This window comes from Wenzhouxiangella sp. AB-CW3, assembly GCF_014725735.1.
Lineage (GTDB): Bacteria > Pseudomonadota > Gammaproteobacteria > Xanthomonadales > Wenzhouxiangellaceae > Wenzhouxiangella.
This window is the reverse complement of sequence record NZ_CP061368.1, coordinates 2,907,463-2,964,894: the sequence shown is the minus strand read 5'-3', so window position 1 is coordinate 2,964,894 and position 57,432 is coordinate 2,907,463. Positions and strand designations below refer to the sequence as shown.

52 protein-coding genes (2 of these 52 cut by a window edge) are annotated in these 57,432 nt (G+C 63.5%); 23 read left to right on the top strand and 29 right to left on the bottom strand.

The window, feature by feature from the left end; all coding sequences use genetic code 11:
- Positions 1-1,096, bottom strand: the 5' portion of a protein-coding gene (locus IC757_RS12845; RefSeq protein ID WP_190974697.1) for an ABC transporter substrate-binding protein. 689 nt of this gene lie to the left of the window's left edge; the window shows 1,096 of its 1,785 coding nt (coding positions 1-1,096); it begins with the start codon at positions 1,094-1,096; its stop codon lies beyond the left edge, outside the window.
- Positions 1,097-1,270: 174 nt separating this feature from the next.
- On the opposite strand from IC757_RS12845, the gene IC757_RS12840 reads away from it, so the two are divergent.
- The 3 genes from IC757_RS12840 to IC757_RS12830 all read left to right on the top strand — a co-directional run bounded on the left by IC757_RS12840 (position 1,271) and on the right by IC757_RS12830 (position 3,852).
- On the top strand, positions 1,271-2,017 hold the full coding sequence (locus tag IC757_RS12840) for an EAL domain-containing protein (protein WP_190974696.1): 747 nt from the start codon (positions 1,271-1,273) through the stop codon (positions 2,015-2,017).
- A gap of 2 nt (positions 2,018-2,019) precedes the next feature.
- The gene (locus IC757_RS12835; protein ID WP_190974695.1) at positions 2,020-2,886 is read left to right on the top strand and encodes a hypothetical protein; all 867 of its coding nucleotides are present in this window, start codon (positions 2,020-2,022) and stop codon (positions 2,884-2,886) included.
- A 126-nt stretch (positions 2,887-3,012) separates the two neighbouring features.
- Positions 3,013-3,852 carry a hypothetical protein gene (locus IC757_RS12830; protein ID WP_190974694.1) on the top strand — a complete coding sequence of 280 codons (840 nt, stop codon included), beginning with the start codon at positions 3,013-3,015 and terminating at the stop codon, positions 3,850-3,852.
- Positions 3,853-3,991: 139 nt separating this feature from the next.
- Here IC757_RS12830 and IC757_RS12825 read toward each other — a convergent pair whose 3' ends face one another.
- Together IC757_RS12825 and IC757_RS12820 are read right to left on the bottom strand one after the other, a co-directional pair.
- Positions 3,992-4,354 carry a SirB2 family protein gene (locus IC757_RS12825; protein ID WP_190974693.1) on the bottom strand — a complete coding sequence of 121 codons (363 nt, stop codon included), beginning with the start codon at positions 4,352-4,354 and terminating at the stop codon, positions 3,992-3,994.
- A gap of 39 nt (positions 4,355-4,393) precedes the next feature.
- Entirely contained in the window at positions 4,394-5,473 is a 1,080-nt protein-coding gene (locus tag IC757_RS12820) for an alanine racemase (protein ID WP_223846130.1), read from the bottom strand.
- Positions 5,474-5,601: 128 nt separating this feature from the next.
- Here IC757_RS12820 and IC757_RS12815 point away from each other — a divergent pair, with 128 nt between their 5' ends.
- On the top strand, positions 5,602-7,467 hold the full coding sequence (locus tag IC757_RS12815; protein ID WP_190974691.1) for an acetyl-CoA hydrolase/transferase C-terminal domain-containing protein: 1,866 nt from the start codon (positions 5,602-5,604) through the stop codon (positions 7,465-7,467).
- A gap of 18 nt (positions 7,468-7,485) precedes the next feature.
- Here IC757_RS12815 and IC757_RS12810 read toward each other — a convergent pair whose 3' ends face one another.
- Positions 7,486-8,346: an alpha/beta fold hydrolase gene (locus IC757_RS12810; RefSeq protein WP_190974690.1), complete on the bottom strand. Its 861-nt coding sequence runs from the start codon at positions 8,344-8,346 to the stop codon at positions 7,486-7,488.
- 78 nt (positions 8,347-8,424) lie between these two features.
- Between IC757_RS12810 and IC757_RS12805 the strand changes: the two genes are divergently transcribed.
- Positions 8,425-9,027 (top strand): carboxymuconolactone decarboxylase family protein, encoded by a 603-nt coding sequence (locus IC757_RS12805; RefSeq protein ID WP_190974689.1) that lies wholly within the window; start codon positions 8,425-8,427, stop codon positions 9,025-9,027.
- 74 nt (positions 9,028-9,101) lie between these two features.
- Positions 9,102-9,869 carry a hypothetical protein gene (locus IC757_RS12800; protein WP_190974688.1) on the top strand — a complete coding sequence of 256 codons (768 nt, stop codon included), beginning with the start codon at positions 9,102-9,104 and terminating at the stop codon, positions 9,867-9,869.
- Between the two features lie 3 nt (positions 9,870-9,872).
- Here the strand turns inward: IC757_RS12800 and IC757_RS12795 are convergent, their stop codons facing one another.
- On the bottom strand, positions 9,873-10,907 hold the full coding sequence (locus tag IC757_RS12795; RefSeq protein ID WP_190974687.1) for a threonine aldolase family protein: 1,035 nt from the start codon (positions 10,905-10,907) through the stop codon (positions 9,873-9,875).
- A gap of 308 nt (positions 10,908-11,215) precedes the next feature.
- Here IC757_RS12795 and hrpA point away from each other — a divergent pair, with 308 nt between their 5' ends.
- From hrpA to IC757_RS12775, 4 genes are all read left to right on the top strand, one after another.
- A complete protein-coding gene (gene hrpA, locus IC757_RS12790) occupies positions 11,216-15,049 on the top strand; it encodes an ATP-dependent RNA helicase HrpA (protein ID WP_190974686.1) in 3,834 nt (1,277 codons plus the stop codon).
- Positions 15,050-15,224: 175 nt separating this feature from the next.
- Positions 15,225-16,478 (top strand): hypothetical protein, encoded by a 1,254-nt coding sequence (locus IC757_RS12785; protein ID WP_190974685.1) that lies wholly within the window; start codon positions 15,225-15,227, stop codon positions 16,476-16,478.
- A 151-nt stretch (positions 16,479-16,629) separates the two neighbouring features.
- The gene (locus IC757_RS12780) at positions 16,630-18,783 is read left to right on the top strand and encodes a RelA/SpoT family protein (RefSeq protein ID WP_190974684.1); all 2,154 of its coding nucleotides are present in this window, start codon (positions 16,630-16,632) and stop codon (positions 18,781-18,783) included.
- A 4-nt stretch (positions 18,784-18,787) separates the two neighbouring features.
- Positions 18,788-19,831: a glycosyltransferase family 2 protein gene (locus IC757_RS12775; protein WP_190974683.1), complete on the top strand. Its 1,044-nt coding sequence runs from the start codon at positions 18,788-18,790 to the stop codon at positions 19,829-19,831.
- Here the strand turns inward: IC757_RS12775 and IC757_RS12770 are convergent.
- A complete protein-coding gene (locus IC757_RS12770) occupies positions 19,778-24,289 on the bottom strand; it encodes a glycosyltransferase (protein ID WP_190974682.1) in 4,512 nt (1,503 codons plus the stop codon). The genes IC757_RS12775 and IC757_RS12770 overlap by 54 nt on opposite strands.
- 184 nt (positions 24,290-24,473) lie before the next feature.
- On the opposite strand from IC757_RS12770, the gene mrcB reads away from it, so the two are divergent.
- From mrcB to tsaB, 4 genes are read left to right on the top strand one after another with little or no spacing between them, the layout of a single operon-like run.
- Positions 24,474-26,774: a penicillin-binding protein 1B gene (gene mrcB, locus IC757_RS12765; protein WP_190974681.1), complete on the top strand. Its 2,301-nt coding sequence runs from the start codon at positions 24,474-24,476 to the stop codon at positions 26,772-26,774.
- Positions 26,775-26,829: 55 nt separating this feature from the next.
- Positions 26,830-27,345, top strand: coding sequence for a tetratricopeptide repeat protein (locus IC757_RS12760; RefSeq protein ID WP_190974680.1), 516 nt, complete (start codon positions 26,830-26,832; stop codon positions 27,343-27,345).
- A 1-nt stretch (position 27,346) separates the two neighbouring features.
- Positions 27,347-29,278, top strand: coding sequence for an ATP-dependent DNA helicase (locus tag IC757_RS12755; protein ID WP_190974679.1), 1,932 nt, complete (start codon positions 27,347-27,349; stop codon positions 29,276-29,278).
- On the top strand, positions 29,275-29,931 hold the full coding sequence (gene tsaB / locus IC757_RS12750; RefSeq protein ID WP_190974678.1) for a tRNA (adenosine(37)-N6)-threonylcarbamoyltransferase complex dimerization subunit type 1 TsaB: 657 nt from the start codon (positions 29,275-29,277) through the stop codon (positions 29,929-29,931). Before IC757_RS12755 ends, tsaB begins: the two co-directional genes overlap by 4 nt.
- Before the next feature lie 7 nt (positions 29,932-29,938).
- Here the strand turns inward: tsaB and ptsP are convergent, their stop codons facing one another.
- From ptsP to IC757_RS12680, 14 genes are all read right to left on the bottom strand, one after another.
- Positions 29,939-31,696: a phosphoenolpyruvate--protein phosphotransferase gene (ptsP, locus tag IC757_RS12745; RefSeq protein ID WP_190974677.1), complete on the bottom strand. Its 1,758-nt coding sequence runs from the start codon at positions 31,694-31,696 to the stop codon at positions 29,939-29,941.
- On the bottom strand, positions 31,693-31,962 hold the full coding sequence (locus IC757_RS12740; protein WP_190974676.1) for an HPr family phosphocarrier protein: 270 nt from the start codon (positions 31,960-31,962) through the stop codon (positions 31,693-31,695). Before IC757_RS12740 ends, ptsP begins: the two co-directional genes overlap by 4 nt.
- Positions 31,959-32,336, bottom strand: a complete 378-nt coding sequence (locus IC757_RS12735) for a PTS sugar transporter subunit IIA (protein WP_190974675.1) — start codon at positions 32,334-32,336, stop codon at positions 31,959-31,961. Before IC757_RS12735 ends, IC757_RS12740 begins: the two co-directional genes overlap by 4 nt.
- On the bottom strand, positions 32,333-33,199 hold the full coding sequence (rapZ, locus tag IC757_RS12730; RefSeq protein WP_223846129.1) for an RNase adapter RapZ: 867 nt from the start codon (positions 33,197-33,199) through the stop codon (positions 32,333-32,335). Before rapZ ends, IC757_RS12735 begins: the two co-directional genes overlap by 4 nt.
- Positions 33,196-34,137 carry an HPr(Ser) kinase/phosphatase gene (hprK, locus tag IC757_RS12725; protein WP_190974674.1) on the bottom strand — a complete coding sequence of 314 codons (942 nt, stop codon included), beginning with the start codon at positions 34,135-34,137 and terminating at the stop codon, positions 33,196-33,198. The genes rapZ and hprK overlap by 4 nt, the downstream gene beginning before the upstream one ends.
- Complete coding sequence (locus tag IC757_RS12720; RefSeq protein ID WP_190974673.1) at positions 34,134-34,604, bottom strand: PTS sugar transporter subunit IIA; 471 nt, start codon at positions 34,602-34,604, stop codon at positions 34,134-34,136. The genes hprK and IC757_RS12720 overlap by 4 nt, the downstream gene beginning before the upstream one ends.
- Positions 34,605-34,627: 23 nt before the next feature.
- Positions 34,628-34,948: a ribosome hibernation-promoting factor, HPF/YfiA family gene (hpf, locus tag IC757_RS12715; protein WP_190974672.1), complete on the bottom strand. Its 321-nt coding sequence runs from the start codon at positions 34,946-34,948 to the stop codon at positions 34,628-34,630.
- 55 nt (positions 34,949-35,003) lie between these two features.
- Positions 35,004-36,413, bottom strand: a complete 1,410-nt coding sequence (locus IC757_RS12710; protein ID WP_190974671.1) for an RNA polymerase factor sigma-54 — start codon at positions 36,411-36,413, stop codon at positions 35,004-35,006.
- Positions 36,414-36,567: 154 nt separating this feature from the next.
- The gene (gene lptB / locus IC757_RS12705; RefSeq protein WP_190974670.1) at positions 36,568-37,287 is read right to left on the bottom strand and encodes an LPS export ABC transporter ATP-binding protein; all 720 of its coding nucleotides are present in this window, start codon (positions 37,285-37,287) and stop codon (positions 36,568-36,570) included.
- A 5-nt stretch (positions 37,288-37,292) separates the two neighbouring features.
- Positions 37,293-38,000 (bottom strand): LptA/OstA family protein, encoded by a 708-nt coding sequence (locus IC757_RS12700; RefSeq protein WP_190974669.1) that lies wholly within the window; start codon positions 37,998-38,000, stop codon positions 37,293-37,295.
- The gene (gene lptC / locus IC757_RS12695; RefSeq protein ID WP_190974668.1) at positions 37,933-38,523 is read right to left on the bottom strand and encodes an LPS export ABC transporter periplasmic protein LptC; all 591 of its coding nucleotides are present in this window, start codon (positions 38,521-38,523) and stop codon (positions 37,933-37,935) included. Before lptC ends, IC757_RS12700 begins: the two co-directional genes overlap by 68 nt.
- Complete coding sequence (locus IC757_RS12690; protein WP_190974667.1) at positions 38,520-39,047, bottom strand: KdsC family phosphatase; 528 nt, start codon at positions 39,045-39,047, stop codon at positions 38,520-38,522. Before IC757_RS12690 ends, lptC begins: the two co-directional genes overlap by 4 nt.
- Positions 39,044-40,015: an SIS domain-containing protein gene (locus IC757_RS12685; RefSeq protein ID WP_190974666.1), complete on the bottom strand. Its 972-nt coding sequence runs from the start codon at positions 40,013-40,015 to the stop codon at positions 39,044-39,046. Before IC757_RS12685 ends, IC757_RS12690 begins: the two co-directional genes overlap by 4 nt.
- Positions 40,016-40,043: 28 nt before the next feature.
- Positions 40,044-41,021, bottom strand: coding sequence for a calcium/sodium antiporter (locus IC757_RS12680; protein WP_190974665.1), 978 nt, complete (start codon positions 41,019-41,021; stop codon positions 40,044-40,046).
- 120 nt (positions 41,022-41,141) lie between these two features.
- Here IC757_RS12680 and IC757_RS12675 point away from each other — a divergent pair, with 120 nt between their 5' ends.
- On the top strand, positions 41,142-41,375 hold the full coding sequence (locus tag IC757_RS12675) for a BolA family protein (RefSeq protein WP_190974664.1): 234 nt from the start codon (positions 41,142-41,144) through the stop codon (positions 41,373-41,375).
- Between the two features lie 34 nt (positions 41,376-41,409).
- Positions 41,410-42,669, top strand: a complete 1,260-nt coding sequence (murA, locus tag IC757_RS12670; protein ID WP_190974663.1) for a UDP-N-acetylglucosamine 1-carboxyvinyltransferase — start codon at positions 41,410-41,412, stop codon at positions 42,667-42,669.
- On the opposite strand, the gene yidD is transcribed toward murA, so the two are convergent.
- Entirely contained in the window at positions 42,670-42,906 is a 237-nt protein-coding gene (gene yidD / locus IC757_RS12665) for a membrane protein insertion efficiency factor YidD (RefSeq protein WP_190974662.1), read from the bottom strand.
- A 76-nt stretch (positions 42,907-42,982) separates the two neighbouring features.
- Between yidD and dksA the strand changes: the two genes are divergently transcribed.
- A complete protein-coding gene (gene dksA / locus IC757_RS12660; protein ID WP_223846128.1) occupies positions 42,983-43,408 on the top strand; it encodes an RNA polymerase-binding protein DksA in 426 nt (141 codons plus the stop codon).
- A 32-nt stretch (positions 43,409-43,440) separates the two neighbouring features.
- On the opposite strand, the gene IC757_RS12655 is transcribed toward dksA, so the two are convergent.
- Both IC757_RS12655 and cysS read right to left on the bottom strand, forming a co-directional pair.
- Positions 43,441-43,866 (bottom strand): SufE family protein, encoded by a 426-nt coding sequence (locus tag IC757_RS12655; RefSeq protein WP_190974660.1) that lies wholly within the window; start codon positions 43,864-43,866, stop codon positions 43,441-43,443.
- On the bottom strand, positions 43,863-45,239 hold the full coding sequence (gene cysS, locus IC757_RS12650) for a cysteine--tRNA ligase (RefSeq protein WP_190974659.1): 1,377 nt from the start codon (positions 45,237-45,239) through the stop codon (positions 43,863-43,865). Before cysS ends, IC757_RS12655 begins: the two co-directional genes overlap by 4 nt.
- A gap of 73 nt (positions 45,240-45,312) precedes the next feature.
- Here cysS and pepQ point away from each other — a divergent pair, with 73 nt between their 5' ends.
- Positions 45,313-46,638 carry a Xaa-Pro dipeptidase gene (gene pepQ / locus IC757_RS12645; protein WP_190974658.1) on the top strand — a complete coding sequence of 442 codons (1,326 nt, stop codon included), beginning with the start codon at positions 45,313-45,315 and terminating at the stop codon, positions 46,636-46,638.
- Positions 46,639-46,847: 209 nt separating this feature from the next.
- On the top strand, positions 46,848-47,330 hold the full coding sequence (locus IC757_RS12640; RefSeq protein ID WP_190974657.1) for a YajQ family cyclic di-GMP-binding protein: 483 nt from the start codon (positions 46,848-46,850) through the stop codon (positions 47,328-47,330).
- A 14-nt stretch (positions 47,331-47,344) separates the two neighbouring features.
- Here the strand turns inward: IC757_RS12640 and IC757_RS12635 are convergent, their stop codons facing one another.
- Positions 47,345-47,938 carry a hypothetical protein gene (locus IC757_RS12635; protein WP_190974656.1) on the bottom strand — a complete coding sequence of 198 codons (594 nt, stop codon included), beginning with the start codon at positions 47,936-47,938 and terminating at the stop codon, positions 47,345-47,347.
- A gap of 282 nt (positions 47,939-48,220) precedes the next feature.
- Between IC757_RS12635 and sppA the strand changes: the two genes are divergently transcribed.
- A complete protein-coding gene (gene sppA / locus IC757_RS12630) occupies positions 48,221-50,086 on the top strand; it encodes a signal peptide peptidase SppA (RefSeq protein ID WP_190974655.1) in 1,866 nt (621 codons plus the stop codon).
- A gap of 1 nt (position 50,087) precedes the next feature.
- Here sppA and IC757_RS12625 read toward each other — a convergent pair whose 3' ends face one another.
- A complete protein-coding gene (locus IC757_RS12625) occupies positions 50,088-50,432 on the bottom strand; it encodes a hypothetical protein (RefSeq protein WP_190974654.1) in 345 nt (114 codons plus the stop codon).
- 49 nt (positions 50,433-50,481) lie between these two features.
- Here IC757_RS12625 and IC757_RS12620 point away from each other — a divergent pair, with 49 nt between their 5' ends.
- From IC757_RS12620 to IC757_RS12610, 3 genes are all read left to right on the top strand, one after another.
- Positions 50,482-51,486, top strand: a complete 1,005-nt coding sequence (locus IC757_RS12620) for a metal-dependent hydrolase (RefSeq protein WP_190974653.1) — start codon at positions 50,482-50,484, stop codon at positions 51,484-51,486.
- 44 nt (positions 51,487-51,530) lie between these two features.
- Positions 51,531-52,940 carry an alanine/glycine:cation symporter family protein gene (locus IC757_RS12615; RefSeq protein WP_190974652.1) on the top strand — a complete coding sequence of 470 codons (1,410 nt, stop codon included), beginning with the start codon at positions 51,531-51,533 and terminating at the stop codon, positions 52,938-52,940.
- Positions 52,941-53,170: 230 nt separating this feature from the next.
- Positions 53,171-53,359, top strand: coding sequence for a hypothetical protein (locus IC757_RS12610; protein ID WP_190974651.1), 189 nt, complete (start codon positions 53,171-53,173; stop codon positions 53,357-53,359).
- Positions 53,360-53,573: 214 nt separating this feature from the next.
- On the opposite strand, the gene mnmG is transcribed toward IC757_RS12610, so the two are convergent.
- The 4 genes from mnmG to IC757_RS12590 form a co-directional block, all read right to left on the bottom strand.
- The gene (gene mnmG, locus IC757_RS12605) at positions 53,574-55,454 is read right to left on the bottom strand and encodes a tRNA uridine-5-carboxymethylaminomethyl(34) synthesis enzyme MnmG (protein WP_190974650.1); all 1,881 of its coding nucleotides are present in this window, start codon (positions 55,452-55,454) and stop codon (positions 53,574-53,576) included.
- A gap of 66 nt (positions 55,455-55,520) precedes the next feature.
- Complete coding sequence (locus tag IC757_RS12600) at positions 55,521-56,579, bottom strand: hypothetical protein (protein ID WP_190974649.1); 1,059 nt, start codon at positions 56,577-56,579, stop codon at positions 55,521-55,523.
- Between the two features lie 44 nt (positions 56,580-56,623).
- Positions 56,624-57,229, bottom strand: coding sequence for a hypothetical protein (locus tag IC757_RS12595; RefSeq protein WP_190974648.1), 606 nt, complete (start codon positions 57,227-57,229; stop codon positions 56,624-56,626).
- A gap of 4 nt (positions 57,230-57,233) precedes the next feature.
- A protein-coding gene (locus IC757_RS12590; protein ID WP_190974647.1) for a penicillin-binding protein 1A crosses the window boundary here: on the bottom strand, positions 57,234-57,432 show its end. 2,246 nt of this gene lie beyond the right edge of the window; only the last 199 of its 2,445 coding nucleotides appear in the window; the start codon falls outside the window, past its right edge; the stop codon is at positions 57,234-57,236.

Genomic DNA, 57,432 nt, shown 5'->3' with positions numbered 1-57,432 from the left:
CACAGCGCAGCTGGCGGTTGGCCTGGTCACGTGTCGGTTCCGGGTGGTGACCGATGTCCTGGTTGGCCATATTAAAGCCATAGAGCACAAAGCCGGCCTCGGGTGAAGCCATGCTGTGGTACTGCTGACTGATCTCCGGTGTAAAACGGATTGGATCTCGTGACGACAGTATCCGCGTGGCCTGGTCGGGCGGCACCATGACATTGTCGACCTCGCCAGCTGCGAAGCTGCTCCAGCGTGATCCGGGTTCGGTAATGAAGTGGATCTCCAGTCGGTCGACGAAGGGGTAGTGACGACCGTCCAGGTGCTCCAGTTCCAGTTCCGCATGCAGTTCGGGGTCATGTCCCTCGTAGGCCAGATCGAAGGGGTCGCGGACAAAGTCCGGCCGTCGGAGCAGCACCGCCTGGCTTTCGTCGCGTCGCGCAAGAGTGAACGGCCCGGATCCGACCGGATGGGTTCCGAACTCCCGCCCGCGACTTTCCACCACCTCTCTGGGGACGACGGCCGACAGGGCCATGGCCAGGGTGTGGGCCAGCTGTGGGAATGGTCTCTTGAGTGTGATCTGAAGCGTGTGCTCGTCGAGCGCCTGCAAACCTTCGATGGGCTGATCCGGGTCGGCGCCGGACTCCACCCATTGGTCGAGTCCCAGAATCCGGTCGCGCCAGAGCCAGGCACCCTGCGACCGGGTGGCCGGATCGAAATGCCGCGCCAGGGAATACACCACGTCGGCGGCAGTCACCCTTCGGCCCGTCCCATCCGGGAAAGCCGGGTCGGGTGCGAACACTGCGTCCTCGCGCATCCGGATGGTCCAGACCAAGCCATCGTCGGACACCTCCGGCATGTCGGCTGCCAGGTTGGGGGCCAGTTGATAGGGGCGCTCCAGGTAGCGGTAACGGTAGAGCGTGTCAAAAAGATTCACCACCAGGGTGGACGAATAGACATCGGCCGCGTGGGCCGGGTCCAGGCTTGCGGGAACGCCGTCAATGGCGTGGCGGTAGGTGGTCTCGTCAGCCGCGTTGGTATCGGTTTTGTTGCAGGCCGCCGTGAACGCCAGGGTGGCGAGTACGGCGCAGACGAGTCGGGTGCTGGTCGACATTCGGAAGTCTCCGTGGTTGCGTCAGAAGCGTAGCGAAGCGAAAGCATTGGCACAACTCAAAGCGGTCCGGCCGATGTGGCCGGGCCACCATGTTCAGAAAGTGCTTGACAATCGCGGCAACTGACGATACTGTCGTTTGCCATAAATGGCAAATGCCAATATTGAGGAAAATAGATGGCCAGTCCACTCGCACAAACCATTTCCCTGTCCGCAACAGGGGATCACTGCGCCTTCGCGGCCCAGCGCATTCAGGCGCTGCAGGCCGATGGCGCGGTTTTTGGTGCCGACTGGCCCTGGTACGAGTTGCTGATCCGGCCCGACTCGGCCTGTTTCAACGGCTCTCCCGCCGGTTTTGTCGAGTGCCTCTACCTGCATCGCCCGCCCTCGGTGACCGATGTGGAGGTGCTTGAGCGCGCCGGGTACTGGCTGGCCGAGCGCGCAGGGCCGACGCGCATTAGCGTCAATGCCCATCCCGAATCTTTCATCGCTCCGTATTTCGTGGATACCGTGACCCGGATGCACAAGCTGCTTGGCGAGCAGGGTCATTCGCTGTGTCTGGAGCTGATCGAGTTCGCCGATTGCAGCAACCGCTCAAGACTGATTGAGCATGCCCGCCTGCTGCGGCAGCGCGGTGTCCTGATCGCACTGGACGATTTCGGCAGTCGCATGAACTGCTTTGACCTGTGCGCCGCCGGCGTGGTGGACATCGTCAAGATCGACGGTCGGGTCATCAGTGGATTCGACTCTCGCAGTCATCAGCGCGCCGTGGTCGATTGCCTGACCACGCTGGCTGATCGGCTCGGCGGCGTGGTGGTGGCCGAAGGTGTGGAGCGTCCTCAGGAGCTGCAGCTGCTGAAGGATCTGGGGGTTGGTTACGCCCAGGGGTACCTGGTGCATGAGCCCGAGATCATGGAGATCTGAGCATGGGACAGTTGGCAAGACAAGACGAGAGCAGGGCGCAGGTCGGGTGGCTGGTTGGCGCCATGATGCGAATGATCCGGCCCCTGGTCCGCTTCGCGGTCGGGAGAATTTCCTGTAGCGCACTGGTGGAGCTGGTTCGAGAAGCCTACGTCACCGAGGCGCGTCGCTACCTGGAAGCGGAGAACCCCGACAAGCGGGTCACGACTTCGGCCCTCTCACTGTTGTGTGGAATGGACGGCCGAGCAATCAAGGTCTACGAGACGCGAGATGGCGAGATGGCACTGGCCGATGTCTGCTCGGAAGCTGCCATTCTGGAAATGTGGCGAATGGACGAGTCCTTTATTGATCCCGATACGGGTGCACCGGCCAGGCTGCTGATCCATGGTCCCCACAGCACTTTCCAGCGTCTGGTCAGCCGCTCTGCAGGGCGTGCCGTCACGCCCCAGACTGCACTCGACCGGCTGCTGGAAAGCGGCAACGTACGCCTGTGTGACGACGATACCCGTGTGGAGCTTGTCGACCCGTTTTTCATGCCGGTGGAGCCCTCCGAGCGAACCGCCATCGAGGCCGGCAGTTTTGCGATCAATCGGCTAGGCAGGGCTGTTGCGCACAACACGAGACGACATACCTCCAGCGACTCTTCATGGCTGCAACAGGATCGCTGGACTCATCGAATTCCCAAAGAGCGACTGGAGATCGTGCGGGAGGATATCCGTGCGCTAATCGAGTCGCATATCAGAGCGGTGGAAAACCACCTTGAAGCAGAAGAATTGCATCCATCTAAACGGGATGAATGTTCGATCGGTGTGGGTTGGTATTACTGGGAAAACCCTACCAACACCGAAGAGGCACGGTCTGGGGCAACCTGAGCCGTAGGACGGAATAATCGAAATGCAGGAGAGTTGAATATGTTGAGTTTTATTGAAAAATCTGGAACGGGGATTGGCAAGAGCGGTACGGGAGCAGAACTGTCTCGTCCGTGTCGGAGCCTTTGTGTGGCTGCCGTTGCGTTGGGTCTGGTCATGGGGTCGGCTATTGCTGCCGAGCCTGTTTCCCTGCATGTTTCGCAACAGGACAGCGGCCTGACCATATCCCTGCATGCAGAGGGAAGTGTCTTGGCCGGCGCGGTATCGGCTGATGCCATTCAGCAGGATTACCTGATCGTGCCACTCTATTCTCTGGTCGACGGCGGAAGGCCTTTGGTGCAGGGTTCGGGCAGTGGATCGCCTTCCAGCGAATGTGGTGGTCACTCCCCGCTGGTCCGCGGCTCTGGAAGTGGAGCTGCTGGAGAGAATCATGATGGAGGCCAGCCAGGTCTGCTGGTACAAGGCTCGGGAAGCGGTGCGGCCGGGGAGTCGGTCGGCGTTAGCGATGGCAGTCTGCTGGTTCAGGGCTCGGGAAGTGGTGCAGCCGGAGAGTCGGTCGGAGCCAACGATGGAAGTCTGTTGGTTCAGGGCTCGGGAAGCGGCGCGGCCGGAGAGTCAGTCGGTGCCAGCGATGGCAGTCTGCTTGTTCAGGGTTCGGGAAGCGGCAAGCCGGAAAGTGCAGGCGACAGCGATTCAGGCCTTCTGGTCCAGGGTTCTGGCAGCGGTTCGCCCGAATCTGTAGGTGGCAATGGCTCAAGACTGCTGGTGCAAGGTTCCGGCAGTGGAGCGGCAAGTGAAAGCTGTTCTCCGGTATCCGGCGCCTGGGGTATCGCCGAAGTCGTGATCGATGAAGAAGGGACTCATGTGATTGTTCATCGGCTCTCCGGGCGGTACGCCGATGAAGTCCTCGTTGCACACGCTGGTCATGAAAATTCGCACCAAGGCTTTGAAGTGATTTCACTTCCCTGAGTCTATGAGGTTTCAGTTTGCTGACGGGCGCGTGAATCGCTTCCCCTTCCCTGCCCCCTGACGGCGATTCACATGCTGTTGGCCCCGCCCCGGCACCTACGTGCCGGGGCATTCTTTTTCTAGCCCCTGATGTCAGGGTTCAGATCGGTTTGTGCACGGCAATGAATGCAATCGCCAGGTAGATGCCCAGGGCCAGCCAGTACAGGATGATGCCGCTGCCGCCGTGGCCTTTGCGGAAGGCGGCCATGCCGATCAGGATGTAGGCCACGATCAGGCCGATCTTGAGCCCCAGCCAGGACAGGAAGGTCCATCCCACCATGACCCACAGTGCGATGCCGGTAGCCAGCAGCAGCGTATCGAGGATATGCGGTGCGATGCGTATGACCGGGTGACTCAGCGGCCGATTCGCGACCAGGCGCAGGTAACCTCGCACGGCGAACCCCAGGCCACTGAGCAGCGCAATGAAGATATGGATGTTTTTTAGAAGCGGGTAGTAACTCATTTATAAAGTCCTTCCTCGTTCGTGGCCAAGCCGGACCGTTTACCAACCGCGGCAGCGCGGCAGCCATCGCCGGGCCTGGTCGGGACTGCCGACTATCCAGTAACCATCATGCTGCCCGGCCGTGGCACAGGCATGGTTGGGCAGGACCCGCAAACGGGTGCCAACGGGGAACGTGTCGAGATTCAGCGGTGAACCGTCCCGTCTGCCCACGATGCCGTGCTCCTGGTTGGTGCCGGTGACGATGATGTCATCAAGTGCTTCTCCGTCCTCGCTGCAGATCAGGCCATAGCCTTGATCGATGGGCTGATCGGCGGTGCCGCGATCACGCGACAGCGCCATCCAGCCGGCATCGACCAGCAGCCGGCCATCTTCGCTACGGTGACCAATGACTTCGGTCAACACCGAGATGGCGATGTCGTCGATTTCGCAAACGCCCAGGCCGGCCTGGACCAGATCCTGAAACACGTGCACGCCGGCGCGGACTTCGGTGGCGCCGGTCAGGTCGCGGGCAAAGGTGGCCGTGGGAGTGGATCCGACGCTGACGACAGGAGCCGCGTGGCCGGCCTGCCGCAAGCGCTCGGCCGCTGCCACGGCGCTGGCGCGTTCGGTTTCGGCCATTTGCTGCATGCTGTCGGCGTCGGGGCAGTGATACGAACCGCCGGCATGCACCATCACGCCGTCGACATGACATCCGGCGGCGTCGAGAATGCTGGCGATTTCGATCAGTTCCGGTGCATCGGCACGCAGTCCAGCGCGCTCGCCGTCGGCGTCGATTTCGACCAGTACGCGAAAACGGGTGTCGAACTCACGTGCCGCACGGGCCACTGCGGTGGCCGTTTGCGGATGGTCGAGAATGATGCGCAGCGCCATGCCGCGGGCCATGCGATCGGCCACGGCGGCAAGTTTTCCGGGAGCAATGCCGACGGCGTAGAGAATGTCGGTGATGCCGTTCTCGAAGAAATAGTCGGCCTCGGCCAGGGTCGAGACGGTCACGCCGCCGGGCTGGCCGGCGGTCAGCTGGCGCGCGATGTCGATGTTCTTGCAGGTCTTGACGTGCGGACGCAATGCAAGCCCCAGCGACTGAAGCCGGGTTCTCATGCGCTCAATGTTTCGGGTCATGCGCGCCGTGTCCAGCAGCAGGCATGGGGTGACTGGAGTCGATTCTGACATTGTTCGGTTTGCTTGAATGATTTTGGTGATAGTTTAAGGCTTGGACGCATGCGCGGGGCGCCAGGATGACAAACCGAGTGTACGAGACAGTCGTCGACAAGGCCATCGAACGTGTGGGCAAGAGGCTGGTTGTCGGCTTGCCGCTGGGGTTGGGCAAGCCCAATCGGCTGGTCAATGCCTTCTACCAGCGCGCCTGCAGCGACCCCTCGATTCAACTGGATATCGTGACGGCGCTGTCGCTTGACGTTCCGCAACCGAAGCACTGGCTCGAAGAGCGGCTGATGGGCCCCATTGTCAAGCGCCTTTTCGGGCGCGACTATCCACGCCTGGACTACCTTGCCGACCTGCAGTCCGGATCGATGCCGGATAACGTGACGGTCACCGAGTTCTACTTTCAGTCCGGTGTCGCGCTGGGCCAGCCCGCCATGCAGCGGCGCTACGTCTCCTCCAACTACACGCATGTAGCACGCGACCTCGTCGATCGTGGCATCAATGTGTGCATGCAGCTTGTTTCCGGGCCGGTCGACGGGCGCTACAGCCTTTCGTGCAACCCGGATGTGACGCTGGACCTGGTTCGCCTCGTGCGCGAACAGGACCATGGTCCGTTCATGACCATTGCCCAGGTCCATCCCGACCTGCCGTTCATGCATGGCGACGCCGTGGTCGATCCGGACTTTTTCGACGAGGTCGTCGAGAGCGATCCGGGGCAGCGGCTGTTCGCACTCCCTCGTGCGCCGGTCGCTTTGCAGGATCACGCGGTCGGCTTTCATGCCAGCCGCCTGATGGCCGACGGCGGCACCCTGCAGATCGGTATCGGCTCGCTGTCCGATGCACTGGTTCACAGCATGATCCTGCGGCACGGGGACAATGCCCGTTACCGCAGCGTGCTGGAGGAACTCGGTGTCGAGCGTTGGAAACATGAAGAACGCGGCGAATTCGAACATGGCATTTACGGTGCCAGCGAAATGTTCATGGACGCCTTCATGCACCTCTACCGTGCCGGCATACTCAAGCGCGAAGTGTTTGATGACATCGAAATCCAGGAGCGGGTCAACCAGGGTGAGTCGGTCGAGCAGGCTGGCAGCGGAACCATCATGGATGGCGGTTTCTTTCTTGGTGCCGGTGATTTCTACGACTTTCTCAATGGACTCGACGATGAAGAACGGCCGCGATTTCGCATGCACGGCGTGGGACGAATCAATCAGCTCTACGGCGGGTCCGAAGCGCTGGAGATTGCCCAGCGCCGTCATGCCCGCTTCATCAACACCTGCATGATGGTCACGGCAACCGGTGCGGCCGTTTCCGACGGGCTGGCCGACCACCAGGTGGTCTCGGGCGTGGGTGGCCAGTACAACTTTGTCGCCATGGCCCATGCCATGGCCGACGGGCGCTCGGCGCTGATGCTGCGTGCCACCCGCGAGAGCAGCGAAGGCACGACCTCCAACATCGTCTGGGAATATCCGCACACCACGATCCCGCGTCATTTGCGCGACCTGGTGGTCACCGAATACGGCATTGCCGATCTGCGCGGCAAGACCGACGAAGAATGTATTCAGGCCCTGGTCGGGATCATGGACGCCCGCTTTCAGGATGAGCTGGTGGAGCGGGCCAGAAAGTCTGGCAAGCTCGACCAAGACTGGCGGATTCCCGATGCAGCCCGACGCAATACACCAGACTACCTGGAGAAAGTATTCGGATCGTTTTCTGACGACTTTCCGGACTATCCCTTCGGATCGGATTTCACCGAGATCGAGAGGCAGCTGATTCCCGCCCTGAAACAACTGAAGTCAGTGGCCGAAAGCAAGCCGGCACTGATTCGGGCCCTGTTCCGTGGTCGTCCGGGTGACCACCCCGAAGCGCTTGAACGGCTGGGCCTGGATCAACCCGACTCCGTTAAAGAGAAGCTTTACGCGCGACTGGTGGCAGCAGTCCTGGCTCGCTGACCTCGTAGCAGCAGCGCATCATTGAATGATCGAATAATGCGCCATCCAGTTCAGCAGGTGGCTGACGGTTGCGTCCGGCTGCTTCATCCAGGCGTAATGATCTGCAGGAAACTCGTCGCTGGCCTTGATGGTGTAATGCTCGACCCGGCACTGGGTCAGCTTGCCGGTCAGCCAGTGCAGGGAGGCGTCGGGCACGAACCAGTCCGCGGCCATGTTCATGCCGATGGCCGGAACAGCCAGATCCCGCATGCCGGCTTCCAGGTCGGTGGCGACACCCGAAGGGTGGTACTCGCCGGTGCGTGCCGAGCGCGTCCAGTCCGAAATCACACCCCGTGCCTCACGTCCGGCAAAGCCCAGTGATTTTCCGGGGTAGTGGCCGCGCACACCGGCGATCAGGGGAAAGCCAAACATTACCGCGACCATGACCAGCTTCATTTTCCAGTCGAACAGCCGCCAGTAGGGCGATCCTCCGGCGATCAGGGCCAGGGCGTCGCAGCGGTCGGGTTTCATGGCCCCGAGCAGGCAGGCAAACTGCGCGCCCAGGCTGTGACCGGCGATGATCAAGCGCTGCCGGTTCGAATAATCGTGAATGGTCGCGAGCGCATCGAAGAGGTCCAGCTCCAGCAGTTCCCGGTAGCCCCAGTCGCAGATGCGGGCAGCGCGCACGTTCGAAGAGCCGATGCCACGCCATTCGTGGATGAAGACCTCGATGCCGTGCTCGGCCAGCGCCTGACCGAAATCGATGTAGTGTCGCGCGCTCAACCCCATGCCGGGCAGGAAGAACAGCGTGTGTCGGGGCTGCTCGGCAGGTACGTGGATCAGCTCGAAGCGGTGGTCGTCTTTGGTTTTGATGGGGACGACGGGTTGGGGGTGGGGCATGGGGAGTGGGAAGTGTGCAGTGTTAGGTGTTAGGTGTTAGGGGTAGAATGGTTGGCTTTGATGTTTGGTGGTTTTTTTATGGCGTTTGTTGATCCTTTGCCGGTTGATCATACACCGGAGTTGGTGGATACCTTTCGGCATTTTGAGGCGATTCTTGGGTTTGTTCCCAATAGTCTGCTGACCATGCAGCGTCGGCCGGGTATCGTGAAGGCTTTTGGTGAGTTGACTGCGGCGGTGATGGATCCGCAGGGGAGTGTGGATCCGGCTTTCAAGCGGCTGTTGGCGCATTTCGCCAGTCGCGCGGCCGGGTGTCAGTATTGTCAGGCTCATTCCCTGGTTGCGGCCGGTATCAGCGGTTTGCCGCAGGAGAAGCTGGATGCCTTGTGGGATTACCGGGCCAGCGAGCATTATTCTGAGGCCGAGCGGGCGGCACTCGATTTTGCCCTTGCCGCCGGTAGCGTCCCGAATGCCGTCGACGAGGAGATCATGGCGTCGCTCAAGGCACACTGGAGTGACGAACAGATTGTCGAACTACTGGCGGCGGTCTGTCTTTACGGCTTTCTCAATCGCTGGAACGACTCCATGGCCACCGATCTGGAATCCCGTCCGCGTGAGCTGGGAGAGCAGCTGCTGTCCCGCGGCGGCTGGACAGGAGGTCGCCACCTGGGAGAGGGCTCCTGACAGACACGCCGGAACTCACGGGTGCAGGGCCCGGTCTGGGTAACTAATTCATTTGCCATGGCGGAGCGTCGTTCATGCCATTCTTTCGAAGCGTTCTGGTTTTTGCTTTTCTGATCGTGCCCGTGCTGGCATGGCCCGGCACTTTTGCCGAAGTGCAGGTGTTCGATGCTTTCAGCGGCGACAGGCTGGCGCGGGGAGAGCTTGTGCCCGACCAGCGGCTTGTGTTCGAGACTGATACCGGGGATCGGCGCTATCTGGCCTTGCGCGACGAGCGGTTTCGTGGGAGTGATGTGCTGGAGATTTCGCTGGCCGATGAAGAGGAGGTATGGTCGCGGGCCGGCTATGCGCCAAGAAGTGTGCCGGCACGTAATACCTTCGGTCGCTTCAGGGTGGAGACCGTGCCCGGCGGCTGGTCCGACCGATTCTGCCGAGCGGTACGCTCGGCCCGGTCCGGCGCCGGTCGTGAAGCGTCCATCGAGCTGGAGGTCGGCGGTGCGAGATATGTCAGTGAGCCGGGCTGGAATGGCTCGGGCGAGGTGGACCTGCTGGCGCCTGCCGCGCCAGACCGAGAAGCAGAGTGGCAGGCCCGTATTCACAGCGACGGGCAGCTTCAGGTTCGTCAGGGACGGCTGGGTTCGTGGCAGGCTATTGGCGCGGTTCGAGATGACTTCGGCATGGTTCGGAATGCCCGGCATTCAGCCGGCATGCTGAAGGTCAGCCACGAACCGGCGCGCTACCCGCAACGCTTCTGTCAACGCTACGAGCAGCAGGGCGAGGCTTACCAGCGCAGCATTGTCAGACACTACTTTGGCCGGGCGGATTCTGAATCTGCCAGCGAGTAGTGGTCAGGTAGCTGTCTGATGCAGCGCCTCCAGGAAGCGCTCGACCTGGTCGGGCGGGGTGGCCCACGAACAGACCAGTCGGGCCAGATCGTCATGGCCAGGCCAGATGTGGAATTCAAAGCCGGCTGATTTCAGCGCCTGAAGGCGTTCGGGGTCGGCCTGCATGAACACTTCATTGGCCTGCACCGGCCAGGACAGCGAGGCATGCGGGCATTGTTCGATGCCGTGGGCCAGTTGCAGGGCGCGATCATTGGCATGGCCGGCCAGTTTCAGCCAGAGGTCGTCGTCCAGCATGGCCAGCAGCTGGGCCGAAACGTAGCGCATTTTCGACAGCAGGTGGCCGGCTCGCTTGCGGCGGCGCGCCATGCCTTCGATCCATTGCGGATGACCGAATACGACGATCGCCTCGGCCATCATCGCGCCGTTCTTGGTGACCCCGAAAGACAGCACGTCGACGCCGGCCTTCCAGGTGATGTCGGCCGGTGTGCAGCCCAGCGACACGACGGCATTGGCAAAGCGTGCGCCATCCATGTGCAGGTGCAGCCCGCGCGCATGGGTGACCTCGGCAATCGCACCGATGGCATCTGGAGTGTAAGTCGTGCCGCACTCGGTGGCCTGCGTGATCGAGACCACCGAGGGCTTGACGTTGTGCACACCATGGCGGCCGGCCGCATCAATGGCCTGCGCCAGCCGCTCGGCTTCGAGCTGGCCATTGGCACCGGGCAGGGGAACCAGCTTTGCGCCGCCGGAGTAGAACTCCGGTGCGCCATTCTCGTCGTTGTGGATATGCGCCAGCTCATGACACATCACGGCCCCCCAGGGCGGGGAGAGCTCGGCAATGGCGCTCGAGTTGGCCGCCGTACCGGTGGCAATGGGCAGGACCCGGCATTCGGTTTCGAACAGCTCGGAAAAGCGGGCATCAAGCGCCCGGCTGTATCGATCCTCGGAATAGGCCGTGGCGTAACCCTCGTTGGCCTGGACCAGGGCCTCCATGACCGCCGGATGCGCCGGTGCCTCGTTGTCGCTCTTGAAATTCATGGGCTGGCGATGTCGGAAACTCAGCGCAATAGCCTAGCACCGCCAGGGGAGTGGGGTGGCGGGTGTGGTGTCGGGAAAATCCGGGCTTGGAGCGGTGCGGAAAAATCATCCAGCCATCCGTACTGACAGCCTCCTCTGTGGCTTGGCGAAACGCTATGAGTTTCAAGAGGCAACGACATTATTGTATCGGCAGCAGAAAGCCCCCCATTGCCCTGACTGGCCGTGGCAGGCGTACACCGCGAAAAGCCCGGCTTTTCCCGATACCACCCGTTCCACCTCCACCCCTCAAGAGGCGACAATACGCCCCCATGAGCAAGATTCCGACCTTCGACCCGGCAGAGGTGATGCAGCGCGATATCGCCTGGCTGAAGCGTCGCCACAAGCAACTGGCACGATTTCGCGGCCCGGCCGACAAGCGCGAGAAGCTGCTGGCCGGCTACGAGCAGCGGCTGGGCCAGTCGCAGGCGCAACGCGAGGCGCGCCGGGAAAACCGGCCGGATACCGGCGAGCCGCCGGACCTGCCCATATCGGCCCATGCCGAGACCATCGTCGAGACGATTCGCGACCACCAGGTGGTGATCGTGGCCGGCGAGACCGGTTCGGGCAAATCCACCCAGTTGCCCAAGCTGTGCCTGCAGGCCGGACGCGGCGAGCGGGGGCTGATTGGCTGTACCCAGCCCCGGCGCATTGCCGCGCGCTCGGTGGCCCGGCGTGTGGCCGAGGAATTGGGCACCGAACTGGGCCAGGCTGTGGGTTTCCAGGTGCGATTCACCGACCAGGTCTCGGATCAGAGCTATATCAAGTTCATGACCGACGGCATTCTGCTCGCCGAAGTGCATCGTGACCGCCTGCTTGATGGCTACGACACCCTGATCATCGACGAGGCGCATGAGCGCAGCCTCAACATCGATTTCCTGCTCGGCTATCTCAAGCGCCTGACAAAGCGCCGGCCCGATCTGAAGATCATCATCACTTCGGCGACCATCGATACCGAGCGCTTCGCCAGACACTTCGATGATGCGCCGGTCATCACCGTGGAAGGTCGCAGTTATCCCGTTGAGGTGCGTTACCAGGAACAGGGTGACGGTGAAGATCTGCCGCGGCAGGTCAGGCGGGCGGTCGATACCGTCAGCCGTATCGACTCGCGTGGCGACATTCTGGTGTTTCTGCCCGGTGAGCGTGAGATCTTTCAGGTCTCGCGTGCACTCAAACGCGCCAATCTTTCGCACACCGAAGTGCTGCCGCTTTACGCCCGCCTGCCGGCCGGGCAGCAGGACCGGATTTTCAAGACCGGCACGGGCCGGCGCATCGTCCTGGCCACCAACGTGGCCGAGACCTCGCTGACCGTGCCGGGTATTCGCTTCGTGATCGATTCCGGCCTGGCACGCATCTCGCGCTATGCCGCGCACTCGCGCGTGCTGCGCTTGCCCGTCGAGCCGGTGTCGCAGGCCTCCTGTAACCAGCGTGCCGGACGTTGCGGCCGCGTCGGCCCGGGCACCTGTATCCGTCTGTTCGACGAGGCCGATTTCGAATCCAGACCGGAGTTCACCGAGCCGGAAATCCAGCGTGCCGGGCTGGTGGGCGTGCTGCTGGAGATGCTGGCCCTGGGGCTGGGTGATCCGGAAGATTTTCCATTCGTCGACTCGCCACCCCGACGCCTGATCGGCGAGGCCTGGCAGAGCCTGGTGGAGCTCCAGGCAGTCGATGAAAACCGTCGTATCACGAAACTGGGTCGTCGGCTGGCGCGCCTGCCGGTCGACGCCCGCCACGGTCGCATGCTGATCGAGGCGGCCGAGCGCGGCGCGCTGGCCGAAGCCCTGGTGCTGATTGCCGCGCTGTCGATTGCCGATGTGCGCGACCGTCCGCTGGACCAGCAGCAGGCTGCCGACCAGGCCCATGCCCAGTTCGTGGTGCCGGGGTCGGATTTCCTCACGCTTCTGAAAATGTGGCGGTGGTGGCAGGAAACGCGAGCCGAGCTGTCGCGCAGCAAGGCCGACCGGACCGCGAAAGCACAGTTTCTGGCCCCGCAGCGTCTGCACGAGTGGGGGCAGTTGCACGGCCAGCTCAAGCAGATCGCGCGCGAGGAAGGCTGGAAACCCGGCAAGCTGGGTGATGCCGATGACGACGATGTTCATCGCAGCCTGCTCGCCGGCCTGCTGGCGATGATCGGCCAGCACCAGGAAAAAGGCGAGTACCAGGGCGCGCGCGGCCACAAGTTCCGCATCTTTCCCGGTTCGGTACTGGCCGGTCGCAATCCGGGCTGGATCATGGCCGCCGAGCTGGTGGAGACCGCGCGGCCTTATGCCCGCATGGTCGCCCCGGTCAAGCCCGAATGGCTGGAGCAGCAGGGCGGGCATCTGCTCAAGTCACGCGTGTTTGATCCCTGGTGGGACCGCCGCTCAGGTCGGGTCATGGGCTACGAGCAGGTCAGCCTGCATGGCCTGGTGCTGGTTGAAAAGCGCCGTGTTCACTATGGCCCGCACGATCCGCCGACGGCCCGGGCACTGTTCATCCGACACGCCCTGGTGCGTGGCGAAATGCATTCCCGGGCCGAGTTTCTCAAGCGTAACGAGGCGCTCCGGCGGGAGCTGGCCGAACACGAGCACAAGCGGCGCCGGCGTGATGTGCTGGCCGCCGAGGCCGAGCTGGAAGCATTCTTCGATCAGCATCTGCCGGCCGATCTGTATACGGCAAAGGCCTTCGGCCGCTGGTATGAATCGTTGAGCCGGGACGAACGCGAGCGCTTGCTGTACGACCGCGCTACCCTGCTCAGAGACCAAGCGCCCCTGGCCGGGCAGGACGCCTTTCCCGAATCGCTGGACACGGGGCCGGAACGGTTCCGGCTGCACTATCACTTCGATCCCGCCGCCGACAACGACGGTGTGACCCTGGACTGTCCGCTGCACCTGCTCAACCAGCTCGATACCGATCGTCTGCAGTGGCTGGTGCCGGGATTGCTGGAAGAAAAGGTCACCGCGCTGATCGCCAGCCTGCCCAAGTCCCGGCGTCGCTCGCTGGTCCCGGCCGCCGAGTATGCCCGCGCCGCGCTGGAGTCGCTGGGCGCACCCGAGGGCTCACTGCTCGAGCGACTGGCCGATGAGCTCTCGCGCATGTCCGGTATGACCATCGAGGCGGGTGACTTCAAGCTCGACAAGCTGCCCCGGCACCTGCATTTCCTTGTTCGCGTGCGTGGCGAAGGCGGCCGACTGCTGGGCAGCAGCCGTGACCCCGGAGCCCTGATCGAGCGCTTCAGCGATCAGGCCCGGCGCGAGTTCATGGATCGACAGGCCGGCCAGTGGCAGCGCGACGGCCTGGGTCCGGGCGACTTCCCGGAGCTGCCCGAGATCATCACCACGCGCGGCGGGCACAAAGCCTGGCCGGCGCTGGTGGACCAGGGTCGGCAGGCCGGTGTGCGCCTGTTCGACACGGTGGAGGAAGCCAGGCAGGCCCATTTTGACGGCCTTGCCGCACTGCTCCAGGTCGCGCTCAAGGACAAGTGGAAATACCTGGGGCGCGATCACGGCCTGTCGCGCGAGGCCCAGCTGGCCTGGACCCGTGTCGAAGATGTTTCCAGTCTGACCGAATCATTGCGCCGGCTGGCCCTGCGCACTTTTCTGGCCGACGCTTGGCAGGTGCGTGATGCCGACGCCTTTCACCGCCTGCAGACCGAAATCCGTCAGCAGTTGATCGAGCGCTACCGCTCGGCGGCCAGCGACCTGGATGCCTGTCTGCTCCAATGGCACGAGCTGTCCCTGCGACTCGACGGGCTGGAGGATGCCGCACCCCGTGCCGTAGCCGACATGCGCTCGCAGCTTGACGATCTCATGTACGCCGGTTTCCCAGACGATATCCAGGCCGACCGGCTTGCCCATTATCCCCGCTACCTCCAGGCCCTGGCGCAGCGCCTTGACGCGCTGGAGATCGATCCGGTGCGCGATGATCAGCGCATGGCCGAGATTTCGCCCTGGTGGCACCGCTACCTGGAGTACCTGGGAGACGGCGGCTGGTACACGCCGGCACTGGACCGGTTTCGCTGGCTGGTCGAGGAATTTCGTGTCCAGGTCTTTGCCCAGCGCCTGGGTACCGACGGCAAGGTGTCTCGCAAGCGGCTGGAGCAGGCCTGGTCGGACGTGGAACAATAGGCTGCGGAAACTGTGTCGTGTGGTTGGAGCCGTGCGGTCGATCAACTTGTGACGAATTTGGCGAAATTGGCAGAAAGGACTGAATTAACGGAACTTTTATGCCTGCACGATGGTCATTTTCCATTCAGAAGGGTTACAATTCACTAGTCGACAACCAACTGAGAGACTCCTGAACGTGAAACAGGCAGCAATTTCGGGCGCCGGATTGGCCCTGTGCATTCTAGGATTGACCGCCGGATCAGTCGCTCATGGCCAGAGTAACGGGGATCTCTGGTTTTCCATCATCAACAGTGAAGCCGGGCTGTTTCCGGTGATCGAACCGGCCGGAAACGAATCCGTGGTGACGTATGACATCGACTCCGGTCGAGTCAGCCTGGATATCGGTGTGATCGGTGGCGAGTTCAACGAGCCGCTGTTCTGTTTCGACTTCTCCGAAGAATCTCGGCCGGTGACCCTGCATGCTCATGACGCCAATGGCCATCTGATCATGGATGATATCGGCATGACCTCCGGGATCGACTATTACCTGTCTAACGACGAGCTGTCCGTGGCCATGGCAGCTTCAGTGCAATGCTTCTACAATGGGTCAGTGGGCGGTCACTTTGGGCGTTTCGGCACTCAGCCCAGTGAGTACTCCGGGCTGCCACCGCGCAGTGATGACCAGCTATTTCGGGATGAGTTTTCTGCCTTTCCGAATCTTACGGTCTCGTACAACGACCTGCCTGAGAACGTCATGCGAGGTGATGTGTTCGACTATACAGTCACCATCGCCAACACCGGGGTGGTTTCTGCCGATCAGCTAGCCTTCCAGGAGGTCTTTCCCGTTTCCGATGTGTATTCCGCGCGTCTTGATGCGGGGGGCTGGGGTTGCTGGTCTCTACCGGAAGATACTGACTTCTGCCCGGCTTTAGAAGGCAGTGATCCACTACGCTTCGAGGGACTTGTCCTCCCGTCGGGTAGCGAGATTACGTTTACGGTTTCTCGTACGGTGTCCGACGCAGAAAGTCAGAGCGGAAACATCAATCTTTACGCTGCCGCGGTGAATGGTGCAGGCTCACTGGCTGCCTTCGATACAGCCACGGGCAGTGTGCCGATCGTCGGAGAGCCCCACGAGATTATTTTTGCTGTCGACCCGGTCAACACAGAGCAGGGTGAGACTATGGAGCCGGTAGTCATTCATGTCGTTGATGGTAATGGCAATCAGGTGGCTTCCGACAGTTCCACAATCATTGATCTCAGGATTTGTGATGGGGATATTCAGAATTGCGGTGGCACGGTTTCCTATCTGGTTTCGGAAGGGGAGGCGGTTATAGATGACATCGAGACCGATGATATGGATCCGGGTACGTACGTGTTCAGGGCCAATCCGGATAATGTTCAGTATCCAATGTCGACTCGCATCAGCCAATCATTCGAGATCACCGACTAGATTCTCTGATGCCTCCGGCAGGGCGTGGGTGCATGCCCCGCCGGGGATTAGTGTCACCCGGTCCGAAGTCGTCCTGCAACGGGACGAGTTTGGTTCTGGGAACTGAGTCGCCGGACAAGACCCGGATTGGTTGCCATCAGGTTCTTGCACCGTGAAATCCTCACCGGAAACGGAGCACAAGGCGCTGCTGCGCTGGGTCGAAGCGCATGCCTCGGGCCAGGACGGGCCGGGCGCTGATCTGGTCGCTCTGGTCGAGCAGTTGGTGGCGGCCGCGGGGGATGAGGTCGGGCCCGTGCTGTTCCGGGTCCGTCATGCGCTGGAAGCCCTTTCGCGTATCCGGGCCGAGCGCGCTGCTATCGAAGCCACCATCCTGCTGCCGCTGGTGGTCGGCAACGGGCAGGCCGGCAACCTGCCGGAGGAGACCTCCGACGAGGTCCGTCGTCTGCTTGAGCAGCTCGCCACCCTGGATTTCTTTGGTCGTACCTACCTCCCGCATGATCAGCATCGCGCCGAGGGCCTGAGGCAATTGCTCATGGCCCTGGTGGCCGATGTGCGGGTGGTGCTGATCGCGCTGGCCTGGCAGATTGCGCATCTGCGTTCGGTGGATGATGCCGATCCGGCGGTGCGGCGCGAGGTCGCCCGGGAGACCCAGTTGATTCATGCGCCGCTGGCCAACCGGCTGGGCGTGTGGCAACTCAAGTGGGAGCTGGAGGATCTGTCGTTCCGCTTCCTCGAGCCCAATACCTACCAGCGCATCAGCCGGCTCGTGGCCGAGCGGCAGGCTGATCGTCAGGCGTTCATCGAGCGATTCATCAGCGAGTTGCGCCAGCGCGTGTCCGAGGCCGGCATCGACGGCGAGATCACCGGCCGGGCCAAGCATATCTACTCGATCTGGCGCAAGATGCAACGCAAGGGGCTGGATTTTCACGAACTCTTTGACGTGCGCGCGGTGCGCGTCCTGGTCGATACGGTGGAGCAGTGCTACGCGGTGCTGGGAATGGTGCACACGCACTGGCAGCCGGTGCCGGGCGAGTTCGACGACTACATCACCAATCCCAAGCCCAATCTGTATCGCTCGCTGCACACGGCGGTGGCCACCGACAGCGGTCGCGTGGTGGAAGTGCAGATCCGTACTCACGAGATGCATCGCCACGCCGAGCTGGGGGTGGCCGCTCATTGGCGCTACAAGGAAGGGGGCGGGCACGACGAGTCGCTGGACCGGCGTGTGCAGATGATGCGGCAGTTGCTGGAGTCCGAAGGCGGCGAGGACGATGCCTCGCTGATGGAGAGTTTTCAGAACCTCACCACCGAGGACCGGGTGTATGTGCTCACGCCTGGCGGTGAGGTCAAGGATCTGGCCGCCGGCGCCACGCCGCTGGATTTTGCCTACCTGATTCATACCGAGGTCGGGCATCGCTGTCGTGGTGCCCGGGTCAATGGCCGCATCGTGCCCTTGACCACCGAGCTGAAAAACGGCGACCGGGTCGAGATCCTGACCGGCAAACAGCCGCATCCCTCGCGTGACTGGCTGGTGCCGCGCCTGGGTTATCTGAACACGGCGCGGGCGCGCGGCAAGGTTCGGACCTGGTTTCGCCAGGCCAACCAGGAAGAGAACCAGGCTGCCGGCCGTCAGGCCGTGGAAAGCGAGTTCCGGCGTCTGGATCTGGAATTCGATGAGATCGGCCGGGTCGTTCAGAAATTCAATGCCAGTCGGGTCGAGGATCTGCTGGAGAAAGTCGGGGCGGGTGACATCACCGCGGCCCAGGTGGCCAATGCGGTCGAGCGCCTGCATCAGCGCGAGCAGCAACCCGAAACCGAGCTGGCCGTGCACAAGCCGCCGCAGCGCCGCGGCGAAGAAGATGATGTGCGCATCGAGGGTGTGGGCAGCCTGATGCACCAGATGGCGCGCTGCTGCCAGCCGGTGCCGGGCGACGAGATTGCCGGCTACATCACGCGGGGACGGGGCGTCAGCATTCATCGCCAGGACTGCCGACAGTTTCTGGCACTGCAACGGCGCCACCCCGAGCGGGTGCTGGATGTGTACTGGTCAACCCGGGCACAGGGACGTTACCCGGCCCGGATTTGCATCGAGGCATGGGACCGCCGCGATCTGATCCGGGATATTGGTACCCTGTTGGCCAGTGAGCGGGTCAATGTCAGCGCAATGAATGCACGCCATGCCGAAGGGTCGGACAGTGTCGAAATGGACTTGACGGTCCAGGTCGAGGATTTCGATCAGCTGGCGGTGCTGTTGACGCGTTTGCAGGGCATACCCAACGTCACCAGCGCGCGGCGATTGCGATAGACCGATGAATCAGCCTGCCCGACGCGTCAGCGTCATCATTCCCAACTGGAACGGTGCGCACCATCTGCCCGGCTGCCTGGATTCACTGGACCAGCAGCGGTTTAGGGATTTCGATGTCATCCTGGTCGACAACGGTTCGGAAGATGACTCGCTGGCCCTGGTCGAGCGTGACTACCCCTGGGTACGCATCGTGCGCAATCACGCGAATCTCGGTTTCTCCGCCGCGGTCAATGCCGGCATTCGGGTCAGCAGCAGCGAGTTCCTGGCGCTGCTCAACAACGATACCCGCGCCGATCCGGGCTGGCTGGAGCGACTGGTCGATGCCATGGATGCCACGCCCGGGGCCAGCTTCGCGGCCTGCAAGATGCTGCGCTTCGACCCCCCGCACCGGATCGACTCGGCCGGCGACCGCTTTTCCATCTGGCGCGGGGGCGGCATCAATATCGGGGCGGGGGAGCCGGCCGAGCATCACTCAGAGCCGGCCTGGGTATTTGGAGCCTGCGCGGGAGCTGCCCTGTATCGGTGCAACCTGTTCGACGATATCGGGCCGTTTGACGAAGACTTTTTCCTGGTTTTCGAAGATATCGATATCGACCTGCGGGCGCAGGTGGCCGGCCATCGCTGCCTGTACGTGCCCGATGCAGTGGTCTATCACAAGCGCGGCGCGTCCACCGATGTGGCCTCGGCGCTTGTGACCACCCGTTCGCTGCGCAACATGATCTGGGCGGCAGGCAAGAACCTTCCGCCCGCCCTGTTGCTGTTGTGGCTGGTTTGCTTCGGCCTGCGCCTGTCGTGGACAGCCGTTCAGCGCATCGTGCTCATGCCCTTGCGCCGGATCCGGCGGCGCCTGTCCCCGCGCGATCGGCGTTTGCCACAGTCCAACACGGATCCAGAACCGGAACTGGACTTCCGGCTTGCCCTGCGCGCCCTGACTGACGGCTTCGGCCAGTTGCCGCGCCGGCGTCGAAATGTCCGCGCCCTGAGGCGCCTGGGCTCACGGCAACTGTGGCCGGTCCTGATCCGTCCCGTCCAGGGCCTTGGGGACTGAGTCAGTCGCCTGCCCGGGCAGAATGGAGATCAGGGCCCGGCGTGCGGCCTCCATGGAAAAGTGTGTCTGCACGTTCTCAAGGCCGCCTGCCGACAGTCGGTTCCAAAGCGCTTCGTCGCGGTAGGCCGATACGATGCTTCCGGCAAAGGTTTCGGCATCGTCGGCCACGAGCACATCCTGGCCGTTTTCCAGAAACATGCCTTCGGCGGCACAACGGGTTGCCACCACGGGCAGGCCATGGCTCATGGCCTGGTTGACCTTGCCCTTGACGCCCGCCCCGTAGCGCAGCGGCGCCAGCGACAGTCGGCAGCCTTCCAGAAACGGTTCGAGCTCGGGCACGAAACCGTGAACCACCACGCCCGGCCGGTCGAGCTCGAGAATCTCCGGCGGCATGCGGCTGCCGATCAGGTGCAGCTTTACATCGGGCAGGCGGCGTCTGACTTCGGGAAAGATCTCGTCGACCAGCCACATCGCCGCATCGACATTGGGCAGATGCTGAAAGCCGCCGACGAACATCAGGTCGCTGCGTTCGCTGAAGGGTTTGCGGCAGCCATGCACGGTGTGGATATTGGACACGATGCGAACATCGTCATCGGGTCTGAGGTCGGCCAGCAAGTCCCGCTCGGCGGCGCTGACCACCAGTGTGATGTCGGCCTGTCGCATCAGCCCCAGCTCCTGGCGACGGCTTTCGCTTGCTCGCCGACGGGCCTCGTCCGAACCGGTGACCTCCGCTTCGCGTTCCTCGCGCAGAAAATGAAGGTCGACGGTATCGAAGATCAGGCGGGCACGCGGGCACTGTCGTCGCAGTCTGGAAATGATGGGTGCCAGAACGTAGTAGCGGCTCACGATCACCAGGTCCATGTCGTTGCCATGCTCCCGCAACCACTCGTCCAGTGAGTGGATGCGCGGTGCGCACAGCACCTCGATGCCGGCCTGTTGCAGTGCGTCTGAATAGCCCGGCACCCAGGACAGGTTTTCGGGCATGAAGCTGACCTGGTAGCCAAGATCGCGTAGCAGCGTCATCATCGCCATGATGCGCACCGAGCCGGAGTCGTGGTCGGGCTGGGGGGTGACGGCATCGATCAGCAACAGGCGCTTCGGACTGCGTCTGAAGCGCAGGTGCCTGACCGGGTCGCTGCGATCATGGCGCGGCTCGGGGGGCGGATGTTCGGCCAGTACTTCGGCCCACTTGTCGCGGAACTTGTCGCGGTTGACCGCCTGGTAGCGCTTGGTGCCGCTGGACTCCTCGGTGCCCGAGCTGATGCCTTCGTGGTGGACGATGGTGGCCGCTGGCTGGTAGATGACTTTCTTGCCCATGGCCCGCAGCTGGAAGCACAGGTCGGTGTCTTCGTAGTAGGCCGGGGCGAAGCGGGTATCGAACCCGCCCAGTGACCGAAAGTCATCGCGGCTTACGGCCAGGCAGGCGCCGGAGACGTAGTCGGCTTCGCTGAGGAAGTTGTACTGCGCCCGCTCGGGGTCGTCGCCACGGCCGTAGTTCCAGCCGCTGGCGTCGTTGAAGATGATGCCGCCGGCTTCCTGCAACTTGCCGTCCGGATACACCAGACGAGCACCGACCGCACCCACCTTGCCGTCTGTCAGCAGCGGTGACAGCAGGGCGTCCAGCCATCCGGGGGTCACGGTGGTGTCGTTGTTGAGCAGCACCAGATAGCGGCCGCGGGCGATCTCTGCCCCGGCATTGCAGCTCCGGATGAAACCGGCGTTGCGTTTATTGCGCACCACGCGCAGGCCGCTGCAGCGCTCCAGGTAGGCGGCCGTGTCGTCGTTCGAGCAGTCGTCGACCACGATGACCTCGTAACCGGTCTCGACCGCCTGCTCGGCAATCGAGTGCAGGCAGGCGGCGGTGTAGGCCACCTTGTTGTAGACCGGAATGATGATGCTGGCCAGCGGCGAACCGGCCGGGTTCAGTGCAACCGGGTCCGGGTCCGCGGTCGGCGCTTCGGGCAGTTCGGTCAGTGCGCCGGGAGCCGGGGTGGCTTCCAGGGGTGGTGGAGAGAGGTACTGCATGCGGTCGATCGCGCCACGAAGCCCCAGCGATCTCAGGTTGGTGATCAGTCGGGCGATCAGCCCGGGCCAACGCCATGGCATCCAGGCCCGATGATGTCGGGCGTTGGTGGCCACGCGTACGGCAAAACGCAGTGGCCGCGTCAGTCGCCAGGATGTGCTCGAGCGAGTCGCATGCAGGTCATGTTCTAGTTGCTCGACGCGCGCCTGTGATCGGGCCAGCGCATCGGCCTGCCGCCGACGCAGTTCGAGTTCGGATTGCTGCCGCTCTATAACTGCGGCCTGCTGTTCGATGTCATCCCAGGCCTTGCGCAGCTCGGCTGTGCGCTCCCGGGTCAGGCGTTCGCTTTTGCGGGCCCAGGCCGTGCGCTGTTCCAGGTCCGACTGCAATGTCCGGGTAAGCTGCTTCAGGTGGCGAATCTCGCGCTGCTGTTCAGCATGTACCGCACGTTCGGCTAGCTGCTGGGTGAGCTCCGGGCTGCTCGGCCTGCCGGCCAGGGCTGGCCGTCGTTGCGCCGGGACGAGGTCGTTGCAGGATCGAAGCGCATCGCTGACCCCGGGCTCGATCGGCAGACTCGCGGCGAGTTGTTGAAGTTTTTCGGGCTCGTGGTGCAATAACCGCAGGCAGTCCACCAGGCCGTCGACATCGGGGGTAAACAGCAGTCCGTCGTGTTCGTGGTCGATGCGTTCGATGAAACTGCCGGTCCGGGTGGCCAGAGGCACCAGACCGAGCGAACGGGTCTCGCTGAGCACATAGTTCCAGGTCTCGGCCACGGTCGACAGGAACAGTGCCGCCTGCGGCCTGAGGGTGGCCAGTAGCGAGGGCAACTGCTCGCGCCGGAAATCGAGCAGGATATCGACGCCGGGCCGTCCGAACAGGCGCATGCCGTGATGGCCGCAACCGACCAGGGTGATGTGGGCGATATCGCGCAACCGTGGCAGCGCCTGCTCCAGCAGTCGCAGTCCCTTGCCCGGCGACAGGCGACCGACGATCACCAGGTTGAGCCGGCCGTCTGTCCGTGCCGCTCCGTCGATACGCTCGGCCTTTGGCCAATGCCTGAAGCCGTGCGGGACGATATGGGCGTTGGCCAGATCGGGGCCGACCAGCCGGCGCCAGCGTTGTCGCACCTGTTCGGTCGGCGCGATCAGGCAGGTGCCGTGGTGTCGGACCAGTTCGTGCCACTCCCGGCTCAATGCCTGCCAGAAGGCCGGGTCGGATTCCCGGAACAGAAAGTCCTCGCCGGCCTTGTCCAGGGCCCCGGCCAGATCGACGGCGCTGGCCTGGTCGAATTCCAGCGGGTCGCGGTCGAGTACCGGCCAGGCGGGATAGAAGTCGTGCAATACCTGCAGGGTGGGCAGGCCGGTGCGCAGGGCATCGAGGCTGTGACCGATCAGCGAGGAAACAATGACGCGGCCCACGCTGAAGTGCTTGCAGATGTCATCGAGCAAGGCTTGGTACTGGGCGTGCCGGACTGCGGTGGAGGCAATGGCCGGTGTCAGCGTCCATTCACGAATGGGGCCGCGGGCGCTGCCGGCGGCATACAGGCACAGTCGCTGGCCGTGAACCTGCCCGTCGGTGTGTCCCCGGGCGGCAAGGACGAGGTGGTGGCCGTGCTCGTCTTCGGCCACGACGTCGTCGATCCAGCGCGCCACGCCGCCGCCCCAGTGATGGCTGATGTGCAGAGTGACCGGGCGCTCATCGCGGCCGATGGCCGGCAGGACCAGGCCGAGTTCTTCGCGCCCGGCAAGGCGCGTGAAGCTCAGACGCAAGGTGCCCAGCGCGGTGCTGGCGGCGGGATGACGGGTCGTGCCTGCATCCAGACGGCGTTGCGGGTCGTGAATGTAGAAGCCGTCATGCAGCCAGCAGCGACCGGCTGCCGCTCCATCCCCGGCACGCGGGCCTGCATTGGGGGCGATAAACAGCAGGCGCCGGCCATCGTGATCGATCTCGGTCCACACGCGCTCGGCGGCCAGGCAGGCGAGGTCGTCACACCAGGCCGGGTCGGCATCGATGTCTAGGCCACAGGCGGGATTGAGCGCATCGTCATGATTGCCGGCAAAACAGGTCAGGGGCGGGCAGTTGTCGCAGCGGGCCAGTGCGGCCAGGCGTCTGGCAAAGTCGTGCGGGACTTGCAGGCCGCTTTCGATCAGCACGGCGCCTTGCTCTCCGGCCTGATCGGCAACCGCAGCCACCAGGCGGGACCACTGCCTTGAGTCGACATCAAGGAGCTCCAGGCAGTCGTGGGTGGCAGCCGGCGTGCAGTGGTATTCGCCTGGCAGTCGTCCGCGCAGGTGGCTCAGCCATTCGGTATCGATCCGGCCATCGGGGCCGGGCAACACGACCACCCAGGGCCGAAACGGGGCCTTGTCCTCGTCGCTGGCATTGGCGGCGTTCGATCCCGCGGCGCTCGGCTTGTCCTCGTGGTCGGCTTGCACGATTGAGTCTTTCGAGTTGGGTTTTTTCAGTAAAATCGAGCCCGGCGGTGCTTGGCCGGGCCGGTCGCAAGCGTGCCATTATCCTCCAATTGTTTGCCGCATGTCACCTTCCGGGTCGGCAACCGGATCATGCGCCGGCGATACCCGCCGGGAACCAGGACAGACTCATTGACTCAACTACCTCATGACCCGGAAGAAGCATCGTAACCGCAAGTCACAAAAGCGCCGTCCGTCCGGCAGCGGGATCATCCGGCGGGCATTGGTCGGCACGCTGCTGTTTGCGTTCGGTCTGACGCTCGGGGTGCTGGGGCCTTGGGTCTGGTGGCTGGATCGCGAGGCCGGACTGCGATTCGCCGACCGCCAGTTCAGCCAGGCCACACGAGTCTATGCGCGGCCGCTGGAGCTGTATGACGGACTGGCCGTCCGGCTCGATGATCTGTTTATCGAACTGGAAGCGGCAGGGCTGCGCGAGGGCAATCCAGTCGAAGTGGGTCGCTATGCACGCAATGGTTCCCGGCTTGATGTACATCTCCCCGGCTTCGCTTTTCCCGATGGACGGCAGGATGCGCGCCGTGTGCAGCTGGCCGTGGAATCCGGACGATTGCGGCTGGACGGAGCACCGGACAGCGCCCTGTTGAGACTGCCGCCGGCGGAGATCGGCAGCCTCATGCCGCTCGATGATCGTGATCGCACGCTGGTTGCGCTGGCCGACTTTCCACCCTTGCTGGTCACAGGGGTGCAGGCGGTCGAAGATCGCCAGTTCCGGCACCACCATGGCCTTGATCCGCGTGGCATGTTGCGGGCGGCCTGGATCAACCTTCGCCACGGCCGTGTCACCCAGGGCGGCAGCACCATCACTCAGCAGCTGGTCAAGAACCTTTTCTTGACGCCGGAACGCAGTTTCCTGCGCAAGTTCAACGAGGCCGTCATGGCCCTGAGCCTGGAGCGGCGGTTCAGCAAGGCCGAGATTCTCGAGGCCTATCTCAACGAGGTCTACCTGGGCCAGGACGGCGCCCATGCCATCCACGGCTTCGGTCGCGCCAGCGAGTACTACTTCGGGCTGCCGGTGCAGGCGCTGGATGCCGGCCAGGTTGCCTTGCTGGTGGGCATGGCGCGGGGCGCATCCTGGTATCACCCGGTGCGCAATCCGGAACGGGCCCGGGTCCGGCGCAATCAGGTGCTGGGCATGTTTCTCGAAACCGGGCTGATCGATCAGGCCGATCACGACCGGCTGGTCGAATCGGCCCTGGGCGTCAGTCCGGCATCGGTGCGCGGATCGACCCGTCACGCGTCATTTCTCGATCTGGTGCGGCGCCAGCTGCGGGCCGATTACCGTGATCGCGACCTGCGCGGAACCGGGCTGAGGGTTTTCACTACACTGTCTCCCTCGGCCCAGCACCGGGCCGAACAGGCACTGTCCAATGCCCTGGCCCGGGTCGAGAACGAGCCCGGCGAGCTGCAGGGGGCGATTGTCCTGGCCGAGCCGGCCACGGGCGATCTTCGTGCACTGGTGGGCGATCGCCATCCCCGGCGGGCCGGGTTCAACCGGGCCCTGGACGCGCGCCGCTCGGTGGGCTCGGTGATCAAGCCGTTTCTCTACCTGATTGCGCTGGCCGACCCGGACAACCATACCCTGGTCACGCCGCTGCTCGACGAGCCCCTGAGTGTGCCGATTCCGGGAGGTGAGCCCTGGCAGCCGCGCAATCACGACGGCAACAGTCATGGCAGCGTGCCACTCATGGAGGCGCTGACCATGTCCCACAACCAGGCCACGGTCCGCCTGGGGCTGGAGATTGGCGTGGCTCCGCTGCTGCGCCTGCTCGAGCAGCTTGGCGTGGTGCCCGGGACCGACCCTCATCCGTCGGTCTTCCTGGGCTCACTCAGCCTCAGCCCACTGCAGATCACCCAGCTCTATCAGCCGCTGGCTGCGGAGGGTTACAGCACGCCGCTGAAGGGAATCAGCGAAGTGGTGGATGCCGAGGGGCAGTCCATTGGCCGCTACCCCATGCGCCTGCGGCCCATTCGCGAGCGCGAAGCCCTGGCGCTGCTCGACTTTGCCCTGCGCCGGGTGGTCACTCATGGCACCGGGCGTTCGCTGGCCAACCTGTTGCCCGAGGACCCGGGTATTCGAGGCAAGACCGGCACCACCAATGACCGACGCGATGCCTGGTTCGTGGGCTATACTCGGGACTGGCTCGGCGTGGTGTGGGTCGGTCGTGACGACCATGCACCGGCCGGGATTGGCGGTGCCAGTGCCGCGCTGCCCGTCTGGGCCGAGCTCTTTGCAGGCCTGCCAGCCCGTTCCGGACAGGCGGGCTGGCCGGAAGGTATCGAGTGGTACTGGATCGATTGGCCCGAGCCGCTGCTGGCCAGCGAATCCTGCGATGGCGCGCAGGCTGTTCCGTTTGCCGCCGGCAGTCAGCCCGAAGCGCTGTCGCCGTGCATGAATGCCGACACTGGCCGCCGGCCGTTCTGGCGGCGCTGAGACATTGTTCAAATATCCGATTGCATTGATCCCGTTGATGACAAGCCCCGAGTCCATGCCCAGAGTCCCGATCCGCATTTCGACGGCCAGTACTGCCGTACTGGCCAGCCTGCTGCTGGCCGCCTGTGCCACTCAGCCACCGGCGCCGGTCGAGGACCGCAGCGTGGCCGAGCAGGTGCGAGCACCTGCGGCCGAGGAAGCCAGCGGCCTGCAGGTCTATCCATTGCAGAATCCGGCCGTGGCCGAGTTGGCCGATGCGGCCGGGCAGGCAGAAGATGCCGGTGATCTGGACCGTGCCGTGATCCTGCTAGAGCGGGCGCTTCGGATCGAGCCGCGCGACCCGGAGCTGTTGCAGTACATGGCCGAGGTCCAACTTGAGCGCGGTGCCTGGGAGCAGGCCGACAGCTACGCCTCACGTTCGTTCGATGTCGGTCCCCGTGTCGGCGAGCTGTGTCAGCGCAACTGGCGCACCATGGCCCTGGCCCGTGAACGCATGGAGCGCCAGGATGCCGCTCGCCAGGCCCGCGAGCGCCTGGCCCGGTGTCAGGTTGAGGTGCCGGAACGCTTCTGACATGTCCGGGGAGGCGGAGTCCGCGGGATTGGCCCTGGCCGACGTCTTTGCCGAAGACGGTCCGCTGGCCAACGCGCTTGCGGCCTATCGTCCGCGTGCGGGTCAGTTTGAGCTGGCTGCCGCCATTGATGAATGCCTGGGCTCGGGAACCGACCTGGTAGCCGAGGCGGCCACGGGCACCGGCAAGACCCTGGCCTACCTGGTGCCGGTGCTGTTGCGCGGCGAGCGCACGATCATTTCTACCGGCACGCTCAACCTCCAGGATCAGCTCTATGCACGCGACCTGCCGTTGGCTTTGCGCGCGCTGGGTCTGGAGCGCAAAGTAGCGTTGCTGAAAGGGCGTTCCAATTACCTGTGCCTGCACCGGCTCGACAAGCACGGCAACGACCCGGAGGTGGCCGAGGGTGCGGTCGGCGAGGAATTGCAGATGGTCAGGCGCTGGGCGCGGCACACGGTGTCCGGCGAGATTTCCGAACTCGATGACATTCCCACCCGGTCGCCGGTCTGGCCGTTGGTGACTTCGACCCAGGACAACTGCCTGGGGGGCGAATGCGAGCAGCTGGCCGACTGTCACCTGTTGCGTGCCCGGCGTCAGGCCCAGGAAGCCGATATCGTGGTCGTCAACCATCACCTGCTGTTTGCCGACATGGCCTTGAAGCAGACCGGTTTCGGCGAGGTGCTGCCGGGAGCCGGTGCGGTGGTGATCGACGAGGCGCACCAGGTGCCGGAAACGGCCATGCGATTCTTTTCTCGCGGAGTGAGCGCCTGGCAGCTGCGGGAACTGGGCGCTGACACGCTGCGTGCCGCCGGCCAGGCCAGTGGTGCGTTGAAGCTGCTGATGGCACCGGTGCAGAACCTGCGAACGGCGCTGGACCAGGCGGTCAGCGAATGCCTGACATTGCCCCAGCGCGGCGAATTCAGTGCACTGACGGCCTGTCTACCGCACTTTGCGTCATTGCGACGGGCCCTGCAGGCCCTGGTTGCCGCCCTGGAACCCCTGGCCGAGCAGAGTCGCGATCTGGGCAATGCGGCTCAGCGTGCCGCCGTGCTGGAAGAGGGGCTGGGTGATTTCCTGGCCGGTCGCGAGGGCTATGTGCGCTGGTTTGCCAATCGTCGTGGACGTTTCGCGCTCAACCTCACCCCGCTGGATGTGGCCGGACCGCTGAGGCAGCTTCGCGAGCGTGTGCCGGCGACCTGGATCATGACCTCGGCGACACTGGCCGTGGCCGGGCGCTTCGATCACTTCACCCGGCGGCTGGGGCTGGACGACGCCCGTGAGCGGGTAATCGAGAGCCCCTTCGACTACCCGGAACAGACCCGACTCTGGCTGCCCGAGGGACTGCCCGATCCCGGCAGTCGAGATCATGTCGATCAGTTGTTGTCGCAGGTGCTGCCAGTGCTGCGGGCTGCCGGGGGGCGGGCGTTTCTGCTGTTTACCTCGCATCGCGCGTTGCGCCGGGCCGCCGACTGGTTGCGAGCGCACAGCGATTTTCAACTGCTGGTTCAGGAGGATGCTCCGCGGCCGGTGCTGCTGCGCCGATTCCGGGAATCGCCCGGCAGTCTCCTGCTGGGCGCCGCCAGTTTCTGGGAAGGCGTGGATGTGCCCGGTCGCGAACTCAGCGTGGTGGTGATTGACAAGCTGCCGTTCGCCGCGCCTGACGACCCGGTGCTGGAAGCCACGCTCAAGGCCGTGCGTGAATCCGGCGGCAACCCCTTTGCCGAAGTGCAGTTGCCCCAGGCCGTTCTGGCCCTGAAGCAGGGTGCCGGACGGCTGATCCGGCAGGCCGATGATTTTGGGGTGCTGGTACTGGGCGACCCACGCCTGGTCACCCGCCCGTATGGCAAACTGTTCCTGCGCAGCCTGCCCCCCATGACCCCAGTGCAAAGTGGCGCCGAAGCGGCGCGTTTCATCAAGGATCGATTGTCGACATGAACCTTCTGGCCGTGGAAAGCGCAACCGACTACTGTTCGGTGGCCTTGCAGATCAGCGACGAGGTGAACAGTCGCCAGGCGCATGCGCCGCGGCGTCATGCCGAACTTCTACTGCCCTGGGTGCGGGACCTGCTGGCCGACGCCGGCCTGAGTCATGCCGATCTGGACGGGCTGGTCGTATCCAGGGGGCCGGGCGGTTTCACCAGCCTGCGCATCGGCATGGGTGTGGTGCAGGGACTGGCCCTTGCCCATGGTCTGCCGATCTACCCGGTCTCGACCCTGTCTGCCACGGCCAGGGCGGCCGATCCCGATCTGTCGGCGGAGTTCATCGCCGTGTTGCTTGATGCCCGCATGAAGGAGGTCTACTCCGCGTTCTACCAGCGCGTCGACGGCCGGCATGAGCGCATCGGGCCCGAGCAGGTGGGCCCGCCGGCCCGGCTGACCGCTCCGCACGACGGCCCCTGGCTGGCCGCTGGTTCCGGTCTGGCTGTCTATCCCGACGAGGTGGAGCGGGCGCTGGGTACGCAGCTTGGTACGCGGTTGCCGGAGGTCTGGCCGGATGCCCGGGCACTGCTCCATCTGGCCGCTGGCGTCACACCCGTGCCGGCCTGGTCGCTGGAGCCGGTTTACGTGCGTGATCGGGTGACTGGTTAGTTATTGGTCAATGAGGCGGTCGCTCTGCCGCCGATCCGAGCAGGGTTTCAAGCAGTGCGCGGCCGTCGCCGGATCCCTGCCCGGTTCGGAAGGCGTTGACCAGTTCCTGGCAGCGGCGGCTGTCGCAATCGATCAACGCTTTCTTGACCGGTGCAACCTGTGCCGGTGGCAGACTGAAGTGTTCGACGCCGAGTCCCAGCAGCAGCCGGGCCGTTGCCGGCTCGCCGGCCAGTTCGCCGCACACGATGACCTCCCGGTCATGCTGCCTGCCGGCCTCCACGATGCGGGCAATCAACTCCAGGATACCCGGGTGGGTCGGGTCATAGATGTGACTGACCAGCTCGTCCTGGCGGTCGATGGCCAGCACGTACTGGATCAGGTCGTTGCTGCCGATCGACAGAAAGTCCAGTTCCGGGGCCATGCGATGGATGTCCAGCGCGGCAGCCGGTGTTTCGATCATACCGCCAACGGACAATGCCGGGTCGGTACTGACGCCCTCGGCGCGTAGTTGCTCCCGGCACTCGGCGATCAACTGGCGCGCCTGGTGGATCTCGTCGATGCAGGTGAGCATGGGCAGCAGAATCCGGACCGGGCCGAGGGTGGAGGCGCGCAGAATGGCTCGCAGCTGTTGCCGGAAAGCATCGAGCATGGACAGCGACAGTCGCAGTCCACGCAGGCCCAGGGCCGGGTTGGGGCCGCGCGTGAGTTCGACCGCGGCGGGCAGCTTGTCACCGCCGGCATCGAGCGTACGAATGGTCACGCTGGCCCCTTGCATGGCCTGTACGGCCTCGCCATAAGTCCTGAACTGGGTTTCTTCGTCGGGCCAGTGGTCGCCCAGGAACATGTATTCGGTGCGCATCAGACCGATACCCGAAACCTGCGCGTGCAGACAGCGTTCGAATTCGGCCGGCAGTTCGGCATTGCCGTAAAGTGTGAAGGCTCGGCGGTCGGCGGTATAAGACGGGCGCTTGAGAAACCTTCTGAGGTCGCGCCGGTGCCGGGTGCTGGCTTCGAGCTTCTCTGCATAGTGCCGCCGCTGGTTGTCATCAACTTCCAGCAGCACGGCACCGTAGTGTCCGTCGATGATGACCGGCTCGTTCTCGTTCATCAGTTCCAGGGCATGGTGAACGCCGACCACCATGGGGATCTCGAGACTGCGCGCCAGGATGGCCGAATGGGAGTAGGGCGCGCCGTGCTCGGTAATCAGCCCGGCCACGCGCCGCTGACTGAGGACTGTGAGATCGGCCGGACTCAGTTCGGATGCCACCAGGATAGTGTCGTCGAGCTGATGGGGTATGCGGGTGCCCAGCAAGGTGGCAGGCTGATCGGCCAGCTCACGCTGGATCAGCCCGACAGCCTGTTCAAGGTCTTCTCGCCTGAGCGCCAGGTACTCATCGTCGAGTCGGCGAAATGCCTCCTGCAGCTCCTCGCTCTGCTGCGCCAGCGCCCATTCGGCGTTGATGCGTTGTTCGCGAATCCGCTCGCAGGCGGCTTCGATAAGCATCGGGTCGTGAAGGATCTGGCGGTGGGCTTCGAGCACTTCGCGGGCAGTTTCGCCACCGCCCTCGATGGCGCGGTCCATGATGTCGCGCAGAAATCGCTCTCCACGGCCGGCTGCCTGCTGGACGCGCTCGATCTCGGCGTTCACGGCGCGCCTGTCTTCGAGATGATACTCCGGCAGTGTCAGTTCACCGGGAGTCAGTCGATGAACGCGCCCGATGGCGATGCCACTGGTGACACCGATCCCGGTCAGGGCCAGACTCACTGTCCCTCTCCGAAGCGGTCTTCAACCAGTTGCCGTATCGCCTCGGCTGCCTCCTCCGCCTCTTCGCCGCTGGTTTCGAGAATCAGTTCACTGCCGCAGGGCGCAGCCAACAGCAACACCCCCATGATCGAGCGGGCATTGACGCGCCGGTCCTGATGCTCCAGCCAGGCTTCGCAGTCAAAGCGTGCGGCCGTCTGTACCAGCTTGCTGGCGGCGCGGGCATGGAGCCCCAGCTTGTTGGTCAAACGCAGTGGTGTGCGTGTCACGATCTGATGACCCCCTTGCGTCCACCCTCGCAGGCATGAGCAGCCAGCGCCCCGGCGGGTTCATCAAGCAGGTTGAGCACCTTGAGCAGCATCGGCAGATTCAGTCCAGACACCACGGGAATGCCGAGTTCTGCGGCAGCCTGGGTGGCCAGGTTGTGCGGTGTGGCGCCCGGCAGGTCGGTCAGCACCAGGGCTCCTTCGGCATCGGCCGAGGCCGACAGCACCAGGCGCAGTTCGTCGAGCGTGGTGTCCGGGTCGGCACGATAACTGATGGCAACGGTCGTCATGCCGAATGACTGGCCGAGAATGTGTTCGGCTTCGTGTCTCAGGGCTTCGCCCAGGCCGTTGTGAGTGACCAGTACCAGCCCCGTCATTGCTCCAGCTCCCGATGGCTGACCAGGACCTGGAGCCCTCCCTCGCGCAATGCCTGGCCCAATCGTTCCACGAGATAGACCGAACGGTGCTGGCCGCCGGTGCAGCCAATGGCAATGGTGACCAGGCTTCGCTGGTCTTCGGCCAGTGCCGGCAGCCAGCGCTCGATGAACGCCCGGATGTCTCCGAAAAAGTCCTCGACGATGTCGTGTTGCTCCAGGTAGGCCTGAACGTTGGCTTCCAGCCCGGTGTGCGCACGCAAACCCGGTTGCCAGTGCGGGTTTGGCAGGCAGCGCGCGTCGAACACCATGTCAACGTCGCGTGGCACACCGCGCTTGAAGGCGAAGGACTCCAGGACCACCGACTGAACCTGTACGTTTCGGGTCACGCCGATGGTGCGCCAGATTTGTCGCCGAAGCTGGTGCAGATTGCTCTCCGAGGTGTCGATGATCCAGTCGGCTTTCTTGCGAATCGGCTCGAGTAGTTCCTGCTCGGCCTCTATGGCGGTTTCCAGGCCACCCAGTTCGCCGAGCGGATGACGGCGTCGGGTTTCGCTGTAGCGGCGAATCAGCACCTTTCTGTCGGTATCGAGGTAGAGCAGTCGAAAGCCGGCATCGCCGGGCAGGTCCTCCAGCAGGGCGGGTAGTCGTTCCAGTCCTTCAGGGCCGCTGCGAGCGTCGATTCCGATGGCCACCCGCGGATACCGTTCAGGCTGGCTGCGGACCTCGCGGGCCAGCTCGGGCAGCAGGCGGCCGGGCAGGTTGTCGACGCAGTAATACCCCAGGTCTTCCAGGGCATGCAGGGCCACGGTCTTGCCGCTCCCGGACAGGCCACTGACGATGATCAGGGACAAGGCATCGTTCATGTCTGGTCAGACAGCAGGCGACCGTGGCGTTCAACGAACTCGGCTGCCGCATCGAAACCCTTCATGCGCAGCATGAAATCGCGCACGGCCGCCTCGGTAATCACTGCCATGTTGCGACCGGCCAGTACCGGCAGGTTGATCTGCGGAATCTTGAGATCCAGGACTTCACGCTGGCTGTCGTCGCCGTGCAGGCGGTCGCCTTCTTCGTCGCCCGGTTCGGGCAGGTGAAGATGGATGATCAGGCGCAGGTACTTCTTGGCCTTGAGCGCGGCGTCGCCAAACATTCTGCGGATATTGAGGATGCCCAGGCCACGAACTTCCAGGCATTCGCGCAGCACCGGCGGGCACGAGCCTTCGATGATGTCAGGCGTCAACTGGGTGAACTCCGGCGCATCGTCGGCAATCAGGCGATGGCCGCGCGAAATCAACTCCAGCGCCAGTTCGCTCTTTCCGGTACCCGCCTCTCCTGTGATGAGCACGCCAATGGTGAACACTTCCATGAACACGCCGTGCAGGGTTGTGCGCTGAGCCAGCCGGCGAGATATCTGGTATTCAAGAAACTCGATCAGCTCCCAGTCGCGTTGCGGCGTTCTCATGAGCGGGGTGTTGCTTTCCCGCGCCAGTTGTTCAAGGTCGTCGGCTACTTCGAGCCCGTTGGCGACGATAATGGCGGCCGGGCGGGCGTCCATCACCTTGGCCAACGATTCCCAGCGGATGCGGGAGTCCAGGCCTTCCAGCCAGTCGTATTCCTCGCGACCGATGACCTGAATGCGGGTGGAATGGATCAGGTTGAGAAAGCCGACCAGCGAGGGGCGGGTCTTGAAACCGGTTGGCTTGATTTCACGGTGGCGGGCCTGGCCCCTGCCGCAGACCCACTCAAGCCCGAGTCGTTCGGCAAAGCGTTCATGCAGCTCGGCCGGAGTGACGCTGGCAGTCATCGCGAGGCGGGATCGGTCGGGTCGGTGGCCAACAGTCGGAGCAACTGGTCGGGGTCGGGGGCATCGCGTATGGCACGACGCTGGGCCTCGCTGCCCAGGCGCTCGGCGATGTCGGCCAGCAGGCGCAGGTGCACGTCGGTGCAGCGGTCTGGCACGGCCAGGGCGAAGAACAGGTCGACGGTTTCGGCGTCGGGGGCATCGAAGTCGATGGGCGTTTGCAGCCGGATGACGGCACCGGCAACAGTCTGCTGTCCGGCGACCCGGCCATGGGGGATGGCCACGCCATGGCCAAGACCGGTGGAGCCGAGCCGCTCGCGCTGACACAGGCTGTCGAATATGTCGCGCGCATCCGCGCTCTCGGGCGCGGCCGCAAGCAGCGCGGCCGCCTTCTCGAGCAAGGACTTCTTGCTAGCTACGGAGATGTCGACTGCGATTCGGTCGACGTCAATGACATCGCACAGTTGCATGGTTGCCTGCCAGGCGTGTGGGGTCAGTCCGCCTTTTCCGGACGGGACGCGCGGTGATCGGTGACCTTGTCCTTGTGGCGTCGGACCTGGCGGTCCAGCTTGTCGATCAGTGCATCGATGGCGGCGTACATGTCTTCGGCAACGGCATCGGCATGCAACGGATTCGTGCGTCCACCAACGCTGACGGTGCCCTCGGCGAAGTGTTCCAGCTTTTCCAGGCGCAGCACGAAATGCGCGGAAATCAGGTTGTCGAAATGGCGGACAAGCCGATCAGTCTTCTCGGTCACGTAGGCTCTCAGGGCCTGGGTCACTTCGATGTTCTGACCGGAGATTTCGATTTGCATGAAGCTGCTCCTTCGTCGGTGTAGTGCCAATCTTATACCAGGGTTTGATCGCCCGTCAGGCTGATTGCAACCGAGCAGCGCGTCGTCGCTGGGCCGAGCCGGGAATACCGAGCTGTTCCCGGTACTTGGCCACCGTTCGGCGGGCCAGGAGAATATCCTGTTCGGCCAGTTGATCGGCCAGCGCCTGGTCGGAAAACGGGCACCCGGGTGTTTCTTCGCCAATCAGTCGTCGCAGGCGTGCCTTGACGGCCGTGGCCGCCACCTGCTTGCCGTTGCGCGTATCGATGCCGACCGAGAAGAAATGCTTGAGTTCAAATGTGCCGCGCGGTGTGTGGGCGTATTTCTGGCTGGTCGCGCGCGAGACGGTGGATTCGTGAACGCCGATGGTTTCGGCCACTTCACGCTGCAGCAGCGGGCGCATGCCGGTTTCTCCCTCGCCGAAAAAATGATGCTGGCGTTCCACGATCGCCCGGGTCACCGCCAGCAGGGTCTGATTGCGCATCTCCAGCCCGCTGATCAGCCAGCGCGCCTCCTGCAGACGATCTTTCAGGTACTGTCGATCTTCGCCGCGAGTCTGACGGGCCAGGTTGACATAGGTGTCGTTGAGCCGCAGGCCGGGGTCATTGTCGGGGTTGAGGGTCACTCGCCAGCCATCTTCGGCCGGATGGATGTAGACGTCCGGAACGATGTAGTTTTCGTTATCGCTGGAAAAGCGTGAACACGGATGGGGGTCGGTACGCCGGATGACCTCGATGGCCGCCCGTATGCTGTCTGCATCCGAACCGGTATGGCGCTTGAGTGCTTCGATGTCCTGGCGACCGAGGGCGTCGAAATGGTGGGCCACAATATGGGTAGCCAGACCCAGGTGAGGTGTGGCCGAGGGCATGGCCCTGAGTTGCACCAGCAGGCATTCGTCGATGGAGCGGCTGGCCACGCCGACCGGCTCGAAATGCTGAATGCGCTCGAGTACCGCGAAAATCTCGTCTTCGCCGACCAGGTACTCCGGTGCCAGCGAGCCACGCAGGGTGGCGATGTCGTCGCCCAGGTAGCCGTCTTCGTCAAGCGCATAGATGATGGCCCGTGCGATGGCCTCATCGGTTTCACTGAAACCCGACAGGTTGACCTGCCAGAGCAGGTGCTGTTGCAGCGATTCGTCGGCGCGATCGCTGATGAACTCGTCGTAGTTCGGGACCTCGCCGGCCACCGAGAATCCCTCGGGCAGGTCGTCGAAGCCGTAGTCATCGCCATAATCGAGTTCGCTGTCCTGCTCGCTTTCGCTGGCTGATTCGGATTCGGCGCCGGCGTCCTCGGCCCGTTCGAGCAGTGGATTGGTATCGAGCATCTCGCGGATATGCTGGCGCAGCTCGATCCGGTTGAGCTGCAGCAGGGCAATGGCCTGGCGCAGCTGCGGAGCGAGCTTGAGCTTCTGGCCGAGTTTGAGCTGGAGACGCGCACCTTGTTTCATGCCGCCGATTCTATGTCAGATGCAAGTTTCGGGCCAGTGGGGGACGGTGAAAGGAAAAAGGAAAAGGGTTCAGGGTTCAGGGTTCAGGGTGAATGGGCGCACTGACTACGTAGTGCTGGACCAACCACAGACCACAGACCACAGACCACAGACCTCAGAGCCTGAACTCCTTGCCCAGGTAGACGTTGCGGACATTTTCATCGGCCATGACGTCGGCGGGGGCGCCGGCGGTGAGGACCTTGCCCTGGCTGATGATGTAGGCACGGTCGCAGATGCCGAGTGTTTCGCGCACGTTGTGGTCGGTGATCAGGATGCCGATGTCGCGGGCAGCCAGTTGCTGCACGATGCGCTGGATCTCGCCCACGGAGATCGGGTCGACGCCGGCAAACGGTTCGTCGAGCAGTATGAACGAGGGATTGGCTGCCAGTGCGCGGGCGATTTCAACCCGGCGCCGTTCGCCGCCAGACAGGCTGATGCCGGGCTGGTCGGCAAGGTGAGAGACGTGGAACTCCTCCAACAGTTTTTCGAGCTCGGCCCGGCGACCCTGACGGTCCAGGTCGTCACGCAGTTCGAGAATGGCAAGAATGTTGTCGGCCACGCTCAGGCGTCGAAAGATGGAGGCTTCCTGCGGCAGGTATCCCAGTCCCCGGCGGGCACGCTGGTGCATGCTGGCGCGGGTGAGGTCGCGATCATGGATGCGAATGCTGCCGTTGTCCGGAGGAATGAGGCCGACGACCATGTAGAAACAGGTGGTCTTGCCGGCCCCGTTGGGTCCCAGCAGCCCGACGACCTCGCCGGTATCGACATGCAGGGTCACGCCGTCGACGACAGCTCTGCCCCGAAAGGACTTGGACAGTTGTTCGGCAATCAGCATGGCGCTCAGTCCGGTGGGCCGGAGGTGGAGGCTTCCTCCACCAGCTCAGGGTCGATGATCATGTGGATGCCACCTTCGCCTTCGGTGGCCTGCGTACGCAGGTCGTAGACCAGCCGCTGCCCGGAGAACGAACCACGCGGCTCGCGGACCTGCGCGTTGCCGGCCATGATGACCTGCTGCCGGACCAGGTCGTGAATCAGACGATCGGACTGACCGTCCACACGTTGCCCGTCGGCGGTGGTGACGGTCCAGCTGGCCGGGCTGCCATCCAGTTCGACGCGTTCGTAGCGTTCCCCGGCCTGTATCGCCTGGCCGCGGTCGGCGCGGACCACCAGGTCGCCACGCTCCATGCGCACATCACCGGTCAGCACGATGCGGTTGTCGGGCACACTAAAGAGGATGCGAGTGGCCTGGCCGCGAACTTCTTCGCCTTCTTCATCCAGTGCGCGCCAGGTGGCCGGGGCGCCTTCGAGCTCGAAGCGCTCGTAGCGGCGTTCGTCTCCCTGGTAGGCATAGCCTTCGTCAGCGCGCACAACGACCTCTCCGCGCTGGATGCGGATGTCCCCGCTCAGGCGCATGGCGCCCCGGTTGCCGTCGAAGTCACCGCTTTCGGCGCGGATGTCGATGGAGGGTTCGCCGGCGGTCTCAGCCGCCGAAAAGTTCATCGGCATCAGTGTCGCGGCGAGCAGCAGGCTTGAGAGTGCCCTGTACATGGTCGGTTAACTCGATGGTGTTTTCGTCCAGCCGGATGATCAGGCCGCCGGCTCGCAGCCACGAGCCGGCCTGTTGAATCTCGACCGGCGAGTTCGAGGTGATTGTACGCCTGGCGCGATCATGCTGCAGGTTTTCCGCCAGCACCCGGATCTCGCCTTCGGCATGCGGGTGAACCAGTTCGACATTCTGTTCCAGGATCAGTGCCTCGGCTTCGCGCATGATGCGGCCGTACCGGGCCTGCCCGCGCCAGTCGGCCCCGTCGGGCTCGATATGAAAGCGCGGTTCGCTCAGGTAGCCGACCCGGGTGTCGGTCTCGTGTTCCAGGCGGGGGCCGGATATCAGTAGTTCAAGCTGGTCGTTGTCGTCACGAAAGCTGGCGGCAAACTCGCTCAGCGTGTAGTCGAAACGCGTATCGGGAGCGGCAATCTCCGGTGGGGCCGCGCGGTCGATCGGCAGCCAGGCCTGCAGCACGAGTGCGACAAGCAGGGCCAGGCAGCCCGCAATGAGGATGCCGCGGCTCAATTGAATCCGGCGCGCCAGGTGTCGAGCCCGATGTGGGCGTCGAGCAGCAGTTCACAGACTTCCCGCACTGCGCCGTGACCCCCATCCCTGTTGGTCACGAAGTCGGCCCGGGAACGGATCCACTCGTCGGCATCGGCCGGTGCGCACTTGAGCGCGCAATGACGCATGGCCGGCCAGTCCACCAGGTCGTCGCCGGTATAGCAGGTCGCCTCGGGGCCCACGCCTTCGAGTTGCAGCAGCGACTCAAGCGCCCTGTGCTTGTCCTGGTGTCCCTGCATCACGCGCTCTATGCCCAACTCGCGCATGCGCCGGTCCAGTGCCGAGGATACGCGGGCGGTGATCACGGCCACGTTGATGCCATGCGACATCAGGGCTTTCAGGCCCAGGCCGTCGCGAACGTGAAAGGCTTTGCCCTGCTCACCGGAATCGGTGAAATAGAGGCGACCGTCGGTCATGACGCCGTCGATGTCGAACACGGCCAGTTGAATGCCGGCGGCCTTTTCCCTGAGATGTTCGCTGCTCATACCACGCCGGCCTGCAGAAGGTCCTGGAAGTTGAGTGCGCCGACCAGCTTGCCTTCTTCGTTGGTGACCAGCAGGCCCTGAATGCGGTGGGACTGCATCATTTCCACGGCAGCCGCGGCCAGTTCACCGGCGGCAATGGTGCGTGGGTTTGGAGTCATGATCGAGGCCACGGTGTGGTCGCGGATATCGCCAGCCTGTTCCAGGTGGCGCCTCAGGTCGCCATCAGTGACGATGCCGGTCAGCGATTCGTTGTCGATCACGGCACACAAACCGAGGCGCGAACGGGTCATTTGAACGATGGCTTCGGTGATGGTCGACTGACTGTCGATGGTGGGCAGTTCGTCGCCACTGTGCATGATGTCGCTGATTCTCAGCAACAGGCGCCGGCCCAGCGCACCGGCCGGGTGGGAGCGGGCAAAGTCCTCGGCGGTAAAACCGCGGGCATCGAGCAGGGCGATGGCCAGTGCATCGCCCAGTGCGAGCTGGGCCGAAGTCGAAGCCGTCGGCGCCAGGCCCAGCGGGCAGGCCTCGCGGTCGACACTGGTGTCGAGGTGGACGTCGGCGTGACGCGCCAATGAGGCTTCCGGGCTTCCGGTCATGGCAATCAGCCCCACGCCCAGGCGCTTGATGCCGGGAAGCAGTCGCAGCAGTTCCTCGGTTTCGCCGGAGTTGGACAGGGCCAGCACCAGGTCATCGGGACGGATCATGCCCAGATCGCCATGGCTGGCCTCGGCCGGGTGCACGAAGAAGGCCGGTGTTCCGGTGGATGCCAGGGTGGCGGCGAGCTTGTGGCCAATATGGCCGGACTTGCCCATACCAGTGACAATCAAGTGTCCCGGACAGTCGAGGATCATCCGGCAGGCCTGAACAAAATCACCGTTGACCCGCGCCGTCAGGGCGCTGATGGCACGCGCTTCGGTCTCCAGAACTTCGGTGGCCGCATGCCGGATACGCTGAGAATCAACCATGACAACTATTCTACCCGTTTGCAGGCACTCAGCCGGCAATGGCCTGCGTGATGACAGTGCCCTGGTAGGCCAGGTAGCCGGCAAACAGTATCAGGGCGGTTGGGCGACCGATCAGTCCCGGGCCGCGGCGCCGCCACACCAGCACGAAGAGCGCAATAGTCATGGCGAACATGATCAGTACGTCGCGATGCAGCAATATCGCCTCGATCTGCATCGGGTGGATCAGCGCGGCAATGCCAAGCACGCCGAGCAGGTTGAACATGTTTGACCCCAGGATGTTGCCGATGGCCAGGTCGTCTTCCCGGCGGAAGGCGCAGGCGGCCGCCGCGGCCAGCTCCGGCAGGCTGGTGCCCAGGGCGACGATGGTCAGGCCGACCACGGCTTCGGATACGCCCACGATCATGGCCAGGCCGACCGCGCCATTGACCAGGATATGGGCACTGAGCGGCAGTAGCACGAGCCCGAGCACAGTCCAGATCACGGCCGTGCGCGTGGCCATGTTCTGCGGGACTTCTCCGGCCAGGCTGGCGGTAACCGGATCCTGTCTTCCGCGAGCCAGCCCCAGGGCGATCATTCCGCCCACCAGCACGGCCAGCCCCGCGATCAGGATCAGCCCGTCGATACGGCTGAAACTCAGGTTCCACATCAATACCAGGGTCAGCAGCATGATCACACCGAGCACCGGAAACTCGCGCTTGAGGGTGATGCGCTCGACCTTGAGCGGGTAAATCAGCGCGGTCAGACCCAGGATGAGGCCGATGTTGGCAATGTTCGATCCAACGGCATTGCCGATGGCCAGGGAGGGGTTGCCGCGCACCGATGCGATGGCCGACACGAGCATCTCCGGGGCCGATGTGCCAAAACCGACAATGGTCAGCCCCACCACCAGCGTGGAGACTCCAAAGTTGCGCGCCAGCGCCGAGGCGCCGGTGACCAGGCGGTCGGCCGCCCAGATCAGCAGGACGAAACCCGCGGCAAGCTCCAGAAGGGCGATGGTCAGGCTCATGGATACACTTTATGCATGCTGGCTGGTGATGGCAGGGCCGATTGCAGTAAACTGGGGAGATCACCTCAGGCAATTCATTGTCTGAACGCTCCGACCCTCAAGCCGCAAGTATTATCGACAATGGACCCATCTGTAATCGAACAGCGTATTCTACAGGCAATGCCCGAGGCCGATGTGCACGTGGAGTCCGACGACAACGTGCACTACCTGGCCCGCATTGTCAGCGACGAGTTCGCCGGCCTCAACCGCATCCAGCGACACCGGCGGATACATGCTGCCCTGGGTCCTGCCCTGGGGCAGGAGATCCATGCGCTCAGCCTGGATCTGAAAACACCGGATGAGGCAGCCGCCTGATCCCCGCCCATTCCTGATACCCGGAAGACAACTGATGGCCAGAATCCAGATTACCGGCGGCCGCCCGCTAGAAGGGACGGTGGCCATTTCCGGCGCCAAGAACGCCGTATTGCCCATGTTGATGGCTTCGCTGCTGACTGAAAAGCCCTGCGGGCTCAGTGGCGTACCCCACCTCAAGGATGTCACCACGTCCATGGAACTGCTGGCCCAGATGGGTGTGGAAATTTCGCTGGGCGAGCATTTCCGGGTCGAAATGGAGGCCCGTGAGCTGGCCGGAGACACTGCTCCCTACGATCTGGTCAAGACCATGCGGGCTTCCATACTGGTGCTTGGGCCGCTGCTGGCCCGGCAGGGTGTGGCCCGGGTGTCCCTGCCTGGCGGGTGTGCCATTGGTGCGCGCCCGGTCGACCTGCACCTCAAGGGCCTCAAGGCCATGGGAGCCGACATTCACGTCGATTCCGGCTACATCGTGGCGCGCGCCGAACGGCTGCGCGGCGCTCGCGTGGTGCTGGATACGGCAACGGTAACCGGTACGGAAAACATCATGATGGCCGCCACCCTGGCCGATGGCACGACCGTGATCGAGAATGCGGCGCAGGAACCGGAGGTGGCCGATCTGGCCGAGTGCCTGATCAGCATGGGGGCCTCGATCTCCGGACATGGCACCAATACCATCACCATCGAGGGACGAGAGCGCCTGGGCGGCTACGATTACACCGTGCTGCCCGATCGCATCGAGGCGGGCACGTTCCTGGTCGCCGCGGCCATGACCGGTGGCCACGTGCGAGTCGTCAATGCCCGCTCCGATACGCTGGATGCGGTACTTGGCAAGCTGGAAGAAGCGGGCGCGAAGATTGAAACCGGCCCCGACTGGATCGAGCTTGACATGGCTGGACGGCGCCCGCGCGCGGTCGATATCACGACGGCTCCGTATCCCGGGTTTCCGACCGACATGCAAGCACAGTTCACCGCGCTCAACGCGATTGCCGAGGGCACGGGCGTGGTGCGCGAGACGGTATTCGAGAACCGGTTCATGCATGTGCAGGAGTTGCAGCGTCTGGGCGCCGACATGCGCCTGGAAGGCAATGCCGTGGTGATCCGGGGTGTCGAAGAGCTGACTGGTGCTCCGCTGATGGCTACAGATCTCCGCGCCTCGGCCTGCCTGGTGCTGGCCGGACTGGTGGCCGCCGGCGATACCGTGGTCGATCGCGTGTATCACATCGACCGCGGATACGAAAATATCGAGGAAAAGCTGCGGCAGCTTGGTGCCCGGATTCAGCGACTGGCCGGCTGACTACTGGTTCAGGTCCTGGTCTTCATTGCCGGGCACCGGGTCTTCGCCGCCGTCGCACAACGGATGACAGCGCAGCAGACGCTTGCAGGCCAGCCAGCTTCCACGCCACGGGCCATGCAGTTCGATGGCCTGCATGGCATAAACCGAACAGGTGGGGTCGAAACGGCATTGCCCGCCGACCCATGGCGAGAGCACGTACCGGTAGGCGCGGATGAGCAGAAGTAGCAGCGTTTGCATCTGGGCTTGCCTGTTACACCCGTCTAGGATATATAATCGACTGTTTTGCAACAACCTGCTTAGAGGCGAGCCATCGATGCCCAGCAAGATCGTTGAATTACCGGAAGGCTACAAGCCCTCGGAAGACGAGGAATACATGTGCCAGGAGCATATGGAGTATTTTCGCCAGATGCTGCTGAAATGGCGCGAGGACCTGATCGAGGAGTCTCAGGAGACGATCAACAACCTGCGCGGTGAAGTGCGCGATGTCGGTGATGAAGCCGAGCGCGCCAGCCGCGAGACCGAGAACAGTCTCGAGCTGCGCACCCGTGATCGTTACCGCAAGCTGCTTGGCAAGATTGACCAGGCCCTGGCCCGTATCGACGACGGCTCGTACGGCTTCTGCGAGGAAACCGGCGAGGAAATCGGTCTGGCACGGCTCGAAGCCCGGCCCATTGCCACGCTTTGCCTGGATGCCCAGGAACGCTGGGAACTCAAGCAAAAGCAGATGCGCGATCGCTGAATCGTTGCTGCCGGGCTGGCCTGGCCTGCAGGTCAGGCCTGTGCCCGGGCGCGGGCCAGCTCGGCCTGGCGCTGGATCTCGCCAAGCATGGCATCCAGGCCGTTAGCGCGGGTCGGCGATAGATGCTGGCTCAGTCCGATTTCATGAACGAATTCCGGTTTCGAGGCGAGGATTTCGTCGGCGCTTCTGTCGGAATACACCCTCAGGATCAGCGCGATCAGGCCCGACACGATGGCCGCATCGGAGTTGGCCCGAAACTTCAGCCGGCCGGCGTCCCCTTCGGTAATTAACCAGACCTGTGACTGGCAGCCATCGAGCAGCCTGTCGTCGGTCTTTTCCGATTCCGGCAGTTCCGGCAGCTTTCGCCCCAGATCAATCAGGTATTGGTATCGATCCATCCAGTCGTCGAACAGGCTGAATTCATCGATGATTTCACGCTGGGCCTGTTCGATGCTCATTGCGTACTTGCCTCCCACTCCGTGCCGTCCGGGCCGTCCTTGAGGACGATGCCCTGATCGGCCAGTTCGTCGCGGATGCGATCGGCGGTGCCGAAATCACGCTCGGCGCGTGCCTTGTTGCGTTGATCGATGAGGTCGCGGATTTCGGACTCGTCAATGGTCACCTCGGCGCGGCGCTGGTCGAACCAGGCGTCGGGATCCGATTGCAGCAGTCCAAGCAGTCCGGCCGAGGCCTTGAGCGTGGCGGCGCGGGATGCCGATTCCTGTCCGTCGGCCTTGCCCAGTTCCCGAGCCAGCCGGTTGATCTCGGCCAGCGCGGTCGGTGTGTTCAGGTCGTCCTCAAGGGCTTCGATGACGGCCTGATCGGGTTGGCCGGCGCTGGTGCCCGCGGGGTGGTCGCGCAAAAGCCCGTAGAGCCGGTCTAGAGTGGCCCGGGCCTGCTCCAGTGCCCGGTCCGACCAGTCCAGCGGCTGGCGATAATGTGCCGAGAGCAGCACGTAGCGTAGCACTTCACCCGGCCATTGCTTGAGCAGTTCGTGGACGATAAGAGTGTTGCCCAGCGACTTGGACATCTTGCGCTTTTCGACCGTGACGAAGCCGTTGTGCATCCAATAGCGCGCGAAGGTGTCGGTGCCATGGGCGCAGCGGCTCTGGGCAATCTCGTTTTCGTGGTGGGGAAAGACCAGGTCCTGGCCACCGGCATGAATATCGATGACCTCGCCCAGATGCTTCGCACTCATGGCCGAGCACTCGATATGCCAGCCAGGTCGGCCGCGACCCCAGGGGCTGTCCCAGCCGGGCTGGTCGTCATCCGAGGGTTTCCACAGCACGAAGTCGGCCGGATGCTTCTTGTAGGGCGCCACGTCAACCCGGGCGCCGGCGATCATCTCGCGCATGTCGCGCTTCGACAGTCGGCCATAGTCCTCGAACTGCTCGACATTGAACAGCACGTGCCCCTCGGCGACATAGGCGCAGTCACGCTCGATCAGCTTCTCGATCATGACGATGATGTCGTCGATATGGTCGGTCGCGCGCGGCTCCACGCTGGGCCGGCCCACGCCCAGTGCCGCCATGTCCTCGTGGTAGATGGTCGCGAAGCGCTTGGAGATGACATCGATGCTCACGCCCTGTTCGGCCGCGGTATTGTTGATCTTGTCGTCGACATCGGTGATGTTGCGGGCATACACGACATTCGGGTAGCGGCGCGCAAGCACGCGATACAGCAGATCGAATATGACCGCCGGGCGGGCATTGCCGATATGGGCGTAGTTGTAGACGGTCGGCCCGCAGGCATACAGGGTGACGCGCTCGGGATCGCGCGGCTCGAAGGTTTCCTTGCGGCCGTTCAGGGTGTTGTGAATTCGAATCGTCATGGAACAGGATACTGGCGAAATCGCGCTACAATCTGCGGGGTAACTCACAAGTCTAACCGATCAGGAAACGCTCATGCCCAATCCCGACGCCCTGCTGTTCGCTCGCCATATCGAGCAGCGAAGCGAGGAAATCGACAAGATACTGACCGAACTGGGATACGACGGCTTGCTGATTCACTCGGGGCGTCCCGAGAATCGACTATTGGATGATCAACATCCGCCGTTTCGTGCCCATGCACCGTTTGCGGCGCTGGTTCCCGAACCCTTTACGCCGGACTGCCTGCTGGAACTCAGGCCCGGTCGCAAGCCCCGTCTGTGGTACTGCCAGCCCGATGATTTCTGGCATCTGCCGCCCGAAGGGCCGGCGTCCTGGTGGGCCCACTGCTTCGACATCGAGATCGTCACCGAACCGGCCGGATGGCACGAATGTTTTGCCGCCCAGCGGGCGCTGGCGGTGATTGGTGACGAACGCGCACTGGGCGGATTGCTCGATGGTGCCGATCTCAATGCGCCGGAGTTGATGTGGCGGCTCGACGAGATTAGGACTCGCAAGACCGCGTGGGAGCGCGAGTGCCTGGCGCGGGCCAACAAGCGGGCCGTGGCCGGTCACCTGGCGGCTGCCCGTGCCTTTCGCGATGGTGGCAGTGAGCTGGAAATCCACCTGGCCTACGTCGCCGCGGTCGGGCAGGACCAGGATCAGCTTCCCTACAACTCTATCTGTGCGGTCAACGAGCATGCCGCGGTGCTGCACTATCAGCACCGCAACCCGGAGCGACCCGCTCAGTCTTTGAGTTTTCTGCTCGACGCCGGGGCCGATACGCTGGGTTATGCCGCTGATATCACGCGTACCTGGACAGGCGAGGAGCACCTGGACTTCGCGGCCCTGATCGAGGCGCTGGACCGGGCCCAGCTTCAGCTCTGCGATGAGCTGCGGCCGGGCGTGTCGTTCGTGGATCTGCATCGCCGGGCCCACCTTGCCATCGCTGGCATCCTCGAGCAGGCGGGCCTGGTTCGCATGGCGCCCGATGAGCAGCTCGAGTCCGGTGTATCGAGTCGCTTCTTCCCGCACGGCCTGGGCCATCACATCGGCGCCCAGGTCCACGATGTGGGGGGGCAGATCGACGCGCAGGGGCAACCCCTGCCGCCGCCCGACGAGTATCCGGCACTGCGCCTGACAAGACGGCTGGAGCCGGGCAACGTGGTCACCGTGGAGCCGGGGCTGTATTTCATACCCTCGCTGCTCGAACCCTTGCGCACCAGCGAGTATGCCGACCGGATCGACTGGGCGCAGGTTGAGGCACTGTCGCCCTATGGTGGCATTCGTATCGAAGACAATGTGCTGGTCAGCGAGGCCGACCCGGTCAACTTCACCCGGCAGGCCTTTGCGGTTGCTGATTAACGACCTCATCATTAAACCGGCAACGATATACCTACGGTGTTCGTTGTGCGGCATTTGCGGCATATGTCCGATAATGCCTTCGCTTCGCGGCCCCGGCCGTTCCGGCCGGGCATTAACCCAGCAACCTGTCTGGTTGCCGGGTTAATAGTAACTACAAGCCGGCATGCAGACTGGCATGCCGGATTCACCCAAAGAACGGATTTTTTCCCATGCCCAGTTTCGATATTGTCTCCGAGGTCGATCACCACGAGGTCGCCAACGCCGTCGACCAGGCCAATCGTGAAGTGGCTACCCGCTTTGATTTCAAGGGCACCGATTCGAGTTTCGAGGTCAGCGAAAGCGTCATTACCCTGAAGACCGAGTCGGAGTTCCAGCTCGGGCAGATGCTGGACATGCTTTATGCCAAACTGGCCAAGCGCGGTATCGACCTTGAAGCCGCCGAGGCCGGCGAACCGGTCATACAGGCAAAAAGTGCGATCCGCCAGGTCACCATACGTGAAGGCATCGATACCCCGCTGGCCAAGAAGATCGTCAAGCACCTCAAGGGCTCAAAGCTCAAGGTGCAGGCCGCCATCCAGGGCGATCAGGTACGCGTGACCGGCAAGAAACGCGACGACCTGCAGCAGGCCATTGCCCTGGTCAAGGAAGCCGAATTCGAGATACCGCTGCAGTTCACCAACTTTCGCGACTGAGTCGAGTTGATTGGTTACCGGCGGTCGATGGTCGAGATCGGCACGGTGACGATGGGCAGACCGAGTGCATCGGTGCGCGTGCGCGCCTGGATGACATCGCCGCGATGTTCGCTGCCGGTCTCGCCGATGTAGTAATACATCTCCGCCACCCCGTGGAACTGTTCCAGGGTGATCAGATTCACGCGCGCGGTCTCGCTCATGCCGGGAATGAACCCCAGCGGCACATAAAAGCCGTGATAGCCCTGGTCGGTGCCCAGCGAGGTATAGAACACGGTCAGCCGGGCATCGGCCGGTTCATCGGCGTCGACCACCTCGATGTCGAATCGACTGGCCAGCTCCATGCGCAGGCGCTCGTCGGCGTAATCGCGAATATCCGGCTGCTGGATGAAGTGACTTTCCATGTGCAGCCGCTGCCCGGCATGACGGTCAAAGTCACTGGATGGCAACTCCCGCACCAGGTCGTCAATGCTGTAAGTCACCAGCCGCTGCGCCGTCGACCCAACCAGCGAATCCTGCAACTGACGACTCCCACAACCACCCAGCAGGCCCAGAACGACCACGACCAGAAGCAGACACCTGAAAGCTCGCGCAAAATCAGTCAAATCCATCCCACCATTATACCCATCTCCCATCTCCCATCTCCCGTCTCCCGTCTCCCGTCTCCCGTCTCCCGTCTCCCGTCTCCCGTCTCCCCCTCTCCCCACCTTTCACCCTTCACCTTTCACCTTTCACCTTTCACCTTTCACCTTTCACCTTTCACCTTTCACCTTTCACCTTTCTCCTCGCACCTCGCACCTTTCACCCACCCTCCCCATGACCTCCAGCACATTGCTTTACCACCACCCATCACCCTAAAATCCCCACCCTGACCCTTATCCCGTGACTATCCGATGGCTTCATCCCGTCAACCGAACATCCTCGTGCGCCTCTGGCTGGGTTTCTGGCGAGGTCTTACCGCATTCCGCATGGCGGTGTTCAATATTCTTTTTCTGCTCGTTCTGGCGCTCGTGCTAGGAATGGTGTTTCGCGGCGGTGATCAGCTCATCATCGAGGACGATACGACTCTGGTTCTCTCACCACGGGGCATGATCGTCGAGGAGTATCGCGGCACGCCGCTGGAACGCATGATCAACGAAGCGCTGGGTCAGGAAGTGCCCGAAACCCGTCTGCGAGACCTGCTGGCGGGACTGGAGCAAGCGGCCGACGATGACCGCATCACCCAGGTGCTGATCAATACCGATGAGCTCTGGGGCGTGGGTACCGGCGTGATGCAGGACCTGGACCAGGCCTTTGCCGACTTTCGCGAGACCGGCAAGTCGGTGATTGCCTATGGCGGATTCATGGGGCAGGGGCAATATTTTCTGGCTTCCCAGGCCGATGAAATCTGGCTCGACCATGAAGGCATGGTGATGTTCGAGGGGTTCGGTCGCTACCGCAACTACTATCGGGAAGGGCTTGACCGGATCGGTGTCGAAGTCAATCTGTTCAAGACTGGCGACTACAAGTCGGCCATGGAACCGTGGGAGCGCAGCGACATGTCCGAGCCCGACCGCGAGGCCAGCGAGTATTTCCTGGGTGGCCTGTGGCAGGACTATCTCGACGCCGTTGCCATGAATCGCGGTGTGCCGGTGGATGTGCTGGTCGACATTGCCGGCGACTATTCCCGGTACCTGGAGCGGGCCGACGGCAATCCGGCCCGGATGGCCCTGGACAATGGGTTGGTCGACCGGCTGGTCAGCCGACCGGAGCTGCGGGCCGAGATGGCCCAGCGGGGTGCGCCGGATGACAACGGCGATTTCCGCCGGGTCGGCTTTCGGCAATTTGTGTCCGGCGATATGCCGGTCAGGCGTCCGGGCACCGGTCAGGTCGGAGTGATCGTGGCTGAAGGCATGATCGTCGAAGGCGATCAGCCGGCAGGCACGATCGGGTCGGAATCGACCTCGCGCCTGATCCGCCAGGCGGCACGCGATGACAGCATCGAAGCGGTGGTCTTGCGAGTCAATTCGGGAGGCGGCAGTGCATTTGCCTCCGAGATCATCCGGCGCGAGCTCGTGGCCCTTCGTGATGCCGGCAAGCCGGTGGTCGTGAGCATGGGCAACGTGGCCGCCAGCGGTGGCTACTGGATCGCCATGGGGGCCAATGAGGTCTGGGCCTATCCGACCACCATCACGGGCTCGATTGGTGTCGTCGGGTTTTTGCCGACCTTCGAGGAAACCCTGTCGCGTATTGGAATTCATACCGATGGCGTGGGCACCACGCCGCTGGCTGGCGCGCTGCGTCCGGACCGTGCCATGAGTGATGAAGTCCGGCAGCTGCTCGATACCATGATCAATGCCAGCTATCGCGAGTTCCTCGGCCTGGTAGCCGAGCATCGCGAGATGGATGTCGGCGAGGTCCACGAGGTGGCCCAGGGCCGCGTGTGGACGGGTACGCAGGCCATGGAGCGCGGTCTGGTCGACCACCTTGGCAACCTCAGCGATGCGATTGCCTCGGCAGCCCGTATTGCCGGGTTGGGTGAAGACTATCGCGTGACCTACGTCGAGCCCGAACTGAAGCCCTGGCAGGCATTTTTCGCCGGCATGGGTGCCCGCGCGCTGGTGGCAGCAGGGTTCGAGCCCGGCAATGGCCTGCTCGATGCCTTGCCGATCGAAACACGCGACGGCCTGATGCGCGATCTCAGGTTGCTCACCGAGGCTACCCGTCGCAATGGCCGGCCCGGCGCCGTCGCCCATTGCCTGTGCGACTCGCCGATGTAATTCAGGGTTGCCTGCCTGTCTCCGGAGTTTGTTCCGGCGGCAGGTAGCCCTGCATTCGCGCCAGTGTTTCCAGTTCCGGAATGTCGCGTTCCAGGGAGCGCAGACGGGCACGCTCGGCACTATCGAGCGAATCTTCCCGCTCCAGCAGTTGCGACTTTTCTCGGCGCTTGAGGCTCAGTGCCTCGCCCAACCGGAAGGCCTCCTCGTATTGCTCTGACCGGCAGTCGGGATGCGTGGTCTGGTCGGCAAGTGCCTGTGCGAATCCACCCTGGGGCGAACAGTCCGGGGAAGTGGCGCAGGCTGCCAACAAATAGAGAGGCGCCAGCCACAGCAGGGATCGTTTCATCGACAGTCCTTGGGTACACTGCAACTCGGAACGATCAGAATAACGCAGCATGGATCCTGTCACCCAGGGAGTTTTCGGCAGCCTGTGGGCCCTGCCGGCCGCAAGACGTGAACAAATGCGCCTGGCCGCTGTCTCCGGCTGGCTTGCGGGCATGGCACCGGACCTGGATGTGCTGATCCGCTCGCGCGAAGACACGCTGCTCTACATTGAATACCACCGACATTTCACCCATTCGCTGACCTTCATCCCGGTCGGCGCCCTGGCGGTTGCCCTGGTGTTGTGGCCGTTGCTGCGCAAGCGCGTAACCTTTGGTCCGCTGTACCTGTGGTGTTTTCTCGGGTACGCCTCGCACGGCCTGCTCGATGCCTGCACGTCCTATGGTACCTACCTGTTCTGGCCTTTTTCGGACTATCGAGTGGCCTGGAACTGGATCAGTGTGATCGATCCGCTCTACACCCTGCCACTGCTGGGTCTGCTGGCCTGGGCGCTCTGGCGTCGCCGGCACTGGGCGATTGCGATGGCCTGGGCCTGGATGCTGATCTACATGGCCTTCGGTGCCCTGCAGAACCATCGGGCCGAGCAGGCACTGATCGACTGGGCGGACGCGAACGATATTGCTATCGAGCGCACCGTGGCCAAGCCGGCATTCGCCAACCTGATACTGTGGCGTGCGCTGGTCGACGACGGTGATGAGTTTCACCTGGTTGCCATTCGCAATGCCCCGGGCAGCGACACCCGGGTGTGGCCGGGCGGCTCGGTTGAATCCTTCGATCCCGAGCCCTTCGACCCGGACAATCGTCTCGGTGATGATTTGCGTCGCTTTGACCATTTTTCCTCGAACTGGCTGTTTCGGTACACGGACTACGATGCCGAAGGCGAATGGTTTGTCGGTGATTTCCGCTATGCCATCGACCCGGCCAGTCAGCGCCCATTGTGGGGCGTGATGTTCGACCCGGATGAGCCCGACGGCCATGCGCGGTACACTACCCCGCGAACCGTGGTCGAGGAGGAGCGCAGGCAGTATGTTGCCCGCCTGCTGGGAGACGACCCCTAAAACACAATCAGAAAAGAACGCATCCCTGCCTGGAGGAGATTGACATGCTTGGTGCCGTTACCGATTTTCTTTGGTCGTACGTGCTGGTGGCCGTACTGGTCATCATTGGTCTCACGTTCACGATCGGATCCCGTTTCGTGCAGTTTCGCTATTTCGGGGAGATGTTCCGGGTGCTGGGCCAGGCATTCAAGCATCACACCGGTCAGGTCTCCTCGTTTCAGGCGCTGACCCTGAGCGTGGCCGGGCGCGTCGGTGCCGGTAATATCGCCGGGGTGGCCGTGGCCATCACCCTGGGTGGACCGGGTGCGGTGTTCTGGATGTGGATGGTCGGCCTGATCGGCATGGCGACCAGCTTCTTCGAGTGCTCCCTGGCGCAGGCCTACAAGACACGCGACCATCGCACCGGCACGTTCCGCGGCGGTCCGATGTTCTACATCCAAAAGGCCCTGGGCAGCCGCGCGCTGGGCATGGTGTTTACGCTGCTGCTGCTGTTCACCTTCGGCCTGGCCTTCGTTGCGCTGCAGTCGTTCACCGCCTCGTCCTCGCTGGAGGGGGCCTTTGGTGTTCCCACGCATGTCACCGGCATCGTGCTGACCATCGTGATCGGCTTCACCATCTTCGGCGGCGTACAGCGCATTTCCCGGGTCACCGAAATCGTGGTGCCGGTCATGGCGGTGGCCTATATCCTGGTTGCGCTGGTGGTGGTGATGTTCAACATCACGGCCGTGCCAACCGCGCTGATGATCATCATTCAGAGCGCGTTCGGCCTGGAGCAGGCCGTGGGCGGCGGCATTGGCGCGGCCATCATGATGGGAGCGCGCCGCGGTCTGTTCTCCAACGAGGCCGGGCTGGGCAGTGCCCCGAACGTGGCGGCCGTGGCCTACGTGCCGCACCCGGTCAACCAGGGCATCGTGCAGTCTTTCAGTGTCTTCATCGACACCGCCATCATCTGTACTGCCACTGCTTTCATCATCGTCATGGCCGGCATGCACGAGATGGGCACGGTCGACAACGGCGTGGTGCTCACCCAGCTGGCGTTGCGCGAGCATGTCGGCCCCTGGGGCGAGACGTTTGTCAGCGTGTCGCTGATGCTGTTTGCCTTCAGCTCCATCCTCTACAACTTCTACCTGGGCGAGAATGCGTCCTACTGGATGAACCCGGACAGCAAGTGGTTCTTCATCGTGTTCCGGATTCTGATGCTGGTCATGATCCTGTGGGGCTCCGTTCAGGAGCTCGAGACCATCTTCAACTTCGCCGACCTGACCATGGCGGTGCTGGCCCTGGTCAACCTGGCCGCGTTGTTCCTGCTGGTCAAGATCTGTTTCCGCCTGATGGACGACTACGAACAGCAGTCACGCACCGGCCAGGTCCCGGTCTTCAAGCCCGAGAATTTCTCCGACCTCGATCTGGATCACGACGCCTGGTCGGATGCCGCTGATGCGGCCAAGCGGTAAGCGGCTAGTGGGTGGGGATCGTGCCGGGCGCCGGTGCGATCCCCGCGCCGTTTGATTGAGCTTTTGGGTAGCGAGGTGCCGAGCGGCCTTGCCCGGGGCCGGAACCGAGGTGAATCGCCGCGTCGATTGACCGAGCCTGCCGGCGCTCTGGTGCCAGTTGCATCTTGGCGGAGTCTCGAACAGGCCAAGCCGGTCTCCAGGTGTGCGGGTTCACGAATTGCGGATGGGCCGTGCCCGCCGCCATCACCTCGAACCCGGCCCCGGTCAAGACCACTCGCCACCTGAAGTTTGTGAGTAGGCTGACGACGAAAAAACTGGCGGCAAAAGCCTTTGCTGATTACTCAAATGATTCAGTGATCTTCCAGCGGGAATTCTTGGAACCGCAGATGAACGCAGATAAACGCAGATTGTTTATTTGACTCATGGGTCATGAATAGGTGCTAGGGGTCGGCGGATCATTGGCGGCCCAACTTTCATATATCCACGAGCTGAGTCGTATGGTCAAAACGCTTTCGGATTGCGGATGATTGCAGCTGTATTCCCATGCATCTGTGTTTATCCGCGTTCATCTGCGGTTTTAGAAAATCAAGTCAGTGCCATTACCAATACCACCCGGTGCCAACTCCACTCCATTCAGGCGGCAGACCGATGACGCTTGAGATAAACCAGCAACTGCGAGATCGCCGCCGGCGTCATGCCGGGGATGCGGCTGGCCTGGTCGATGGTGTGCGGGCGTGAGCGCTTCAGCTTCTCGGTCAGCTCCGCCGAAAGTCCCTTGACCTGCTCATACTCGAAGTCTTCGGGAATCACCTGCTCGGCGGCACGGCGCTGACGTTCGATCTCGGAGTGCTGACGGTCGAGATAGCCGGCGTAGCGGATCTGGATGGCCACCTGCTCGGCCACATTGTCATCATCAACGCCCGGGCCGATGCCCTCGACGGCCATCAGTGACTCGTAGTTGACTTCCGGGCGACGCAGCAGCTCCTCGGCGGTGGTGTCCTTGCGCATCGGGATATCGAGATCAGCACCCACCCGTTCGGCCAGCGGCGAACTGGCGGCGATACGCAGACCTTTGAAGCGCTCCAGTTCGGTGTCGATGGCCTCGCGCCGGCGACAGAACGCCCCCCAGCGCTGATCGTCGATCAGCCCCAGGTCGCGCGCGGTTTCGGTCAGGCGCAGATCGGCATTGTCTTCTCTCAGGTGCAGCCGGAACTCGGCGCGGCTGGTAAACATGCGGTAGGGCTCGGGTGCGCCCTGCGTGATCAGATCGTCGATCAGCACGCCGATATAGGCCTCGTCGCGGCGCGGCGACCAGGGTTCCAGCCCCCGGGCCTGCCGGGCGGCATTGAGTCCGGCCACCAGTCCCTGGGCGGCGGCCTCTTCGTAGCCGGTGGTGCCGTTGATCTGGCCGGCAAAGAACAGCCCGTCCAGATGGCGGGTTTCCAGGCTCGGCCTGAGATCGCGCGGGTCGAAGAAGTCGTACTCGATGGCGTAGCCGGGCCGGGTGATGTGGGCGTTCTTCAGCCCGGCAATCGAGCGCACCAGTTCGACCTGTACGTCGAACGGCAGGCTGGTGGAAATGCCATTGGGATACCACTCGTTGATGCCCAGCCCTTCGGGCTCCAGGAAAATCTGGTGCGAGGACTTGTCGGCAAAACGCACCACCTTGTCCTCGATCGAGGGGCAGTAGCGGGGCCCGCTGCCCTCGATGTGTCCGGCATACATGGGTGAGCGATCCAGGTTGGCGCGAATCAGCTCGTGCGCGGCTTCGCTGGTGCGGGTAATGAAACACGACACTTGTTGCGGGTGCTCATCCGCGCTGCCCAGAAACGAAAAGACCGGTCGGTGCGCATCGCCAGGTTGCTCTTCGAGCCTGGAAAAATCCAGTGTGCGCCCGTCTATGCGCGGCGGCGTGCCGGTCTTGAGTCGTCCCACCGCGAAGGGCAGCTCGCGCAGGCGGGCAGCCAGTGCATTGGCCGGGGCGTCGCCGGCACGTCCGCCGGACTGTCGGGTTTCACCGATGTGGATTCTGCCGCCCAGAAAAGTGCCCGTGGTCAACACCACGGCATGGGCGGAGAAGGTCAGCCCCATGGCCGTCCGTACGCCGGCAACGTGGCCGTTCTCGACCACCAGGTCGTCGACCGGCTGCTGGAAAAGCGTCAGGCCGGGCTGCGACTCGACCATGCGACGAATGGCGCGGCGATAGAGATCGCGATCGGCCTGGCAGCGCGTGGCGCGGACCGCCGGCCCTTTGCGTGCATTGAGCCGCCGCCACTGTATGCCCGCGGCATCTGCTGCCCGTGCCATGGCCCCGCCCAATGCGTCTACTTCCCTGACCAGGTGGCCCTTGCCGATCCCGCCGATGGCCGGATTGCAGCTCATCTGGCCGACCGTTTCGATGGAATGGGTCACGAGCAGTGTACGCGCACCGGTTCGCGCCGCGGCCAGGGCGGCCTCGGTGCCGGCGTGTCCGCCGCCGATGACGATGACGTCAAACTGGTCTGGGTGGCGCATAACGAGCCCAGGTCACTGAATGACCGGCCATTTTAACGGTTTGCTCTTTGCCGGTAAACGTGTGGCCTAGTCGCGATCCCGCTGTCGTCTGCGTTCTCTGGTGCTCGAGCCCCGTTCTGACCCAGACTGCCGATGCAGGCTGGGGCGCTGGCTGCTGGATGAACTGGAGGTGTCGGGGCGCCGGTTGCGACTGCTGCCAGACGATCCGCGCGTGTCGCGGCTGCTGCGTGTGCGGGTCGAGGGTCTGGGACTGGCGGACTCCTGCCGGCTACGGGAGGATGAATCCCGGCGCAGAGACGGCGGGGAGCTGCGTTCGCGGCCTTCCGATTGCGCCCGCGGCGGTGATGATGGCCGGGATTGCGAACGGGGTTGCGATCGCGTTGGCTGCTCCGAGCGTTGCGGTGGTGAACGCAGGATGTTGCGCGGCAGTCGTGGCGGCGAAGGCTGGTTCGTCTGGTCGCGGCGAATGACACCACGATCACTGCGAGCAGGCGAGGGTGACCTTTCGCGCGGTGCGCGCTGCGTATGACGGGTTCTCTGGGGTGGAGCCGAGCGCACGCCGCGTCGTTCGGAACGCGAGGCGGCCGGGATGCGAGGTGCCGTGGTCGGACGCACACCCCGCTGTCGTTCCGGACTGCGTGAGGCCAGTGTCTGGCGCTCACGCAGGGTCTGGATGCGCAGATTCTCCTGGCGGGTGCGTTCGCGGGAACTGTAGTGATAACGCGGAGCCGAGTGACGCCAGTATCCAAAAGCCACGCTGGTATGCGGCGGGCGGTAGACATGACCGCGCGCAGTCCATGGATAGTGGTAACGGTAGGTCACGCCTACATGCGCGCGCGGACCGGGACGATAGCCGTAGTACCAGCCCGGGTACGGGTAGTACCAGGGGTCGTAGCGGTGGACCAGAACGGAGTAGGGGTGGTAATAGCGGCTGAAATAGAAGTAGTCCAGGGACCAGTAGGGGTAGACCACCGGATTGACGTGAACATGGGTGGTTCTGGGGGCGTGATGGCGCTCGTAGTACACGCCGTCGGCACCATAGCGCGGTTGCGAATAGGTGGTGCAGCCGGCCAGTACGAGACTGGCAAGCAGAGCAAGAACCAGGCTGGCGTTGAGTCGTTTCATGGCAGTCTTACCCTATCAGAGCGTGGCTAAACAGGGGCTGAACATCAGGAAACCGGTTCTGCCAGCAGTTTTTCCAGTTCCCCGGTGCTCATACGCTTCTGGGCGCGACCGTCGATGGGGCTGGGCGGGGCCTGCAGTGCTTCGCGACCGATCATCAGCAACAACTCCACGGTTTGCCCTCCGGCCTCGATGACCACGATTTCAAGATCCCGGAATCCACCGTCATGCCAGCGAATCCGGCGCGACTCCTGCTCGAAGGGGAGGCCTCGGTCGAGCAGGAAGTGCACGATGGCGTCGGGGTCGTCGGCGAACACGTGCAGGCTGATGCGCGAAAATTCGTCGGCCGTGCCTTCCAGTACCGGTCCGACCAGGCGTGGGCGGAAGGGGGCCAGAAAACGCATGGCCGAGAGCGCGCCGCGGCGCAATTCCTCCAGTACGGCGGCATGCTCTTCACCGCCATACAGGGACTGCCACTCGCGCAACGCCTGTTCCACCTCGGCGTTGGACGGCAGGCTCATGCGCGAAGACAACCCCAGGTGACCGGCTGCCTTCTGCTTGGCGGCAAAATAGCTGCGCTGGCCCTCGGTGGCCATGATGCGCGCCGCCTCGGCGGCTACTTCCTGTCGTACCCGGTTGTTTCTTCGGCTCATCGCTTCAGAAGATATCGTAGGGGTCGGCGTCGTTGCGCGCATCATCCGCGTCTTCCAGGGGCGGCATGTTGTCGGCATGGAACCATTCCTGAACAGCCCCGCTGGTGCCGGGACGAACCCGGCGGCCGGTTTCCGGGTTGATCAGGGCCTGGGCCAGACCAACCGGCATGGGCTGGTGGTGTTCGGGGCGATCATCGAGTGCC

Coding starts and splice junctions, on each gene's coding strand:
- cysS (WP_190974659.1), bottom strand. CDS start 45,239: ATGACGATTCGAATTCACAACACCCTGAACGGCCGCAAGGAAACCTTC.
- murA (WP_190974663.1), top strand. CDS start 41,410: ATGGCCAGAATCCAGATTACCGGCGGCCGCCCGCTAGAAGGGACGGTG.
- IC757_RS12800 (WP_190974688.1), top strand. CDS start 9,102: ATGCCATTCTTTCGAAGCGTTCTGGTTTTTGCTTTTCTGATCGTGCCC.
- IC757_RS12620 (WP_190974653.1), top strand. CDS start 50,482: ATGGATCCTGTCACCCAGGGAGTTTTCGGCAGCCTGTGGGCCCTGCCG.
- IC757_RS12835 (WP_190974695.1), top strand. CDS start 2,020: ATGGGACAGTTGGCAAGACAAGACGAGAGCAGGGCGCAGGTCGGGTGG.
- IC757_RS12615 (WP_190974652.1), top strand. CDS start 51,531: ATGCTTGGTGCCGTTACCGATTTTCTTTGGTCGTACGTGCTGGTGGCC.
- IC757_RS12655 (WP_190974660.1), bottom strand. CDS start 43,866: ATGAGCATCGAACAGGCCCAGCGTGAAATCATCGATGAATTCAGCCTG.
- IC757_RS12775 (WP_190974683.1), top strand. CDS start 18,788: ATGAATCAGCCTGCCCGACGCGTCAGCGTCATCATTCCCAACTGGAAC.
- IC757_RS12760 (WP_190974680.1), top strand. CDS start 26,830: ATGCCCAGAGTCCCGATCCGCATTTCGACGGCCAGTACTGCCGTACTG.
- hrpA (WP_190974686.1), top strand. CDS start 11,216: ATGAGCAAGATTCCGACCTTCGACCCGGCAGAGGTGATGCAGCGCGAT.
- IC757_RS12735 (WP_190974675.1), bottom strand. CDS start 32,336: ATGACGGGGCTGGTACTGGTCACTCACAACGGCCTGGGCGAAGCCCTG.
- IC757_RS12600 (WP_190974649.1), bottom strand. CDS start 56,579: ATGAAACGACTCAACGCCAGCCTGGTTCTTGCTCTGCTTGCCAGTCTC.
- IC757_RS12825 (WP_190974693.1), bottom strand. CDS start 4,354: ATGAGTTACTACCCGCTTCTAAAAAACATCCATATCTTCATTGCGCTG.
- dksA (WP_223846128.1), top strand. CDS start 42,983: ATGCCCAGCAAGATCGTTGAATTACCGGAAGGCTACAAGCCCTCGGAA.
- mnmG (WP_190974650.1), bottom strand. CDS start 55,454: ATGCGCCACCCAGACCAGTTTGACGTCATCGTCATCGGCGGCGGACAC.
- tsaB (WP_190974678.1), top strand. CDS start 29,275: ATGAACCTTCTGGCCGTGGAAAGCGCAACCGACTACTGTTCGGTGGCC.
- IC757_RS12675 (WP_190974664.1), top strand. CDS start 41,142: ATGGACCCATCTGTAATCGAACAGCGTATTCTACAGGCAATGCCCGAG.
- IC757_RS12625 (WP_190974654.1), bottom strand. CDS start 50,432: ATGAAACGATCCCTGCTGTGGCTGGCGCCTCTCTATTTGTTGGCAGCC.
- pepQ (WP_190974658.1), top strand. CDS start 45,313: ATGCCCAATCCCGACGCCCTGCTGTTCGCTCGCCATATCGAGCAGCGA.
- yidD (WP_190974662.1), bottom strand. CDS start 42,906: ATGCAAACGCTGCTACTTCTGCTCATCCGCGCCTACCGGTACGTGCTC.
- IC757_RS12680 (WP_190974665.1), bottom strand. CDS start 41,021: ATGAGCCTGACCATCGCCCTTCTGGAGCTTGCCGCGGGTTTCGTCCTG.
- IC757_RS12820 (WP_223846130.1), bottom strand. CDS start 5,473: ATGACCCGAAACATTGAGCGCATGAGAACCCGGCTTCAGTCGCTGGGG.
- IC757_RS12690 (WP_190974667.1), bottom strand. CDS start 39,047: ATGAGCAGCGAACATCTCAGGGAAAAGGCCGCCGGCATTCAACTGGCC.
- IC757_RS12805 (WP_190974689.1), top strand. CDS start 8,425: ATGGCGTTTGTTGATCCTTTGCCGGTTGATCATACACCGGAGTTGGTG.
- IC757_RS12720 (WP_190974673.1), bottom strand. CDS start 34,604: ATGCAACTGTGCGATGTCATTGACGTCGACCGAATCGCAGTCGACATC.
- IC757_RS12710 (WP_190974671.1), bottom strand. CDS start 36,413: ATGAAACAAGGTGCGCGTCTCCAGCTCAAACTCGGCCAGAAGCTCAAG.
- IC757_RS12810 (WP_190974690.1), bottom strand. CDS start 8,346: ATGCCCCACCCCCAACCCGTCGTCCCCATCAAAACCAAAGACGACCAC.
- IC757_RS12595 (WP_190974648.1), bottom strand. CDS start 57,229: ATGAGCCGAAGAAACAACCGGGTACGACAGGAAGTAGCCGCCGAGGCG.
- mrcB (WP_190974681.1), top strand. CDS start 24,474: ATGACCCGGAAGAAGCATCGTAACCGCAAGTCACAAAAGCGCCGTCCG.
- IC757_RS12640 (WP_190974657.1), top strand. CDS start 46,848: ATGCCCAGTTTCGATATTGTCTCCGAGGTCGATCACCACGAGGTCGCC.
- IC757_RS12840 (WP_190974696.1), top strand. CDS start 1,271: ATGGCCAGTCCACTCGCACAAACCATTTCCCTGTCCGCAACAGGGGAT.
- IC757_RS12685 (WP_190974666.1), bottom strand. CDS start 40,015: ATGGTTGATTCTCAGCGTATCCGGCATGCGGCCACCGAAGTTCTGGAG.
- sppA (WP_190974655.1), top strand. CDS start 48,221: ATGGCTTCATCCCGTCAACCGAACATCCTCGTGCGCCTCTGGCTGGGT.
- IC757_RS12700 (WP_190974669.1), bottom strand. CDS start 38,000: ATGTACAGGGCACTCTCAAGCCTGCTGCTCGCCGCGACACTGATGCCG.
- lptB (WP_190974670.1), bottom strand. CDS start 37,287: ATGCTGATTGCCGAACAACTGTCCAAGTCCTTTCGGGGCAGAGCTGTC.
- rapZ (WP_223846129.1), bottom strand. CDS start 33,199: ATGAACGATGCCTTGTCCCTGATCATCGTCAGTGGCCTGTCCGGGAGC.
- hpf (WP_190974672.1), bottom strand. CDS start 34,948: ATGCAAATCGAAATCTCCGGTCAGAACATCGAAGTGACCCAGGCCCTG.
- IC757_RS12795 (WP_190974687.1), bottom strand. CDS start 10,907: ATGAATTTCAAGAGCGACAACGAGGCACCGGCGCATCCGGCGGTCATG.
- IC757_RS12635 (WP_190974656.1), bottom strand. CDS start 47,938: ATGGATTTGACTGATTTTGCGCGAGCTTTCAGGTGTCTGCTTCTGGTC.
- IC757_RS12755 (WP_190974679.1), top strand. CDS start 27,347: ATGTCCGGGGAGGCGGAGTCCGCGGGATTGGCCCTGGCCGACGTCTTT.
- hprK (WP_190974674.1), bottom strand. CDS start 34,137: ATGACTGCCAGCGTCACTCCGGCCGAGCTGCATGAACGCTTTGCCGAA.